Source organism: Inquilinus limosus, from assembly GCF_002195995.1.
GTDB classification, from domain to species: Bacteria; Pseudomonadota; Alphaproteobacteria; order DSM-16000; family Inquilinaceae; genus Inquilinus; species Inquilinus limosus_C.
The window spans coordinates 1-50,393 of sequence record NZ_NHON01000043.1 but is presented as its reverse complement, the minus strand read 5'-3'; the positions used below and the strand labels follow the sequence as shown (position 1 = coordinate 50,393).

The following is a 50,393-nucleotide window of genomic DNA, read 5'->3' as shown; positions in this document are numbered from 1 at the left end:
GACCCAGCTTCTTCATGTCCCCCCTCCCGCGAGGGGAGGGGGGACATGAAGAAGCTGGGTCTCGCGCATGCTCGGCATCCTGACCGGACTGGCGCGGGAGGCGGAGATCGCGCGGCGGATCTCGCCGCTCGTCGCCTGCTCGGCCAGCGATCCGGCCCGGGCGGAGCGGCTGGCCCGCGACCTGGCGGGGCAGGGGGCGACGGCGCTGCTCAGCTTCGGCATCGCCGGCGGGCTGGCACCGGAGCTGGCGACCGAGGATCTGGTGATCGGCAGCGCCGTGGCGACGGCCGACGCGGCCTATGCCTGCGATGCGGGCCTGGCGGGCCGGCTCGCGGCTGCACTGCCGGGGGCGGTTCAGGGGAGTGTCTGGGGCGGCGACGTCATCGTCGACACCGCCGCGGCCAAGGCCCGGCTGCACCGCGACAGCGGCGCGGTCATCGTCGACCTGGAGAGCGCCGCAGTGGCGCGGGCCGCGGCCGGGGCGGGGCTGCCCTTCGGCGTGCTGCGGGCCGTGGCCGACCCGGCGGCGCATGGCCTGCCGCCGGCGGCACTGGTCGGTCTCGATGCGGAGGGACGCCCGGCGATCGGGCCGGTGCTGCGGGCCCTGGCCCGCAGCCCTGGTCAGCTGCCGGCGCTGATCCGCCTGGGGCGGCAGAGCAGCGCGGCGATGAAGGCCTTACTTGCCGCCGCCGGCACCCTTGGCGGCCGCGACCTTCGGGGTGTGGCGTAGCTTCTCCAGCGCCTTCTGGACGTGGGAGGAGAACACGAACTCGGCCGGGCGCTGCCGGTCGAGCGAGATCTCCGGCGCCATCGGCCCCTCGGTGCGGATGCCGCGCATGCCGACGATGAAGGCCTTCAGCGGGTTGCGGAACATGTCCTTCACCGCGCTGGCCTCATAGCCCGAATGCACCATGCAGTTGGCGCACTTCTCGTAGTTGCCGGTGCCGTACTTGTCCCAATCCGTCTCCTCCATCAGCTCCTTGTAGGTCTGGGCATAGCCCTCGCCGAGGAGGTAGCAGGGACGCTGCCAGCCGAAATAGGTGCGGGTCGGGTTGCCCCAGGGCGTGCAGTGATACGTCTGGTTGCCGGCCAGGAAGTCGAGGAACATCGACGACTGGCTGAACGACCAGCGCTTGCCCTTGTCGCCGCGCTTGAAGATGTCGCGAAACAGCTGCTTGGTGGTCTGGCGGTTCAGGAAGTGCTGCTGGTCCGGCGCGCGCTCATAGGCATAGCCGGGCGACACCGTGATGGCGTCGACGCCCATCGCCTTGACGTCGTCGAAGAAGTTCGCGACGCGCTCCGGATCGGCATTGTTGAACAGCGTGCAGTTGATGTTGACCCGGAAGCCGCGGGCCTTGGCGGCCTTGATCGCCTTGACCGCGCGGTCGTAGACGCCGTCCTGGCACACCGACCGGTCATGGTCCTCGCGGTCGCCGTCCAGATGCACCGACCAGATCAGGAAGGGGCTCGGCTTGTACTGGTCGAGCTTCTTCTCCATCAGCAGCGCGTTGGTGCACAGGTAGACGTATTTCTTGCGGTCGATGATGCCCTGCACCACCTCCGCCATCTCCTTGTGCAGCAGCGGCTCGCCACCGGCGATCGAGACCACCGGCACGCCCGAATCATCCACCGCCTGCAGGCAGTCGGCCACCGACAGGCGCTGGTTCAGGATCTCGTCCGGGTAGTCGATCTTGCCGCAGCCGGCGCAGGCCAGGTTGCAGCGGAACAGCGGTTCCAGCATCAGAACCATCGGGTACCGTTTGGTGCCCATCAGGTGGTTCTTCAGAAGGTAAGCGCCGATACGGATCTGCTGTTGAAGCGGGATACCCATGGGGACCTTCGCAAAACTGTCGGCCGAATCCGGGCCAAGCGACACTGCCTACTCGGCAGGCACCGGTGCGGTCAATTGGGATGGCAGGCGGAAGCGGATATTCTCATCGACGCCCGTCAGCGTCGAGACCTCGACGTCGCCAAAACGTCGCAGGGTCTCGACCAGCTCCTGCACCAGGCTGTCGGGGGCGGAGGCGCCGGCGGTGATGCCGATCGTCTCCTTGCCGTCCAGCCAGGCGGGATCCAGCGCCGAGGCGTCGTCGATCAGGTAGCTGGGCACGCCGAGTTCGTCGCCGATCTCGCGCAGCCGGTTGGAGTTCGAGCTGTTGCGGGCGCCGATCACCAGCAGCACGTCGACCATCTGCGCCAGCTCGCGCACCGCGCCCTGGCGGTTCTGGGTGGCGTAGCAGATGTCCTTGGTGTCCGGCCCGACGATCGCCGGATACTTCGCCTTCAGCGCGTCGATCACCGCCTTGGTGTCGTCGACGCTCAGCGTCGTCTGGGTGATATAGGACACCCGCTCGGGGTCCGGCACCTCCAGCGCGGCCACGTCCTCGACCGTCGAGATCAGGGTGACGCCGCCCGGGATCTGCCCGGTGGTGCCCTCGACCTCGGCATGGCCGGCATGGCCGATCAGGATGACGGTGCGGTCCTGCGCCGCGTATTTGCGGCCCTCGATATGCACCTTCGACACCAGCGGGCAGGTCGCGTCGATCACCTGCAGTCCGCGCTGCGCCGCGTCGGTCTCGACCGACTGGGCGACGCCATGCGCGCTGAAGATCGTGATGCTGCCGGCCGGAACCTCGTCCAGCTCATCGACGAAACGGGCGCCCTTCGCGCGCAGGCTCTCGACCACGTGCCGGTTGTGCACGATCTCGTGCCGGACATAGACCGGCTCGCCGTAGATCTCCAGCGCGCGCTCGACGATCTCGATCGCACGCTCGACACCGGCGCAAAAGCCTCTCGGCTGGGCCAAGATGATCCGCATTACGCACCTTAGATGTTCTGGCAGGGCTGGGGTTCGCCAGAGTGAATCGCTCTCAATTTGGACCATACACCGGGCCAACTTTGCGTGTCACTAACATGACCACGCGCGCCGTGTGCAATAGGTTACGATTGATATTTATCAAATTGGACGCATGGCGGTTGTGCGGGCCGTCACAGCAGAATTCCGGCGGGGCGTCGTTCGGAACTTCTCGGCAAAGGCCGGGGTTGAGGCCATCATAGGTCGATCGCGTCGCCCCGCGGGCGCGGATGGCGGCGGACCCAACGTTCCGAATCGGAAGAGACACCCATGCGCTCGCCTGCCCTCCACCGCCGCCTCGCCTTGGCCGTCGCGCTGCTGCTGCCGCTGTCCTTCGCCGCCCCGGCGGCCATGGCGGCGGAGCCGCGCCAGGTCATCGACACGCTCGACAATGCCCTGCTCGACGTGATGAAGAACGCCGACTCGCTGGGCTTCCGCGGGCGGTACCAGAAGCTCGAGCCGGTGCTCGACCAGGCGTTCAACCTGCCGCTGATGGCCCGAATCTCCGTCGGGCCCGACTGGTCGAGCCTGACCCCGGCCCAGCAGCAGAAGTTCACCGACGCGTTCCGGCGGTTCAGCATCACCACCTATGCCGCGCGCTTCGACGGCTACAGCGGCGAGAGCTTCACCTCGGAGGACGCCAAGCCGGTCAGCGGCGGCGACCAGGTGGTCAACACCAAGCTGGTGCGGCCGAAGGCCGATGCGGTGCCGCTGAACTACCGGCTGCGGGGGCCGAACTGGCAGATCATCGACGTCTATCTCAACGGCACGATCAGCCAACTCGCCAACTACCGCTCCGAGTTCGGGGCCACGCTGCGCAGCGGCGGCGGCGACGCGCTGATCAAGCTGCTCGAGAGCAAGACCGCCGAGCTGACGCCGAAGAAGTAAGGCACCGCCGGCCTGACGGGGGGCTGCGCCTCCGCCAGGCCGGTCAGGGCCAATGGCTCAGGGCCAATGGCTCAGGGAATGTCCGGCAGTTGCGACGCCGGGATGTTGCCGGCGGCACCGGTCGCGGCCGGCCCGGCTGCGGCGGCGCCGGCCGGGTCGGTGTAGAGGTCGCCGCCGCCGCCCTGCGGGGCCTGGCCGCCATCGAGCTCGGCCTGCCGATACTGGCGGAACACGCTGCGCAGCGTCGCGTAGTAGTCGACCGAGTTGCGCTCCAGCTCATCCGTCGCGTCGACGGTGCGGGAGCGGATGTCGATGCCCTTGCCGACGAACATCCCGACGCTGGCCTCGGTCGGGATGTCGACGATGTAGCCCCAGGGGCTGCTGACCGTGTCGACCGCGAAGCCGACGGTGTCGCGCGGGTTCGAGGGGCCCAGCAGGGGCAGCATCAGATACGGGCCGTCGCCGATGCCCCATTTGTACAGCGTGGCGCCGAAGTCGCCGGCCTGCTGCCGGACCACGCCGCGCGGGGTCGCGACATCGAAGAAGCCGCCGAGGCCGAAGGTCGAGTTCGCCAGGAAGCGCAGCAGCGTCTTGGCGGCCGCGATCGGCTCGCCCTGCAGCACCTTGTTCAGGAACACCACCGGCTCGCCGAAATTCTGGAAGGCGTTGTGGATGCCGTCGCGCGCGAATTCGGGCACGACGTCGCGATAGGCGACCGCCACCGGCCGGATGGCGTTCTTGTCCAGCGCCTGGTTGAAGTCGAAGATCGCCCGGTTCATCGGCTCGAGCGGATCGTTGATCCGGTCGAACTCCGCCCGCTGCGCGGGGTCGGTCGGCGGAGTGGCGCAGCCGCTCAGCGCCGTGGCGGCGAGGAGCGCGGCCATGCCGAGGGCGAGGGGGCGAGAGGATGAGCGCGACGGCATGTCCGGTTCGATCCCGTAAGCAATCGGAAAATCAGTGATCTGGGGCCGCCGGGAATCGGCGGCCTGGTACGGTTCCTACCACGGTTCGGGTCGACCCGGTCCCGCGACGGGGAAGAAAGTTACAATCCGAACGATATCCTGTGACCTGTGCGGCAACAACCACCTGTCGAAAAACTTTGTCCTCCGTCCAGGCGAGTCATGCCGTGACGGGCGACACTAGCGTCATCCGGCCGGTCCGTCACCGGGTCTGATCCGGATGATCCGTGAAGTCTGGCTTCACGATCGGGGCGGGATGATGGCGCCGCGGCGGCGCGGGCGGGCCCAGCAGCGCCGGCATGAAGACCAGCACGGCGAACAGCGTGAACAGCAGCTCGATCGTCAGCAGCTCGCCCATGCCCGCCGTCCCGGGGTGGGGCGACAGCCACAGGCTGCCGAAGGCCGAGGCCGTGGTCAGGGCGCTGAACACGATGGCGCGGGTGGTGCTGGACTGCAGCGGCTCGCCGCGCCGGGCCCGCCAGTTGACGACGAAGTAGATGTCGAAGGCGACGCCGACCCCGAGCAGCAGCGGCAGGGCGATGATGTTGGCGAAGTTGATCGGCAGGCCGATCAGGATGGTGGTCGCCAGGGTCATCAGGCCGGCCAGCAGCAGCGGCGTCAGCGCCATCAGCACGTCGATCACCCGGCGCAGGGCGATGGCGAGCAGAAGCGCGATCATCGCGGTCGCCAGGATGCCGGCGGTGACGAAGGCGCCGACGATGGTGCGGCTCGATTCCTGGATCGTCACCGCGGTGCCGGTGGCGTGCGGCGCCACCGCCTTCACGGCATCGACGAAGCGCGCCACCACGGCGTTGTCGGCGGCATTGCCCGACGGGAACACCGACAGCCTGGCCTGGCCGTCCGGCGCGACCCAGGTGTCCCGCAGCTCCTGCGGCAGGTCGGCCAGGGTCACCGGCCCGGCCGACAGCAGCGTCCGCAGCCGGTCCAGCGTCGCCGGCAGCCCCTGCAGCAGCGCGTCGCCGACCCGGGCCATGGTCGCGGCATCGGCCTTGGCCAGCCGGTCCAGCGCATCGGCCAGGCGGCGTTCCGGGCTGTCGGCCTCCGGCCCGATCTTCCGCAGCCTCTCGGCCGTGGCGGTCGCGGCGGCGCGGATCGCGTCATCCGAGGGCGGATCCAAGGCGGGCTGCGTGTCCAGGGTCGGCCCGACCAGCAGGGAGAGGTCGGAGAGGATCGCCAGCTTGGCCGGCTGGTCGGTGGGCACGAAGCTGTTCAGCGACAGCACGGTGTCGACCTCGGGCAGGGCCTGCAGCTTCGGCGTCAGCGCCGCCGCGGCCTCGACCGACGGGGTCAGGATGTCGATGGTGTTCGGCGTGCTCAGCGGGTCGCGCATCAGCTCGAACATCGTCGAGGCCGCCTCGGAGCGCGGGTCCACCAGGTTCAGCGGGTTGAAGTCGAAGTTCAGCCGCGGCATCAGCGCCAGCGATGCCAGCGCCAGCACCGCGCCGCCGGCCAGCACCCAGCGCCGGCGCTTCAGCAGGAAGCGGTCGACGGGCGCCAGCTCCCGCCACCCGACCTCGCTCGGCTCGGCCCGCACCGGCAGCACCGCCAGCAGGGCCGGCAGCAGTGTGAGATTGAGCGTGACGGCGATCAGCATGCCGACGCCGGCGATCAGCCCGAGCTCGGAGACGCCGCGATAGGCGGTCGGCAAGAAGGCGAAGAAGCCGCTGGCGGCGGACAGCGCGGCCAGGACCAGCGCGGCGCCGACGCGCCGGATGGCGGCGGTGGTGGCGGCCTGGATGGTGGGCGCGGTGGTGCGCTTGGCCCGCACGGCGACGCAGAGCTGGACGCCGAAATCGACGGCGATGCCGACGAACAGCACGGCGAAGGCGACCGAGATCAGGTTCAGCGTGCCCACCGCCAGGGCCGCGAAGGCCGCGGTCATCAGCAGCCCGACGAACAGCGTCACCATGATCGCCCCGGTCATGGTGAAGGACCGCAGCGCCAGCAGCAGCAGCCCCAGCACCAGCACCACCGACACCGTGGTCGACAGGCCGATGCCCTCGCTGACGCTGGCGAACTGGTCGTCGTTCAGCGGGATGTTGCCGGTCTGCCGCACGGTCACGCCGTAGTCCGGCGTCAGGTGCAGCGTCTCGGCCGTGGCGCGGACGAAGCCGGTGGCCTTCGCCCCGGGCTCGAGCGCGCCGTAGTCCAGCACCGGCTGCGCCAGGACGAAGCGGCGCAGGGCGCGCGGCGAGGGCGGGGCCGAGGACAGCAGCGACTGCCAGGACAGCGGCTGCACCACATGGGCGGAGGTCAGGTTGGCATCGATCGTCGCCGCCATCTGGCTGATCGCCGGCTGCACGCGCGACCGCGGGGCCTGCCCGCTCTCGACCCCCTGCAGGAACAGCTGCACGACGTTGAGCATCCCGCGCAGCGTCGGGTCGGCGGCCAGGCCACCGAGCAGGGGCTGGGCGGCGACGATGTCGTCCGCCGTCTGCTGCAGGTCCTTCTCCGACAGGAACAGCAGGCCGTTCTTGTCGAAATACGGCCCGCCATCCGGGCGGCGGACGGTCTTGAACAGCGACGGTTCCGCCTTCAGCGCCTGGGTGATCTGCGCGGCGGCGGATTCCGCCAGCTCCGGCGTCTTGCCGTCGATGACGATGGCCAGCAGGCCGGTGTTCTGCGGAAACGCCTTGTCCAGCGCCGCGTTGTCCTGCTGCCAGGGCAGGTTGGGGTCGATCAGCTTGCCGGTGTCGGTGTTGATCGACAGGCGGTGCATCACCACCAGCACGGCGCAGACCGACAGCACCAGCGCGGCGCCGATCACCCACAGCGCATGGCGCTGGCAGAAGGCACCCAGATAGACCAGGGCGCGGGTTCCGGACAGTTTGGAGACAGGCACGCGGTCTGCTTTGCGGTGATGGGAGGGGGCAGGCGGCGGGCGCTGTTGTATCCCGGTTCGGCGGTGCGAGGAAAGCTGTCCGGTGAGCCAGGGTCGCTTTAGGGCGCGGCGCGGCCGAGGCGGGCGAAGCCCAGCCAGGCCAGCGCAGCGGCGGCGATCGCGGCCATCAGCAGCCAGGGATCGACCCCGGTGACCCGCAGCGCCCAGGGGATCACGGCGGTGGTCCCGGCCAGCCCGACGAAGGTGGTCAGGAAGGCGTAGCCGGCCTGGGCCATGTAGTGCAGCTCCGGCCGGATCCGGGTGCGGATCACGGTCTGGGCCGCCAGATAGGCGCCGCCGAAGGTCATGGCGTGGCCGAACTGGCTGATCACGATCAGCGGCAGCGGCGGGTCGAGGGACAGCAGCAGCCAGCGGCCGATCGCCACGACGCAGCAGACCGCCAGCAGTGTGGCCGGCGGGACCTTCTCCAGCCGCCGGGCGAAATAGCGATAGACCACGATCTCGGCGGCGACGGCGGCGCCCCAGACGATGCCGGTGCTACCCTTGGCGACACCATGGTCGATCCACCACAGGGTGCCGAAGGAATAGTAGAAGGCGTGCGAGGCCTGCAGCAGCAGGGCCGGGACCAGCAGCGGCGCCGCCACCGCCAGGGCCGCCGCCCCGGCGCGCGGGTCGAGGCGCGGCACCGGCGGCTGCCAGGACGGGCCCAGCACGGCGAGGCACAGGCACAGCAGCAGCCCGGCGGCGATCCAGGGCAGCAGCGCGGCGCCGTCCGGCAGGGTCAGCAGCGCCCCCATGCCGACATTGCCGATCATGAAGGCGAAGGATCCCCAGGCCCGCATCCGGCCATAGCCGTGGCCGCTGCGCAGGGTGACGGTGTTGGCGAAGCTCTCGATCAGCGGGATCGAGCCGTAGACGCAGCCGACCGCCAGCACCGACAGCAGGCCGACGGTGCCGGGATCGGCAATCAGCGAAGCGGCGACCAGCACCAGGGCGGCGGACAGGGCGGCGCCAGCCGCCAGCCCGCCGGCCGGCAGCAGCAGGGTCGCGACCATGCCGAAGCCGAGGATGCAGATGGCGCGCAGGGCGAAGCCCGCGGCCATGGTCCAGCCGACGGCGTCCGCGGCCAGGCCGCTGGCCGCCAGCCACACCGGCAGATACGGCGTCAGGATGCCGCTGACACCGTAATGCGCCGACAGCGCCGCGACGGCGCGCAGCCGGCCGTGATCGGCCGCGGGCTGCGAGACGCCGTCCGACGGGCTGCTCATCGCGTGGCCTCTCCCGCTTGCGGGAGAGGTCGGGCTCGCGAAGCGAGACCGGGTGAGGGGAGTTTGTCGAGGCCTGGGCCAGCCCTCACCCGCCAGCGCTGCGCGCTGTCGACCTCTCCCGCCAGGCGGGAGAGGCAACGCGAAAGGAGGAGCCAGCTCTGGTCGGTCACCGGATTGTCCGCATCACAGCCGGACCACGGTGCCGGTACGGCGTGAGCGTTCGGCGGCGAAGGCCATGAAGTGGCTGTCCAGCGATTCCTCCAGCGAGGTCAGCGAGACGTTCACCTGGCTGCGGCCGCGGCGCTGGATCTGCCGGCCCAGGAACTCGGCCATCAGCCGGTCGTCGCCGCCGCTGTGGCCGCTGTCCTCCACCGTGGTCAGCCGGATGGTGGTGACGTCGTCGGTGCGGAAGTCGATCACCGTGATCTCGTTCTTCTCCAGATGCCCGGCGATCTCGCCATGGGTGCCCATCAGGTGCAAGGTCCGCGTGTTCTCGGCGGTGAAGGCGCTGACGTTCAGCGTGCCGCTGACGCCGTTGGCGAAGCGCATCGCCACCACCTGGTTGTCGACCACGTCGTTGTCGCAGCGATAGACGCAGCGGCCATAGGGGCCTTCGCGCAGGGCGGTACGGATGCCGTCGGGCGAGGTGTCGAGGGTCAGCACCTTGTGCGGCCAGCGGTCGGCCGGCTTGAACTTCTCCAGGTAGAGGCGCTGGGCGGAGTAGGGGCAGACCCGCTCGACCTTGCAGCCCTCGTCGCAGCGGTCGGTCGCCCCGTCGGGCGCGTTCTCGCGCCGGAAATGGGCCAGCGAGCCGTAGGAGGACAGCTCGGTGCAGGGCGCGCCGGCCAGCCAGCGGATGATGTCCAGGTCGTGGCAGGTCTTGGCCAGGATCAGCGGGCTCGACTCGTCCTCGCGCCGCCAGTTGCCGCGCACGAAGCTGTGGGCGAAGTGCCAGTAGCCGATATGCTCGGTCTGGCGCAGCGTCACCAGCCGGCCGATCACGCCACGGTCCAGGATCTCCTTGATGCGCGAGAAGAAGGCCGTGTAGCGCAGCACATGGGCGACCGTCACGTCCGCGCCGGTCTCCCTCGCGGCCTCGGCCAGCGCCCGGGTCTCCTCCTCGGTCGGGGAGATCGGCTTCTCCAGCAGGATGCCGAGGCCCCGGCGGATGGCGGCCAGCGCCGGCTCCAGATGCAGCGCGTCCGGCGTGGTGATCAGCACGGCGTCCAGCTCGGTCTCGCGCTCCAGCAGCTCGCGCCAGTCGGTGTAGAGGTGCTCGGTGCCCAGGCCGTGGCGGGCGGCGGCGTCCTGCAGCCGATCGGTGCGCGGATCGGCGATGGCGACGACCCGGGCCTGGTCGGGCCGGCGGCGGATGTAGTCGCCATAGGCCTCGATGCCGCGGCTGCCGGCGCCGATGACGGCGACGCGGATCTGCTGGGATTTCAGGGATTTGGACATCGGTCTTGGCTTTCAGGCTCGGACGATGGAGTTGAGAACGAGGATTAACCTTTCACCGCGCCGGCGACCATGCCGCGGGTGAAGTGCTTCTGGACCAGGGCGAACAGGATGGCGGCGGGCAGGGTGGTGACGACGCCGGCCGCCATCAGGCTGTCCCAGCGGATCACGTTCTCGCCGACGAAGCGGGTCAGGGCCAGGGTCACCGGCCATTTGCTGTCGTCGGTCAGCATCACCAGCGGGAAGATCAGGTCGCTCCAGGCATGGATGAAGGTGTAGATCGCGGTCATCGCCAGGCCGGGCCGCACCACCGGCAGGATGACGTGCCACAGCGCCTTGAGGCGCGAGCAGCCATCGACCATCGCCGCCTCCTCCAGCTCGCGCGGGATGCCCAGCAGGAAGCCGTGCAGCAGCCAGATCGCGATCGGCGTGGCCAGCGCGGTGTCGCACAGGATCACCGACAGGTAGGTGTCCAGCAGGCCGGCGGCGATCATCGCCTCGTAGAGCGGGATGACGATGACCACCGGCGACAGCATCTGCGTCGCCAGCACCAGGAACAGCAGTGTGGTTCGGCCGGTGAAGCGGAACCGGGCCAGGCCGTATGCGCCGAGGAAGCCGAAGCTGGTCGAGATCGCGGCGGCGCAGCCGGCGATGACCAGGCTGTTGCCCAGCGCCTCGACCACCCGGTACTGGCCGAACAAGGCGCGCGCGTAGTTGCCGAGATCCAGGCTGGTCGGCAGGAACTCCGGCGGCCAGACATAGAGCCGGTCATAGGGGGTGAAGGAGGTCTTCAGCATCACCCAGACCGGCAGCAGCAGGAAGCCCAGCAGCAGGATCAGCGCGCCGTGGCGGCCGATCTCGGGCAGGGTGCGTCTCGCGGTCATTCCTCGCCCCCCTTCAGCACGCGCCAGTACAGCAGAGACACCGACATCAGGATGGCGAAGACGACGACCGCCATGGCCGAGGAGGTGCCGAAGTCGAAGCTGCCGAAGGCGGTCTCGTAGATCTGGATCGGCAGGGTGGCGGTGGCGCCGGCCGGGCCGCCCTTGGTCAGCGGCCAGATCACCTGGAAGGAGTTGAAGGTCCAGACGGTCGACAGCAGCACGCAGGTCATCAGCACCGGCCGCAGCAGCGGCAAGGTGATGCGGCGGAAGATCTGCATCGGCCGGGCGCCGTCGATCCGCGCCGCCTCAATGTAATCGTCGGGGATGCGCTGCAGCCCGGCCATCAGCGTCACCACCATGAAGGGGATGCCCAGCCAGGCATCGACCACCACGGTGGCGATGAAGGCCGTGGTCTCCTGGCCGAGGAAGGAGATCGGCTCGCGGATCGCGCCGGTCACCAGCAGCACGGCGTTGATCCAGCCCGATTGCCCGTCCAGCACCCAGCGCCAGGAGATGGCGGCGATCACCGCGGGCGTCACCCAGGGCAGCATCAGCAGCGCCAGATACACCTTGCGGCCGGGGAAGGGGCGCTGCAGCAGCAGCGCCCCGCCCAGCCCGATCAGCAGCTTCGCCCCGACCGAGCAGGCGGTCCAGATCACGGTCAGCTGCAGCGTCCGCAGGAAGGCCGGCTCCTGCACCAGCGCCAGGAAGTTCTCAGGCCCGACGAAGTCGTTGCCCTCCCAGGGCGCGGTCAGCACCACATGGTGCACCGACTGCCAGAAGATGCGCAGCACCGGCAGGCCCAGCAGCGCCGCGATCAGCAGCAGCGGCAGCGCCAGGTAGGGCCAGGGCGCCTTGTCCGGCGACCAGCGCCGGGCGCCGCCGGCCCGGCGCGGCACGGTGGGGGCGAGCGCGACCACGGGGTCAGGCGCGCGGTTCGATGCGGGCCTTGCGGATCTTCTCCGCCGCCGCGTCCAGCGCCTCCTGCGGCGTCGCCTTGCCCAGGATGGCCGACTGCACCGCCTCGACCAGGATCTTCTCGAAGGGCTGCCAGGCACGCGGCGTCGGCTGGGCGAAGCCGCTGGCCTTCATCGCGATGAAGGTCTGCCAGAACGGCGTCTTGAACGTGTCCATCTGCTCCTCCTCGGCCAGCAGCGGCACCAGCCCGCGCTGGTCGTCCCACTTGGCATGGACCTCGGGCTGCAGCAGATAGGCGACGAACTTGCCCGCCGCCTCGGGATGCTCGGACTTGGCCGAGATGGCGAGGCTGTCCGACACCTGCTCGCCCTTGCATTCCTTGCCGCAAGGCAGCGGCGCCACGGCGTAGGGGGCAGTCTTGTTGTCGGGGGGCAGGCCCATGATCGACTTGCCCCAGGGGCCGCTGACCATCATCGCGATCTTGCCCTGGGCGAACAGCGGCGGGTGCTGCTCGCGGTTCAACTCCAGCGGATTGGGCACGACCTTGTCCTTCTGGAACAGGTCGACATAGAACTGCAGCGCGGCCACCGCCTCCGGGCTGTTGATCTTCGTCTCTCCAGATGAATCAAAGGCTTCGCCGCCATTCTGGTAGACGAAGTTCAGGAACTGGCTGACCAGTGTGACATGCGCCGCCGCCGAGGTGGCGTAGCCATACATGCCGGGGTTCTTCTCCATCACCGCCTTGGCCGTCGCCACCAGCTCGTCCCAGCTCTTGGGCGGGGTCGGGATCAGGTCGGTGCGGTAGTAGAGCGCCTGGGTCGAGAAGGCCATCGGCACGGCCATCTGCTTGCCGCCGAACTGCGCCGCTTGGCGCAGCGTCTCCGGGATCCGGCCCAGCGTCGCGGCGTCGACCAGCCCGTCGACCGGCTGGATCGCGCCCATCATCGACAGTTCGGCGACGTTGCGGGTGCCGATATAGACCACGTCGGCAGCACGGCCGGCGATGAAGTCGGTCGACAGCTTCTGGAACGCCTCGTCCCAGCCCACGCCCTCGACCTTCACCTTGATGTCGGGGTTCTTCGCCTCGAAATCGGCGATGAAGCCGGGCAGGGTCTTCTGGCTGACCTCGTCGCTGGCGCCGGGGATGAAGAAGCGGATCTCGGCGGTCTCGGCCAGGGCCGGCCCGGACAGGCCGGCGGCCATGAGAAGAACGCAAAGGCTCGGCCCGAGCCGCATGCTGCGCAGGTTCATTCTAGCCTCCCGTGGCTGGCTGGTGTGTTGCTTGGCTTGGGAACGCCCCGATCCCGGCGGGATCAGGGCGGGCGTCTCATCCCGCCCTGGCGCAGCAGCAGGTCCAGCGCCAGGCCGACCGCGCCGCGCAGATAGCCGTCGCCCTCGTCGGGGCTGATGACGATCCCGGTGCGGCATTCGTCGAAATTGTAGCCATGGGCGCGGAAGCTCTCGTTCAGCGCCTTCAGCAGGTAGATGTTCAGCGCCGGCTGCGGCGCCCGGAACACGATCGCCTCCAGGTCGAACAGGTTGGCGACCTGGGCCAGGGCCTGGCCGATCCAGCGGCCGGCGCAGTCGAAGATCTCGATCGCCTCCGGGTCGCCCTGCGACGCGATATGGGCCAGCACGGCGATGTCGTCCGACAGCCCGCGCTTCAGCGCCTGGCGCGAGATGGCGGAGAGCGAGGCGAGGGAGGCCAGGCAGCCGCATTTGCCGCAGCGGCAGGCGGCGCCGGAATAGGGCGCCAGCGACAGATGGCCGATCTCGCCGGCCTGGCCCTTGCCGCGATAGACGTCGCCGTTGATCGAGATGCCGGAGCCGATCTCGTTCTGCAGGCTGACGACGGCGTAGTTCTCATAGGCCCGGGCCAGGCCCAGCATGCGCTCGGCGACGACGATGGCGTTGGACGGGGTCTCGGCGGCCACGCCGATGCCGAAGGCGTCCTGCAGCGCCGCGGTCAGGCGCTGGCCGGCGCCGATCACCTCGGCCCGGCGTGGCCCGACCTCGCCCAGCACCACGCCGCCGGCGGCCAGCGCGTCCCAGCCGGGGCCGCCCTGCCGGCGCAGCCGGTCGAGGGCATCGACCAGCGGCGACGGGTCGTCATTGGCCGGGGCGGGCAGGGGGATCGGGCTCTGCTGCGGCGCGCCGGCCAGGTCGGCGATCACCAGCTGCGCCGAATCGGGGCCGAGATGCAGGCCCAGCAGCGTGCCGTAGCCGGGGTCCAGGTCCAGCATGACGCGGGGCCGGCCGCCGCCCGATGCCTTGGCGCCGGTCTCGCGCAGCAGGCCGTGGCCGATCAGGGTGCGGACCAGGGGTGTCATGGCCGAGGCGCTGAGGCCGAGCTCGCGCGCCGCCTCGATCCGGCTGAGGCCGCCGCGGCGATGGATCAGGCGCAGCAGCTCCGAGGCATCACGCCCGCGCAGATCCAGCTCTCCGGTGCCTCGCGCCATCTCGCCCCCGCCGCGCCGCCCTTCATTCGCGAGGACGGCGTCTGATGGGACTCATATTTCAGGATTCTGGGTCAGGCAACCCGGATAATTTCTATTTTGGAAATAAGTTCAAGGCCCCTTCGAGCTCGTCTCCCTCACTGCTGTCATCCTCGGGCTTGACCCGAGGATCCAGGGGCTTCCAAGAACCGCTCCCGGGGCCCCTGGATTGCCGGGTCAAGCCCGGCAATGACAGGAGGGGGAGGCCTATGCTCATCGCACCAGCGCCCGCACCAGCGCCGCGGCGATCCGCTCCAGATGGGCCGTGTCGCGATAGACCCGCTCCATCACCGCCAGGCCGCGGGTGAAGGTGACGACCAGGTCCGCCGCCTCCTCCGGCGTCACCGTCAGCCGGGCGCGAGCCGGCTCCGCCGACAGCGCGGCCAGGATGATGCGGCGCAGCTCGTCCAGCATGCCGCGCAGCCGGTCCTGCAGCCGCGGATCGTCCAGCGCCGCCTCCGTCGCGGTCCGCGTGCTCAGGCAGCCGCGCGCCGGCGACCCGCTGGTCATGCTGGCGATGGCCGCGCCGAACAGCGCCCGCAGCGCCTGTTCCGGATCCGGCGTCGACTCCAGCGCCTGCCGTGCGACGGCCAGGAATCTCCCGACATAGGAGTCGAAGGCCAGGAGGAAGATCTCCTCCTTGCCGCCATAGGCGTTGTAGAGCGAGCCGCGCAGCACGCCGGTCGCCTCGGCGAGGTCCTGCATGGTGGTGGCGCGCAGGCCCTTGCGCCAGAACACGCCCAGCGCCTCCGCCAGCATCTCGCCTTCATCGAACTGCCGCACACCGGCCATCACCGCCTCGGATCATTCTTGACATCGATGTCAAATTTGACGTTCATGTCAAACATAGTCGACCGCCATCGCGACGACCAGACCCCCGGACTCCCACAAGGACCTCGACGATGATCGAGCTGCACTATTGGACCACGCCGAACGGCCACAAGATCACGATCGCGCTGGAGGAGCTGGGGCTGCCCTACCGGATCGTGCCGGTGAACATCTCGCAGGGCGAGCAGTTCAGGCCGGGCTTCCTGGCGATCGCCCCGAACAACCGCATCCCCGCCATCATCGACCACGCCCCGGCGGATGGCGGCGCGCCGATCCCGATCTTCGAATCCGGCGCCATCCTGGAATACCTCGCCGACAAGGCCGGCGCGCTGCTGCCGCGGGCGCCGCGCGAGCGCTTCGCGGTGCTGCAATGGCTGCACTGGCAGATGGGCGGGCTGGGGCCGATGGCCGGGCAGAACCACCACTTCTCGGTCTACGCGCCGGAGCGCATCCCCTATGCCACCGAGCGCTACGTCAAGGAGACCGGGCGGCTCTACGGCGTGCTCGACCGCCAGCTGGCGGGTCGCGACTTCGTCGCCGGCGAATTCTCGATCGCGGACATCGCCATCTATCCCTGGATCGTGCCGTATCAGCGGCAGCAGCAGCGGCTCGAGGATTTCCCGAACGTCGCCCGCTGGTTCGCGGCCATGGCGGCCCGGCCCTCGGTGATCCGTGCCTATGAGATCGCGGCGCAGATCAACACCGTGCCGACGGTGACCGAGGAGTCGAAGCGCCACCTGTTCGGCCAATCGGCAGCAACGGCTTCGGCCTCGACCGTGCAGGGCCGGGCCTGAGCCATGGGAGAGGCCGTACTGAAACTGTACGAGCTGGCGGGCGCCGACGCCGCGCTGCGCTTCAGCCCGCATTGCTGGAAGACCCGGATGGCCCTGGCCCATAAGGGGCTGGAGGCCGAGCGCATCCCCTGGCGGTTCACCGAGAAGGCGGCGATCTCCTTCACCGGCCAGGGGCTGGTGCCGGTGCTGGTGCATGACGGCGAGACGGTGTGCGATTCCTGGCGCATCGCGCTGCATCTGGAAGAGCGGTTCCCCGACCGGCCGTCGCTGTTCGGCGGCGCCGGCGCCATGCCGCTGGCGCGCTTCATCAACAGCTGGGCCGACACGGCGCTGAGCCCGGCGATCGCCCGGGTCATCATCCTTGACATCCTCGACCGGGTGCACGAGGACGACCGCGCCTATTTCCGCGCCAGCCGCGAGCAGAGGTTCGGCCGGACGCTGGAGGAGGTGGCGGCCGACCGGCCGGCCAACCTCGCTGCCGTCCGCCAGGCCCTGCTGCCGGTGCGAAGGGCGCTGGCGGCGGCGGATTTCATCGCCGGGACGGCGCCGGCCTATGCCGATTACTGCGTCTTCGGCCTCTTGATGTGGGCCCGCTGCATCAGCCCGGTCGAGCTCTTGGAGACCGGCGACCCGGTCTTCGCCTGGCGCGACCGGCTGCTCGACGTCTTCGGCGGCATGGCCCGGTCGGCGCACTGCGCCTAGGAACCGGCGTCGAAGGCCGGGTGGAACGTCACGCTGCCCTCCGGCACCTCGGCGCCGAAGGACAGCACCAGGAAGTATTGCGGGGGGATGCCGGGCGATTGCAGCCGCGGATCGGCGGCGAAGCCGAAGCGGCTGTAATAGCCCGGTGCGCCGGCCAGGACGCAGCCCTTGGCGCCCAGCGCGCGGATCCGGTCGAGCCCCGCGCGGATCAGCGCCTGGCCGATGCCCCGGCCCTGCCGGTCGGGGCGGACGGCCACGGGGCCGAGCCCGTACCAGCCCTGGACCGAGCCATCGATGCTGACCGGCGAGAAGGCGACCTGGCCGACGATCTCGCCATCCTCCTCCGCCACCAGCGCGACGGTCAGCGCCCCGGCGGCCCGCAGGGCGTCGAGGATCGCCGGCTCCCGGCCATCGCTGTAGGGCCGGCCGCGGAACGCGTCCTCGACCAGCTGCCGCACCGTGGCGTCGTCTTCCGGTCGCTGGTCTCTGATCATGCCCGCGGCCCCGGCTCAGCTGTCGAGCATGGTCAGGGCGGCCTTGCGGTCGCCGGGCTTCAGCTTCAGGAACGCTGCCCGGGCCGCCTTGATGTCGCGGTCGGTCCCGCTCTCGGCCGCGGCCTTCAGGGCCTGCGCGGTCGCGTGCTCCGCCCCGCAGATGAAGGCCACCGCCTTGGCTAGGCGCGCCATGGCCTCCCGGTCGATCTTCAGCTCGTCCATGCCGGTCCTTCCCCGTGGCTGTCTCCGCCGCCGGTTCTGGACCATCGGGGGGCTGCTGCCCAGGAGATTCGGCGCCGGTCAGTCGCCGGTGCGCTCGAAGCGCATGATCCAGTTGGTCTCCCAGTTCCCGCCGCCATCGGTGGAGAAGGCCTGCTCCCAGCGCGCCGACCGGCCGGTGATCTCCGACCAGATGAAGCGCACGCGGATCGGCGTGCCCTCCCACACGTCGTCGGCGAAGAAGGTGCCGATGCCGTTCTCGAACCGGCCGCGCAGCGGCGCCTCGTCCATGTGCAGGCTGCGGCCGTCGAACCACCAGATCGACCACAGCTTCGACTCCGTGTCGAACAGGCGCAGCGTCGCGGCGCGATAGGTCCCGGACGGCAGCTCCAGGATGTTGTCGTCGATGGTGCCGAGGCCGCCGATCAGCGGGCGCATCTCGGAATGGCCGGCGAACTCGTCCCACAGCGTGTCGCCGGCCAGGCGGCGGCGCAGCCGGCGGTGCGACACCGCCCAGCGGCCGAACAGCGGGAAGAAGTCATCGCGGCCGTCGTTCGGGGTGTCGGGGACGCTGGCATCGGTGCCGGGGGCGGGCTTGGCGAACAGCGCGGGCATCGGTGTCTCCATGATGAAAGGGCGATGCGGCGGAGGATGCGGGCGGGCAACTGACAGCCAGTGTCAGGATTTTTTCGGCTATGCTCGCCCCATGCGCGCCAACCGCCTGCTGTCGATCCTGCTGCTGCTGCAATCCCGCGGCCGCCTGACCGCCCAGGCGCTGGCGGAGGAGTTCGAGGTCTCGGTCCGCACGGTCTATCGCGACATCGACGAGCTGTCGGCCGCCGGCGTGCCGGTCTATGCCGACCGCGGCCCGGGCGGCGGCTTCGCCCTGCTCGACGGCTACCGCACCCGGCTGACCGGCATGACCGCCGGCGAGGCCGAGACCCTGCTGCTGGCCGGGCTGCCCGGGCCGGCGGCGGATCTCGGCCTGGCCGAGCCGCTGGCCACGGCGCGGCTGAAGCTGCTGGCGGCGGTGCCGCAGGCGGCGGGGGAGGGCGCGGCCCGGGTCGGCGACCGCTTCCACCTCGACCCCGTCGACTGGTACCGCCGGGCCGAGCCGCCGCCGCATTTGCCAGCGATCGCCCGGGCGGTGTGGGGCCAGCGCCGGCTGGTGATCCGCTATGAGAGCTGGTCGGCCACGGTGCGGCGCACGGTCGACCCGCTCGGCCTCGTGCTCAAGGCCGGCGCCTGGTACCTGATGGCGCGGATCGGAGACGACATCCGCACCTACAAGGTGGCCAAGGTGCTGGATCTCGACGTGTTGCCGGACGGTTTCGACTACCCCGCCGGCTTCGACCTGGCGGCGCAGTGGCGGGAGTCGCTGCGGCGCTTCGCCCGCGAGCTGCGCCGGGCCGAGGCGGTGCTGCGCGTTTCGCCGGAGGCGCTGCCGCTGATCGACCGGCTGGGCGCCGACGCGGCGGAGGCGGTGCTGCAGGCGCCGCCGGATGCCGAGGGCCGGCGGCAGGCCACGGTGCCGATCGAGGGCGTCGGCCATGCCGCCCGGCTGCTGCTGGGTTTCACCGACCTGGTCGAGGTGCTGGAGCCGCCGGAGCTGCGCCAGGCCCTGGCCGAGGGCGCCCGGCGGGTGGCGGCGCTGTACCCCGGCTAGGCCGCGTCGGACGGCCGCTCGGCCCGGGCCAGATAGTCCTGCTTGCTCGGCTGCAGATGGTCGATGCACAGCTGCGCCAGGGCCCAGCTGTCACGGCCGCGCAGCAGCTCGATCATCAGCCGGTGGTGCCGGCGCGACACCTCCACATTCTCCGGATCGGCCAGGGTCTTGGCACGGATCGGCAGGCTCAGCCGCATGTAGTGCTCGATCGAGCCGACCAGATAGGCGTTGCCGCAGGCGCCGAACAGGGTCAGGTGGAAGCGGTCGTTGCACTCGTGCACGCCGCGCAGATGGCCGCGCCCGGCATGGCTTTCGTACTCGGCCTGGATCTCCTGCAGCCGGTCGATCAGCTCCGGCGGGGCGGGCAGGGGGATGGCCAGCGCCGCCTGGCGCTGCAGCAGCTCGCGCACCTCGTAGATCTGCCGCACCTCCCCCGGGGTCAGGGCGCGGACGGCGGCGCCCTTGTTGCGCTCGCGCACCACGATGCCCAGCCGCTCCAGCTCGACCAGCGCCTGGCGGACGACATGGCGGGTCACCGGGAAGCGGGCCAGCAGCGCATCCTCGACCAGCCGCGCGGCGGGCGGCAGCCGGCCGAAGATGATGTCCTCCTCCAGCGCCCGCACGACCGCGGCCTCCTTGCCGGCGGCGCCAGCGATGTCCGTCATGATCCGCGGTGTCCCGGGGTCCATTGCGATGCCGGATCAGATCACATCGGCCCCTGGTATTGTCAATAATCAGGGCCGGTTTCGCCACGGCTGTCGCTTTGTATCGTCGGATTATTGACAATCCGGGCTTGCGGCGTAGGGTGCATCCGTCTTGCGGCCCTGTGGCCGCGCTCCGTGACATCGGAAGGATCCCAATGGACAAGCGCGGCCTGCGGAAGGGGCTGACCAGCTACGGCGACGCGGGGTTCTCGCTGTTCCTGCGCAAGGCCTTCATCAAGGCCATGGGCTATTCCGACGATGCGCTGGACCGGCCGATCATCGGCATCGTCGACACCGGCAGCGACTTCAACCCCTGCCACGGCAACGTGCCGCAGCTGGTCGAGGCGGTGAAGCGCGGGGTGATGCTGGCCGGCGGCATGCCGATGGCGTTCCCGACCATCTCCATCCACGAATCCTTCGCCCACCCGACCAGCATGTTCCTGCGCAACCTGATGGCGATGGACACGGAGGAGATGATCCGCGCCCAGCCGATGGACGCGGTGGTGCTGATCGGCGGCTGCGACAAGACCGTGCCGGCCCAGATCATGGCGGCGGCCAGCGCCGACCTGCCGGCGATCGTGCTGCCCACCGGCCCGATGGTGGTCGGCCACCACAAGGGCGAGGTGCTGGGCGCCTGCACCGATTGCCGCCGGCTGTGGGGCCGCTACCGCGCCGGCGAGATCGACGATGAGGAGATCGAGGCGGTGAACGGCCGGCTGGCGCCGTCGGTCGGCACCTGCATGGTGATGGGCACCGCCAGCACCATGGCCATCCTGGCCGAGACGCTGGGCCTGTCGCTGCCCGGTGCCGCCGCCATCCCGGCCACCCATGCCGACCGCATCCGCTGCGCCGAGGCCACCGGCCAGGCGGCGGCGCGGATGGCGGTGACCGGCGGGCCGCGGCCGTCCGAGATCCTGCAGCCCGGCGCCTTCCGCAACGCCATGACGGCGCTGCAGGCGGTGGGCGGGTCGACCAATGGCCTTGTCCATCTCGCCGCCATCGCCGGCCGCGTCGGCCAGCCGATCGACTATGCCGAGTTCGACCGCATCGGGCGCGAGACGCCGGTGCTGATCGACCTCAAGCCCTCCGGCGCGCATTACATGGAGCATTTCCACCACGCCGGCGGCGTGCCGCATCTGCTGGCGGAGCTGCGGGACCTCTTGGACCTGACCGTGCCGACCGTGGCCGGCGGCACCCTGGCCGACACGCTGCCCAAGCCGGGCGAGTGGCGCGACGAATCGGTGATCCGGCCGCGCTCCAACCCGCTGAAGGCCCAGGGCGCGATGGCGGTGCTGCAGGGCAACCTCTGCCCCCGCGGCGCTGTGATCAAGCAGTCGGCGGCGACGCCAGCCCTGCTGCAGCACACCGGCCGGGCGGTGGTGTTCGACTCGGTCGAGGACATGGCAGCGCGGGTCGACGACCCGGATCTCGATGTCGCGGCCGACGACGTGCTGGTGCTGCGCAGCGCCGGGCCGAAGGGCGCGCCGGGCATGCCGGAGGCGGGATACCTGCCGATTCCGCGCAAGCTGGCGCAGCAGGGGGTGAAGGACATGGTCCGCCTGTCCGACGCGCGGATGAGCGGCACGGCCTTCGGCACCATCGTGCTGCACATCACGCCGGAATCGGCGGATGGCGGGCCGCTGGCCCTGGTCCGCACCGGCGACCGCATCCGGCTGGACACCGCCGGCCGGCGCCTCGACCTGCTGGTCGACGAGGCCGAGCTGGCCCGCCGCGCTTCCGCGGCGCCGCCGCCGAAGCCGGCGCCGGACCGCGGCTATGCCAGGCTGTTCCATGACAGCGTGCTGCAGGCCGATGAGGGCTGCGATTTCGACTTCCTGGTGCCCGGCCGCAAGGCCGGCTGAACTGACCCCGGTGCCCGGCCGCAAGGCCGGCTGAACTGACAAGGTGCCTGCCATGCCGAAGCTCTCCGGCGTCATCGCCGCCGCCACCACGCCGCTGCGCGACGACCTCTCGATCGACCACGCCAGGCTGGTGGCGCATTGCCGCTGGCTGCTGAACGATGGCGGCTGCGACGCGGTCAACCTGCTCGGCACCACCGGCGAGGCGGCGTCCTTCTCGGTCGAGCAGCGGCTGGCGGCGATGCGCGCGGTGGCGGAGGCCGGGCTGCCGATGGAGCGCTTCATGGTCGGCACCGGCGCCTCGGCGCTGGAGGATGCGGTGCGGCTGACCCTGGCGGCCAAGGCCTTCGGCTTCGCCGGGGCGCTGCTGCTGCCGCCCTTCTACTACAAGGGCATCGACGACGAGAGCCTGGCGGCTTACGTCGACACCGTGATCGCGCAGGTCGGCGGCGAGGGGCTGGGCCTCTACCTCTATCACATCCCGCAGAACACCGGCGTGCCCTGGCCGATCGAGGTGGTGGCGCAGCTGGCCGAGCGGCATCCGGACACGTTGGCGGGGCTGAAGGATTCCTCCGGCGACATCGCCTATTCGACCGAGCTGGCGAAGCGGGTGCCGGGCATCGCGGTGTTCCCGAGCTCGGAGGCGACGCTCGGCATGGCGAAGGAGCGCGGTTTCGCCGGCTGCATCTCCGCCACCACCAACGTCACCGGCCCGCTGGCGCGGATCGCGTACCACCAGGCCGGCACGCCGGAGGCCGAGGCCGCGGTGGCCGCCGCCGCGGCGCTGCGGGCGGCGCTCAGCACCGTGACCCTGGTGCCGGCGGTCAAGGACACGGTCGCCGAGATCCATGGCGACGCCTCCTGGCGCCGGGCCCACCCGCCGCTGCGGGCCTTGAATGACGTCGAGCGGGCGACCCTGCGCGACGCCCTGGCCAAGACCGAATATCCGCGGCTGTTCGGGCGGTAGGAGAGCACCGCCTTTTCTCTTGCGGGCGGTTCCCTCTTACCCTCCCGTAGCCTGCGCTCACCCGATGCCGGGCATGTTTTCGTGTTGCCTCTCCCGCCTGGCGGGAGAGGTCGGGCTCGCGTTAGCGAGACCGGGTGAGGGCTGGTCCCGGCCTCGACAAAACCCCCTCACCCGGAGGCGCAAGCGCCTCCGACCTCTCCCGCAAGCGGGAGAGGCAAAACAACGATTCTGGTCTCTGACTCTCCAACCCAAGCCGTCATTGCGAGCGCAGCGAAGCAATCCATGCAGCAGCTTGCACGGGACGATGGATTGCNGGCGCAAGCGCCTCCGACCTCTCCCGCAAGCGGGAGAGGCAAAACAACGATTCTGGTCTCTGACTCTCCAACCCAAGCCGTCATTGCGAGCGCAGCGAAGCAATCCATGCAGCAGCTTGCACGGGACGATGGATTGCTTCGTCGGCTTCGCCTCCTCGCAATGACGGTGAGGGGAGGCGACGCAGCGATCAGCTGCTGTCCGGTTTCGACGGCGGTGGCGTAAGCCGGCCGGCGATGGACTCATCTGCCGGTCGAGGCCAGGCCTCGGCAGGCTCGGCCGTCTCCGCCACGACCTCGACGGTCACCGCCTCATCGGCCCATCCCGGCGGCAGCCAGGAGGGGTCGGGCGGGAGGCCGATCCTGCGGCTCACCGCGCGCACGAACTCTTCCGGCGACAGCAGGTCCAGTTGCACGTCGAGGATCTCGTCCTCGACCAGCCTCTCCCGGACCAGCAACCGGACGCGTTCGGCGTCTTTCGGCTCGGCGGGCCTGGCGATCGCCTTCACCGCGGTCTCGACCGCCTGCTCGCGCTTCGCCCGGCGGCGTTCCTGCTCACCGGATGCGATCCGCGCCTGCATGCGCAGGTAATAGTCACGCCGGATCCGCTCGGTCATGGCGATCGACAGGCGCACCGAGCGGGAGAGGCGGGACTGCATCAGCGGATAATCCGGCATCTCGGCGCCGCGCAGGATCTGCTCATGCTCCCGCACGGTGGCCCGCATGGTGCGGATGTCGAGGTCGACCACCTCGCGCAGCCGGTCCAGCGCCCACTCCGTCCAGTGCAGGTCGGTGTCGCGGGGCTTGATCGGACCAGAGTCGGGCTGCGCCATGTCCATAGAACATATCATGAACGAAGATGATCGATCATGCTAGGGTACAAAATGTTCACTGCAGCCTTTTCCACGAGAGAGTTGGGCCGAACGCCCGAGGAGGATCAGATGCCGGTGGAGTATGTCGCGCGCTACAGCCGCGAGGAGATCCGGTCCCATCCGCAGGCGCTCTATGTGTTCGGCGACAACTTCGTGGAGCGCGGCCTGGGAGGGCAGGCGGCGGCCGCGCGGGGGGAGCCGAACGCGGTCGGGATCGCGACGAAGCGGGCGCCGAGCCTGGTGACCAACGCCTTCCTGACGGATGCCGACCTGGCGCGGCTGCAACAGCATGCCACCCCGGCGCTCGACCGCCTCCGCGAACACCTCGCCGCCGGCGGGACGGTGGTCATGCCGGCCGACGGCATCGGCACCGGCCTGGCCCAGATGCCCGATCGCGCCCCCGCTTGCTGGCGCTGGCTCTGCGATCAGCTGGCCCGGCTCGGGATCGAGAATCCCAAGGGAGCCTTGTGATGGCGGTGTCTGGGAATTCTGCAGGCAGTTCGGGTGACCGGGATGGGCGGAAAGCCGCCGTTACGATCAGTGATAGATTGCCGGCTGACGTCCGGCATGCTGCTATGAGTCCATTCAACGCAGGCTATATGGTGCGCGATGGGTTCGAAATTGAGCGAGCTGATGGATGTGCATGATTCTCAACTTTTTCCAGGCGTGAGCAATGCGGAATTGCATAATTTCTCTCGAATCTCCAAAATAACACTCCCGGATGATCACTTGGCGGCTCTTCATTATAGCAATGGAGCGACTGTATACGGAGGATATGCTCGTCTGTTTGGGATAAGCGCCGCCGGATGCATCGATTCTAGGGAATGGAACCACTTTGATTATTGGAAATTCTCTTGGGAGAGCAGGTGCGCGAATTATTTTTGCTTTGGGGAAACTATATGGGGAGACCAGTATGCATATAATATCGAGCGCCTCCGACAAGGAGATACACGAGTTTATTTCCTGGATTGGCTCTCAATGTCGCCCGAAGTTGTGGCGTCGTCCTTTTCCGGCTTCTTGGAATCCGAACTAATTAAGATAGCAACGGCGCCATACGACATAATGATGGTGCGGGCGAGAGAGAAGTTCGGAGACATCGATCCGGAGAATCATCTCACGTATGCGCCCTCATTAGTTATCGGAGGGAGCGAGGAGGTCGATAATATCGTAGTGCTACCGTCCAGAGTAGCAATGATATTCAATGGAGACATAGCCTCGCAGATCGACAGCGCTCCTGAGTCCAGCGTCATTAAAGCTGTTGCGCCCTATGATGATGAGGCACAACGTGAAAACGCAACCGACGGCGACTGCAGCGCAATCTCCCACCGGAAGCGGCTGCCACCGCAGCATGAAAGATTCTGGATGGCGGCCCGCACCGCAACGGAATTGCCGGCAAGAACGACGGCGCAGCGTTTTCACACAGCCTCGGTCGATAGCGGTCGGAACGGGCCGCGCAGCCGGGCGGGATCGGCACAGCCGGCGCGAGCGACTGAAGCACCGGCCTTCCCCGCAGCCGCTCCCCTACACCACCTCCCGCCACTCCCCGAAGGCGGCGGCCTGGCCGTGCAGGGTGCCGGCCTCGTCGATCAGCTGCCAGACGACCGCGTTCTCGATCCGGAAGCGGTGGCCCGACTTGGCGATTCGGACACCGCGGTAATCGGCGATGAAGCCGTCGCGGGTGACCGCGTCCAGCAGGCGCTGCCGCTCCGCCCGGTCCGGCGCCTCGGCGGAGAGGCGGGAGGGCAGGGTGGTGAACTCGTCCCAGCCATATTCGAAACGGGCCTGGGCGGCGCGGTTGGCGTAGACGAAGCGCGGATCGGCGTCGGTGTTGTGCGCCAGCACGCAGAACGGCGCGGCCTCGTACAGCCATTGCGCCCGGTCGGCATCGTCGCCGGCATCCTCCGGCAGCAGCGGCGATCCGACCAGCCGGGCATGGCTGCCGGCGAGGAGGCGGAGGAAACCGGGGTCGAGGGCGAGGCTCACGGGGCGGGCTCCGGAATGCGGATCGGATGGCGCGGTCACAGGTTGCTGGCCCGCGGATTGATGCCGAGGATGTGGCCGGAATCGACCGGCACGGTGACCAGGGTCGAGGCCCGGCCGGCGCGGTGGGCGGCGAGGATGCCGTCGAGATTGGCCAGGTCGGGCCGCAGCGCCGCCGAGCGCCAGCCGCAGGCGCCGGCCATGGCGGCGTAGTCGATCGCGTCCAGGCGGTTGTGGCGGCGCGCCGCCGGCGCGTCCGGGATGATCGTCCGCACCCCCTGCTCGATGATGCCGTAGCTGGCATTGTCCAAGAGGAACAGCAGGATCCCCAGGTCGCGCGCCTCCGCCAGGCAGCCGGCGAACAGCCGGAAGCAGCCGTCGCCGGTGAAGCCGACGACGTCGCTCTCCGGCGCCGCCAGCCGGGCGCCGATCGCCAGGCCCAGGACGTTGCCCATGGCCGAGCCGCGATAGAGCGAGAAGAAGCGGGCCTGCGGATTCGGGCGCTGCAGCACGAATTGCCGGTCCTTGTAGGCCAGGCAGACATCGTCGAAGCCGATGGTGCCCGGCCGCCAGCGCGCGTCGAGCGCGCGGAACAGCGCCGCCATGTCGGCATGGCCGGGCCGCGGCGGGCCGGGCCGGCGGGTGTTCAGGTCGTCCGGCGCCGGGTCGGACCGGCGGGTCTCCGGCGGCCGCCGCTCGATCCGGGCCAGCAGCCGGCGCAGCGCCGGGTCCAGCGGCGCGACCAGCTGCCGGTAGCCGCCGGCGGCGCGGTGGCCGAAGCCGCCCTCGACCTGGCCGTAGCCCTCCGGCAGGCCGGTCAGCACGAAGGTGTCGCCGGCGGCGTAGGGGGCCAGGTTGACCGTGTACTCGTCCGGGCAGGCGCCCAGCACCAGCAGCACATCCTCCGGCCCGATGCCGCGCCACAGCCGGGCCGCGGCGTCGTTGCCGCCGAAGCCGATAGTGCCATGGCCGTGGGGGTTGGCGCGCTCGACCCCGTTGGCGCCGTTGATGCTCCAGACGATCGGCGCGCCCAGCGCCTCGCATAGCCGGGTGGTCAGCCGCGGCGCGTCGGGCAGCCGGGCCAGCTCCTCGCCGGCCAGGATGACGACGCGGCGGCCCTGGCTGCGCCGGCAGAAGGCCTCGGCGAAGGCGTCCGCCTCGGCCGGGTCGAGGGCCGGCGCCGCCTCCGGTGCGGCGCGGTGCGGCGCCATCTCGGCCTGCAGCGCGCCGTGGTCCAGCACCAGCACCACCGGCTGGCAGCGCCGCAGCCGGTCCTCGGCCTGGCGCAGCCGCTGCCGCAGGGTGGCGGCGTGGTCCAGCACGAAGACGCCGTCCGGCAACTCCGCCCGCAGCTGCGCCAGCATGTTGCTGCCCAGCGGGCTGGTGTCCTGCAGCGGGCTCAGCCCCTCGGTCTCCGCCGGGGAGGCGGCGACGATGTAGACCGCCGGGATGTCGTGCAGCTTGGCGTCGCTCAGCCCGCAGCCCAGCAGCTTGGTCGCGGCGCCGGTGGTGGCGATGCCGGCGGCGATGCGGCCGGTGGCCAGGTAGCTGCCGAGCGGGACGAAGCCGGCGGCGTATTCGCCCAGCGTCAGGAACTTCAGCCCCTCGGGCTCGCCGCCGGAGGCCGCATCCCCGCCCGGGCGCAGTGGCGGCAGGTATTCCAGGAACCGGATCGTGCCGCCGCCGGTGACGCCGGCGCAGAGTTCGACACCCCAGGAGTCCAGCGCCGCCACCAGCGCCTGGTAGCCGGTGACGGTCTCGGCAAGATGCACGTCCATGCGAACGCCTCGTGTTCCGCTCGATTGAAGATCAGGGGAGGGGCGGCTCAGACCGGCGCCGCCGCCTCCGCCGCGTTGCGCAGGACCAGGGACCGCAGGGTGCTGTCGCTGCACACCGGCTCGGCCGACGCCGTCAGCTCGCGATAGAGGGATTCGATCAGGCCGGGCGTCGGCGCCAGGCCGAAGGCCTCGATCTTCGCCTTCAGCGCGTGCCGGCCGGAATGGCGGCTGATCACCATCCGCCGCTCGGCGCCGAACATGTCCGGCTCCAGGAACTCGTAGGTCTGCGGGTTGCGGATGATGGCGGCCTGGTGGATGCCGGCGGCGGTGGCGAAGGCGTTCTCGCCGATCACCGCCTTGCCCCGCGCCATCGGCAGGGCCAGGGTCTCGATCAGCAGCCGGCAGGCGGCATAGACCCGGCGGACATCGATGGTGGTCGACCGGCCGAAATGCGCGGGGTGGGCGGCCAGGGCCGCGACCACCTCCTCCAGCGCGCAGTTGCCGGCGCGCTCGCCGATGCCGCACAGCGTCACCTGGATCTCGTCGATCCCGGCCTCGATCGCCGCCAGGGTGTTGGCGACCGCGAGGCCGAGGTCGTCATGGGCGTGCATCGCCACCTTGACCGCCGCCGGCACGCTGGCGCGCACGGTCTCGACCAGGGCCGCCACCCGGCCGGGCAGCAGGCAGCCGACCGTGTCCGGGATCAGGATCATGGTGGCGCCAGCGCGGGCGGCGGCGGTGCACATCGCGCCCAGGAAGGCGGGGTCGGCGCGGGTCGCATCCTCCGGCGCGACGCAGATGTCGTCGAAGCCGACCCGCCGCGCCAACTCGACCGCGCCCTCGATCTCCTCCAGCGCCTGCTGGCGGCTGATCTGGCGCTTGTGGCGCAGATGGATCTCCGAGGCGACGCCGAGGATCTCGATCTGCGACGCCCGGGCCGGCTCCACGGCCTTGGCGGCGGCCTCGATGTCGGTGCGGCTGGCCCGGGCGAAGGCGCAGATCCGGCTGTCGCGCACCGCCTCGGCGATGGCGCGCACGGCGGCGAGGTCGCTGTCGGACGCGGCCGGGAAGCCGGCCTCGATCGTGTTCACCCCCAGCGCCTCCAGCTCGCGGACGATGCGCAGCTTCTGCGCCAGCGTCATGGCGTTGCCGGGCGCCTGCTCGCCGTCGCGCAGGCTGGTGTCGAAGATCGTCAGGGGCCGGAGGCCGGAACCGGTGGACATGATGGAACCTCTCCTTCAGGGCACCATCCGGCCGCCGGACATCGCCCTACGCTCGGCAAAGCGCGGGTCGGTCCGTGTTCTTGTCCGGAACGGCGCTGGATCAGGCGCGATGGCCGTAATGTTCAGCGACGGTCGTGGCCGCCTTATTCATGGGCGGACGAATATTGTTGGATAGTGGGATTCCTTTTATGCGGCTTTATTTAGCGTCGCGACTTTTGGAGAGTTAAAAGAATTTCTTCTCAAAAAAATGCATCCAATTTTGTTTTAATGAAATGAGTCAAGATATAAAATTCCAAGTGTTTTCTTCGCGAGATGTAAAAAGTTATTATTGCGGCAATCGCCTGCTCGAAATTGCGGCAGCGGATGAAATGGCATCCGGACAAGCCCGGGGGCGGTCGCGGATCATCGCGACCGCCCCCGGCGGTGAGTCCTCATGTCGGCCGGGCGCGCCCGGCCTATGACGGCGAGCCTGCGTTCTTGTTGCGGAAGGCGGCTTCGCCGGCATCCGACACCTCGACCCATCGCTTGTCGGGCGCGGCGCCGTCGACATAGCTGTCGTGCCAGTTCCACCATTTGTAGGTCGGGGTCTGCGGATAGCCCTCGGGCGAATCCTCCCACACCTCCTGCCGGCCCAGCGGGGTGATGTCGAGATAGTTCCAGGTGCCGCCCATCTGCTCGTCGCCGCGGCTGTTGACGAAATAGGTGCGGAACACGCGGTCGCCGTCGCGGATGAACACGTTGGTGCCGTGCCACTCATCCACGCCGAAATCGGCGTCGAAGCTGTCGGTGACGGTGACCCAGGGCATGGTCCAGCCCATATGCGCTTTCAGCCGGGCGATGTCGGCCTGCGGCGCCCGCGAGGCGAAGACCAGGGTGGTGTCACGGGCGTTCAGATGGGCCAGATGGGCGACCTGGTCGGCCACCATCGAGCAGCCGCGGCAGGCATGCTCGGGCCAGCCATGGACGCCCGGCTCATAGAAGGCGCGGTAGACGATCAGCTGGCGCCGGCCGTCGAACAGGTCGAGCAGGCCGACCCTGCCGGCGGGGCCGTCGAACGCGTAGTCCGTCCTCACCTCCATCCACGGCATGCGCCGGCGCTCGGCGGCCAGGGCGTCGCGGGCACGGGTGTGGGCCTTCTCCTTCACCAGCAGCTGCCGGCGGGCGGCCTCCCACCCCTCCGGCGACACCACCGGGGGCGTGTGCGGGACGGGGGCCTTGGTCTCGGCTGAATTCGTCATGATCTGCGACCTCCTGATTGGCGAGTTGCCGCGCCCCGGGACCGAAGCGCGGATCCAGCCGCGGCGCATCGCTCGGTGCTGGTCTTGACTTAGGGTGGGGTCGGGCCCCGGCCAGCCGGGAGTGACAATCGTGGCGCGAGTCCTGCGCCCGCGGGCCGGCCCGGGCCCGCCGCCGGTCGCGGTCAAGCTGTGCCGGGGTATCGGCCATCCTCGCCCTCGGGCGCATCGCCGCGGCCGCTTGCCCGCGATAGGCTGCCGGCGAAGCTCGCGCATGGCGCCGGCGCCGGCCGAACGGCGCGGATCTCCCGCCCGCCGTCGCCGCCCGGGCCGATACAGGATATGCGGCACCATGGACCAGATGTCCGTCCCGGCGCTCCTGGCGTCCCCGTTCGCGCATGTGATCCTGGTCGGGCTCGCCGGAATCCTCGCCTGGGGCCTGATCCCGGCGCGGCGCTCGAACACCCGCCTGCTGGTGCAGATCGCGTTCTTCCTGGCGATGACCGCGCTGCTCCTCCGCGACAGCCTCTCCCCCTCGATGGTCGAGAGCCGCCGGACGGCGGAGGACGGCGCCCTGCTGGTCGTCGCCGCCAGGCTGCTGTGGTGGGTGCACCTGGCCTGGGCCACCATCGGCGTCGTCCGCATCACCCTGGTGCTCGAGGGGCGCCCGCGCGAGGCGCGGCTGCTGCAGGACCTCGTCGTCGGCGGCGTCTATCTCGGCGTCGGCCTGTCAATCCTGGCCTTCGTCTTCGGCATCCCGATCGGCACGCTGGTCGCCACCTCGGGCGTCATCGCCATCATCCTCGGCCTGGCCCTGCAGAGCACGCTGAGCGACGTGTTCTCCGGCATCGCCATGACCCTCGGCCGGCCCTTCGCGATCGGCGACTGGATCGTCCTCAGCGACGGCACCGAGGGGCGGGTGGTCGAGAGCACGTGGCGCGCCACCCATCTGCTGACCGGGGCGAGCAACCTGGTCGTGCTGCCGAACAGCTTCCTGGCCAGGCTGGGCCTGACCAATGTCAGCCGGCCCGACGAATCGCATCTGGTGTCGCTGTCGCTGCGCCTGGCCCCGACCCGGATGCCGGCGGCGGTGATCGAGGTCATGCAGATGGCGCTGCTGAGCGCCGATTCCATCGTCAAGGAGCCGCCGCCCTCGGTGGCCCTGACCGGCCTGGACGCGTCGGCGCTGCAGATGGATCTGTCCTTCCGGGTCGCCAGCCCCGCCAGGCGGAGCCAAGCGCGGAACGAGGTGATCGACCTCGTCTACCGCCATTGCAAGTCGGCCGGGCTGCTGCTGGCGCCGCCGCCCGGGGGCATCGCCGCGATCAAGGACCTGCCGACCGAGGAGACGGCCAGCCCGCCGCAGGTCTCCCCGCTCGCGCTGATCGAGGCGATGCCGATCTTCGCCGGGCTGACGCATCAGGAGAAGCAGGCCCTGGCCGAGGCGACCGCCCCGCGCGCCTATCGCAAGGGCGAGGTCATCGTCCGCGAGGGCGACGCGCTGTCCTCGCTGATGATCCTGCGGGCCGGCATCGTCGTCATGCGCCATGGCGGGGCGGAGGCCGGGCGGCTCGCGCCCGGCGACTTCTTCGGCGAGACCGGGCTGCTGGCGGGGATGGGGGAGGCGTGCACGCTGGAGGCGCTGACCCGCGTGACCGTCTACGAGATCGGCCAGGAGGCCTTCGAGCCCCTGATCCACGACCGCCCGGCCCTGGCCGAGGACCTCGCCCAGGGCCTGTCCGCCCGGGCCGAGAAGGCCAGGGCGAACGGCATCCACGGGGCGAGGCACGACCGCGGCGCCCATGTCTTCCTGGGCGCCATCCGCACCGTCTTCCACCGGAAACCGGCCGGCTGACGCCGCCGTCGCGGCCGACCCATCCCGAAGGCCAGGGTCGGCCACCCATCGGTGTGGGGAAACGGACGCCCGCACAGTGTCGGCGGGCCCGCCGGCTGGGGGAAAGTAAGCCCGGCTCACAGGTCGGACATTCCGAGGACAACGAGATGCAGATGCTGAGGGACAAGGTCGCGCTGGTGACCGGCGGGAACAGCGGGATCGGCCTGGCCGCCGCGAAGGTCTTCGCCGCCGAGGGCGCGCAGGTGGTGATCACCGGCCGCCGCCGCGACGTGGTCGACCAGGCGGTGCGGGAGATCGGGTTCGGCGCGCTGGGCATCGACGGCGACGTCGCCGAGCCGGCGCATCACGACCGCGTGGCGGCGGAGGTAGCGGAGCGCTTCGGCCGGCTCGACATCTACATGGCCAATGCCGGGATCAACCAGATCACGCCTTCGGCCGAGGTGTCGGAGGCCGAATACGACGCGCAGTTCGCCGTCAACACGCGGGGCGTCTTCTTCGGCGTCCAGCGGATGGTGCCGATCCTGCGCGACGGCGGGTCGATCATCCTGGTGGGGTCGCTGGCCAGCGAGAAGGTGCTGGACGGGCATGCGGTCTATGCCGGCTCCAAGGCGGCGATCGGCGCCTTCGCCCGCAGCTGGGCGATCGAGCTGAAGGGGCGGGGCATCCGCGTCAACGTGCTGAGCCCGGGCCCGGTCGACACCGCGATCCTCGACAAGCTGGGCATCCCGCCCGAGAGGCGCGACGGGTTCGAGGCGGCGATGGCCGCGGCGATCCCGCTGGGCCGCCTGGGCCAGCCGGGCGAGCTGGCGCGGGCGGCGCTGTTCCTGGCCTCGGACGCCGGCAGCTTCGTCACCGGCATCAACCTGCGGGTCGACGGCGGCATGGCGCTGCTCTGAGCGGCCGACCGGAACTTGGACATAGTCAGTCCGAGTTTGCCGTTGCGCTTCGTAACTCGGACTGATAAGGTCCGAGTTATGGCTCACATCACGGCAAGCGTCGAATACGGGCTGCATTGCCTGCTCTGGCTGGTCGGCAAGGACGACACGCCGATGAGCACCCGCGACCTCGCCGACCTGCAGGGCATCTCGCCGGCCTTCCTGGCCAAGATCATGGCCAAGCTGGAGAAGGGCGGGATCGTCCGGGCCACGGAGGGGGTGCGCGGCGGCTACGTCCTGGCCAGGCCGGCGGAGGAGATCAGCTTCCTCGCCGTCGTGGATGCGATCGAGGGGCGCAAGCCGCTGTTCGACTGCCAGGAGATCCGCGGCCGCTGCGCCGTCTTCGGGGGCAACCCGCCCGGCTGGGCGACGGGAGGCGTCTGCGCCATCCACGGCGTGATGCTGCGGGCCGAGAAGGCGATGCGGCAGGAGCTGGCAAGGCAGTCCCTGGGCGACATCGCGCAGGGACTGTTCCGCGCGGCGCCGCCCGATTTCACGGCGGCGCTGGAAGAGTGGATCGACCGTCGGGTCGGCGGCCGCGGCCGCAGATCCGGCCTCGTCGACCCTTCCGACCCCGTTTCATCGAAGTGAGGTCACCCATGAATATGGTCGCTGCAAACGAGCGTCCCCTGGTGCTGATCGTCGATGACGACGAAGCCGTCCGCCTGGCGCTGCAGGAGCTGATGCTGTCGGTGGGGCTCGACGCCGTCGGCTTCGCCTCGGCGCGCGAGCTGCTGGACACGGCCCTGCCGGACCGGTCAGGCTGCCTGGTCCTCGACGTGCGCCTGCCCGGCGCCAGCGGGCTCGACCTGCAGCAGCAGCTCGCCGCCCACGGCAAGAACAAGCCGATCGTCTTCCTGACCGGCCATGGCGACATCCCGATGACGGTCCAGGCCATGAAGGCCGGCGCGATCGACTTCCTGACCAAGCCGGTGCGCGACCAGACGCTGCTGGACGCCGTCACCACCGGCATCGAGCGCGACGTCGCGCAGCGGGCCCGGGACCGTATCGCCCGGCGGCATGTCGACCATTACGGGACCCTGACCCGGCGCGAGCGCCAGGTGCTGGGCGCCGTGGCGCTGGGGCGGTTCAACAAGCAGATCGCCTTCGACCTCGGCATCAGCGAGGTCACCGTCAAGCTGCACCGCAGCAACGTGATGCGGAAGATGCACGCCACCTCGGTGGGAGAGGTGATCCGCGCGTGGGAGGCGCTTCCCGCCGACCTGCGCGAAGCAAATCCGACCTAGCCCCCGGGATAGTACCCAAGGGATCGCGGATGGGGCGACATGGAGGGCCAGCCGCGCCGACGAGGGCCGCCCGTGTGTCCAAGGTTCCCATGATCGCGATCGTCGACGATGACGAAGCCATGCGTGACGCTCTGTCAGACCTGCTGCAGGTGATGGGGTTCGAGAGCCGGTCCTTCGACTGTGGCGCCACCTTCCTGGCCGAGTTCGCGCCCGGCCGGTTCGACTGTCTGATCACCGATGTGCGGATGCCGGGAATCGACGGCATCGAGCTGCAGCGCCGGCTGCGCGCTGCGGGCTGCACGATGCCGGTGCTGATGATCACCGCGGTTCCCGACCCGGCGGCGCGGGCCCGTGCCCTGGGCGGCGGCGCCCGTGCCTACCTGACCAAGCCGGTGGATGACGGCGCGCTGCTCGGCCATCTCAGGGCGGCCCTGGGGCCGGAGGACGGACCTGGCGACCAGTGCGGCGGAGACCCATCACCGGGGGGCTGACATGGACGAGACGCTTCCTTCCACCGATGAACCCGATTTCGGGATCGTGTCGCGGCCCGGCGTGCCCTGCCGGGAGGTGGCCACTTGGAGGCTCGACATCGCCGGGGTCCGGCCGTTCATGAGCGCCCGGCTGTCCGGCAGCGGGCTGTGCCAGGCGGACTGGGTGACCGAGGTGCTTGGGCGGGCCCTGGTCGAGGATCTGAACGAGCGGAGCGAGCATCTGCTCGGGGGACCCAGCGGCCGCGACGAGATGATCGGCCGGCCCATCGCGGAGTTCTGGCCGCCGGACAGTAGAGCCGACCTGGCCGAACTGATCGCCGAGGTCGCGACGGCCCGGCCTCCCCGCGCCGAGCGGACGCGCGACATCGCCTCCCTGCTGCTCAGCCACCCGGTGCTGACGGTGCGGCGCTTGGACAATGGCGCCCGCGACACGGTGATCGTGACGGTGACGGGGCCGCTGAAGGACCACCGCTCCTACTGGTCGGTTCGCGCGAGCGAGGAGCGATACCGCAATCTCATCCGCCACCTGCCCAATCCGCTCCTGCGGGTCGATGCGAGAGCGATGGTGCCGATCTTCACGCAGCTGAGGACCGAGGGCGTCCATGATCTCGGCGCGTATCTTGATGCGCATCCGGAGCTGATCGACCTCGCCAAGCACAGCGTCCGCATCACCGAGATCAACCCCAGCGCGGCGTTGCTGTTCGGAGCGAGCAGCACGGCGGAGCTGATCGGCCCGGTGACCTGCCTGTTCGAGGCGTCGCCCGAGACGGCGCGGCGGGTGATGATCGCGCATTTCGACGGACGGCGCAGCCATGCCGAGGTGATGAAGCTGCGCACGCTCGACGGCCGGTTGCGCGACGTGCAGATGGCGGTGACATTCCCGACGCCGCCGGAGCAGCTGGACGTGACGGTCATCAGCCTCGACGACATCACCGACCGGCTGCGCACCGAGGCGCAGCTGCGCCAGCTCCAGGCCGATTTCACCCGCGCCGCCCGGATCTCGACCCTCGGCGAGCTCGCCACCTCGATCGCGCATGAGGTGAACCAGCCGCTGGCCGCGATCTTCACCAATGCCGAGACCAGCCTGCGCTGGCTGTCGCGCGACGAGCCCAACCTGGCCAAGGTGATCCAGCTGACGACGCGGATCGTGGCCAGCGCCCGCCACGCCAACGAGATCGTCCACCGCATCCGCTCCGCCACGGCGAAGCACACGCCGGAGTGCCTGCCCCTGGACCTGAACCAGGTGGTGAACGAGGCGCTGCTGTTCATCCGCCACAACATCGAGACCCGTTCGATCCAGCTGTTGGTCAGGCTCGGTCTCGGGCTGCCCGATGTCATCGGCGACCGGGTGCAGCTGCAGCAGGTGGTGGTCAACCTGCTGGTCAACAGCATCCAGGCCATCGGCCAGGCCGGGGAGGGGCGCATCGAGCTCAGCACGGGGCTCGGCCGGGACGGCGAGGTGGCCTTCGTGATCCGCGACAACGGACCCGGCATCCCGGAGGAGAATCTCGATCGCATCTTCGACGGCTTCTTCACCACCAAGGAAGAGGGGATCGGCCTCGGCCTCGCCATCTGCCAGTCGATCATGGCGGCGCATGGCGGCGGCATCGCCGCCTCGAACAGCCCCGAGGGCGGCGCCTGCTTCCGGCTGTGGCTGCCGGCGCAGCGGGGGGCGGCGACCCAGGGCTAGGACCGCCGCCGCGCGCCTGATCTATGCCAAGGTCGAGGTCGATCCATCCTTTGATGTGCGGGACTGGCGGTCGGCACAATGGCCGGGAAAGGTGGCGATCCACGATCCTTCCTCTCGTTTCCGGGCGCCGGCCGCGGGGCGAAGGGGAGGGACCCTCGACCGGAGCGGCAGCTGGTGCCCAGACCGTGAGAGGTGAATCCATGAAGATCGTCGTCATCGGCGGAACCGGCCTGGTCGGGTCCAAGGTCGTGGCCATGCTGTCCCAGAAGGGCCATCACGCCCTTGCCGCCGCCCCGGGCACGGGCGTCGACACCATCACCGGCCAGGGGCTGGCCGAGGTCCTGACCGCTGCCGACGTCGTCGTCGACCTCGCCAACTCGCCGTCCTTCGCGGACCAGGCGGCGATGGAGTTCTTCCAGACCGCCGGCCGGAACATCGCCGCGGCGGAGGTGAAGGCCGGGGTCCGGCATCACGTCGCCCTGTCGGTGGTCGGCACCGAGCGGCTGCAGGTCAGCGGCTATTTCCGCGCCAAGCTGGCGCAGGAGCGCCTGATCAAGGCGTCGCCGATCCCCTACACCCTGGTCCGCGCCTGCCAGTTCTTCGAGTTCATCCGCGGCATCGCGGATTTTTCCACGGTCGACGGCGTCGTGCGGCTGCCGCACACGCTGTTCCAGCCGATGGCGGCGCAGGACGTCGCCGCCGCGATCGCCGAGGCGGCGCTGGCCCCGCCGGCGAACGGCATGCGGGAGGTGGGCGGGCCCGTCCCGCTCCATCTCGACGACGCGGTCGCCAAGGTCCTGGCCTATGACAAGGACCCGCGCCGGGTGGTGACCGATCCGCAGGCGCCGTATTTCGGCATCAAGGTGGACGACACGTCGCTGATGCCCGGGCCGGACGTCCGCCTCGGCACCACCACCCTCGACTGGTGGCTGGCCAACGTTCCCCCGCCGCCGAAGAAGTGACAGGTGGCATCCCATCCAGAAAGGACCCAGCGATGCTGAAGCAGATCTGCGTCGGCGTGGCCGTATTCATGGGAGTCCTGGCCGAGGCGAACGGCGTCTTCATGCTGCTGTCGCCGGACGGCTGGTACTTCGCCGTGCCCGGCGTGACCACGACCGGCCCGTTCAACCAGCATTTCATCCGCGATATCGGCCTGATCTTCCTGTTCGTCGGCACCTCCTACCTGTTCGGCGCCGCGCAGCCGCGGCACCGCATCATCTTCTGGGCCGCGCCCACCCTGTGGCTGGCCGGCCATGCCCTGTTCCACTTCTGGGAGGTCGCCGTCGGCATCTGCGGGCCGTCGGTGCTGATCCGCGACTTCCCCGCGGTGACGCTGCCGGCCGCGATCGGGACGCTCCTGACCCTCTGGGCGATCGCTGACGCCCGCTCGACCCATTCCCTGACGGAGAGATACACATGACCCCGCGCCTGAACATCTTCCACGCCGCCCCGGAGGGCACCAAGGCGATGATCGCGGTCGGCGCCGCGATCGAGGGCAGCGGCCTGGAGCACAGCCTGATCGAGCTGGTGAAGCTGCGCGCCTCGCAGATCAACGGCTGCGCCTTCTGCATCCACATGCACGCCACCGACGCGGTGAAGCAGGGCGAGAGCCCGATGCGGATCCATCTGCTCGACGCCTGGCGCGAAGCCCCGGTGTTCACCGACCGCGAGCGCGCCGCGCTGGCCTGGACCGAAACCCTGACCCGGGTCGCCGACACGCACGCCCCGGATGCCGAATACACGGCGCTGAAGAGCCAGTTCAACGACGCCGAGATCGGCAACCTCACCCTGCTGATCGGCGCGATCAACCTGTGGAACCGGGTGCAGGTCGGCCTGCGCGCCATTCCCAGGGTCGACGCGCCGGCCCGGGACGCCGCCTGACCGGCATCAGGGGCTGCGCCGCCGGCGGCGCGGCCCCGCTGCCGCCGCCTCGGGGTTCCGGCGGCCGGGCTATCATCGGACTTGTCAGGGGGTAGGTTCTGTCGAGCCGCGCGCGGAGGCGGCGGGTGCAGCATTGCGAATCGAATAAGTATCCGCTTATATGTCTGCATGACCGCGCCCGAGATCTTCCAGGCCCTGGCCGACCCGACCCGCCGCGCCGTGTTCGAGCGGCTGGCCGAGGACGAGCTGAGCGTGACCGAGCTGAAGGCCGGCTTCGCCGTGTCGCAGCCGGCGATCTCGCAGCATCTCGCCGCCCTGCGCCGCGCCGGGCTGGTGGCGGAGCGGCGCGACGGCCGCTTCGTCTACTACCGCGCCGCGCCGGAGGGGCTGGCGCCGCTGGCCGGCTGGATCGACCGCTACCGCGCCTTCTGGCCGGAGAAGGTCGGCCGCCTCAAGACCCTGCTCGAGGACATGGATGATGAGTGATCCGACTCCCGATGATGCCGTCGTGGTCGATTGCGACCTGGACCATCCGCCGGAGAAGGTGTGGCGGGCGCTGACCGAGCCGGAGCTGCTCGCCGCCTGGTTGCTGCCGAACGACATCGCGGCGGAGGAGGGGCGGCACTTCACCCTGCGCGGCGCGCCGGGCACCGACAAGCCGGTGGATTGCGAGGTGCTGGCGGCGGAGCCGCCGCGGCTGCTGCGCTACAGCTGGCGCGGCCGGGATGCGGAGGCCCGGCCGCTCGACACGGTGGTGACCTTCACCCTGGACGGCACCGCGGCCGGCGGCACCCGGCTGCGCATCGTGCACAGCGGCTTCGGTGTCGAGGCCCGGGCGCTGCCCTGGACCGGCCGGCCGGCGCCGCGGCGGTCCCGCCTCGCGGCCCAACCACGGATCAAGGCCATGGCGGTCGGCGGGGGGCGGCGATGGGCGGCATGACGATGAACCTGGTGCCGATGGTGGTGGAGCAGTCGGGCCGCGGCGACCGCGCCTTCGACATCTTCTCCCGCCTGCTGCGCGACCGCATCGTGTTCCTGAACGGGCCGATCGACGACGGCGTCTCGGCGCTGGTCTGCGCCCAGCTGCTGTTCCTGGAATCGGAGGATCCGCGGCGCGAGATCGCGATGTACATCAACTCCCCCGGCGGGGTGGTCAGCAGCGGCCTCGCGATCTACGACACGATGCAATACATCAAGAGCCCGGTGTCGACCGTGTGCATGGGCACGGCGGGGTCGATGGGCTCCTTCCTGCTGATGGCCGGCGCGCCCGGCCGGCGCATCGCCCTGCCCAATGCCCGGGTGGTGCTGCACCAGCCCTCCGGCGGCTTCCAGGGCCAGGCCTCGGACATCGAGCGCCATGCCGAGGACATCGTCCGGCTGAAGCGGCAGGTGAACGAGATCTACGCCCGGCATTGCGGCCGGACCTATGAGGAGGTCGAGCGCACCCTCGACCGCGACCGCTTCATGACCGCCGAGGAAGCCAGGGCCTGGGGCATCGTCGATCACATCTACGCGCACCGGGAGGATGTGGCGGCGTAGCACCACGGCGCCCTTTGCGTTGCCTCTCCCGCTTGCGAGATCCCTTCGGAATCCCAAAACCGTCATTGCGAGCGCAGCGAAGCAATCCAGGGGCCGGTGCGCACCGGCCCCTGGATTGCTTCGTCGGCTTCGCCTCCTCGCAATGACGGCGAGGGACGGGCGCTCCCCGCAAGCGGGAGAGGCAACGAGTTCTCTCCACCATCAAGCGTTCCGAGCCGCCGTCAGCACCCGGTCGATGAAGGCGTCGGCCGCGCCCAGATGGCGGGCGGGGTCGCGCAAAGCGGGCCAGTCGACCGGGGCCTGGGACATCTCGGCCAGCAGGTCGAACAGATGGCGGCCGGCGGCGGTGGCCTTCGCCGCCGCCTCCTTCACCAGCGCCTGCGCCTCCGGCCGCGGCATGTGGGCGGCCAGGGCGAAGCTGGCGGCCTCGGCCAGCAGTAGGCCGTGCGAGGCCTCGAACTGCGCCGCCATCCGAGACTTGTCGACCGTCAGGCTGCCGGCGACGGCCAGGGCATGGGTGAGCGCCGCGCCGGCGGCGACGGCCATCTGCGGCAGGGCCAGCCATTCGACCGGCCAGGCGCTGCCGTCGCGCTCATGCTCGTGCAGCATCGCCTGCTGCAATTGCCCGGCCAGGCCGGCGTTGAAGCGGGCCAGCGCGACCAGCGTCTCCGGCCCCACCGGGTTGGATTTCTGCGGCATGGTCGAGGAGCCGCCGCCGGCGCCGGGCCGCACCTCCGCCACCTCGGTCTGGGCCAGCAGGCACAGGTCGCGGCCCAGCTTGCCCAGCGTGCCGGTGACCAGCGCCAGCCAGCCGGCGAATTCGGCGATGCCGTCGCGCTGGCTGTGCCAGGGCATCGGCGGCACGGCGAGGTCGAGGATCTCGGCCAGCGCCGCCTCGACCTTGACCCCGTCCGCGCCCAGCGCGCCGAGCGTGCCGCTGGCCCCGCCGAAGGACAGCAGGAACAGGCGGGGCTTGAGCTCGGCGAGGCGGTCGCGGTCGCGCAGCAGCGGCGCCAGCCAGCCCGCGGCCTTCAGGCCGAAGGACACTGGCGTCGCTTGCTGCGACCGGGTGCGGCCGGGCATCACCGTGGCGCGATGGGCATCGGCCAGCCCGGCCAGGGCCTGGATCAGCGCGTCCAGCCGATCCTCCAGGATCGCGATCACCCGGCGCAGCCGCAGCACCAGCCCGGTGTCGAGGATGTCCTGGCTGGTGGCGCCCCAATGCACCGCCTGGGCCGCCTCCTCGCCGGCCGATACCGCCACCGCCCGGCGCAGCGCCGCGACCAAAGCGGGGACCGGCACGCCGTCCTCCGCCGTCTTCGCGGCCAGCGCCGCGGCATCCGGGATCAGGGCGCCGGCGGCCGCGGCGATGGCGCTGGCGGACGCGGCGGGGATCACGCCGCAGCGCGCCTCGGCCTCGGCCAGCGCCGCCTCGACCTTCAGCATCGCCCGCAGCGCCGCGGTGTCGCTGAACATCAGCGCGGTCTCGGCGTCGGAGAGCAGTGGGCCGAGCAGGGCGGAGTCGAAGGGCGAGACGGTCATGGCGGCACTCTACCCCATGGGGCATTCAGTCGTGACGTATCAAAACCGTCATTGCGAGCGCAACGAAGCAATCCAGGGCCGCTTGCCGTGGCCCCTGGATTGCTTCGTCGGCTTCGCCTCCTCGCAATGACGGTGAGGGAGGCCTAGACCGCTTCCAGCGCCAGGGCGATGCCCTGGCCGACGCCGATGCACATGGTGGCCAGCGCCCGTTTGCCGCCGCCGAGGCTCAGCTGCAGCGCCGCGGTGCCGGCGATGCGGGCGCCGGACATGCCGAGCGGGTGGCCGAGCGCGATGGCGCCGCCATTCGGGTTCACATGGGCCGCGTCGTCCGGCAGGCCGAGGTCGCGGGTCACCGCCAGGGCCTGGGAGGCGAAGGCCTCGTTCAGCTCGATCACGTCGAAATCGCCGATCGACAGGCCGAGCCGCGCCATCAGCTTGCGGCTGGCGGGGGCGGGCCCGAAGCCCATGATCCGCGGCTCGACGCCCGCCGCGACGCCGCCGAGCACGCGGGCGATCGGAGTCAGGCCGTGGCGCGCGGCCGCGGCCTCGGACGCCACGATCAGCGCCGCGGCGCCGTCATTGACGCCGGAGGCGTTGCCGGCGGTGACGGTGCCGCCCTTGCGGAACGGGGTGGGCAGGGCGGCCAGCCTCTCCAGCGAGGTCTGGCGCGGATGCTCGTCGCGGTCGACCATGATCGGCTCGGCCTTCCGCTGCGGGATGGTCACCGGCACGATCTCGCGCGCCAGCCTTCCGTTGGCCTGGGCGGCCAGCGCCTTCTCCTGGCTGCGCAGGGCGAAGCCGTCCTGGTCGGCGCGGCTGACCCGGAACTGCTCGGCCACGTTCTCGCCGGTCTCCGGCATCGAATCGGTGCCGTACAGCGCCTCCATCCGCGGGTTGACGAAGCGCCAGCCGATGGTGGTGTCGTAGACCGCGTTGGAGCGGGAGAAGGCGCTCTCCGCCTTCGGCATGACGAAGGGCGCGCGCGACATGCTCTCGGCGCCGCCGGCCAGCATCAGCTCGGCCTCGCCGGCCTTGATCGCCCGGGCGGCGATGGTCACGGCGTCGAGGCCGGAGCCGCAGAGGCGGTTGACGGTGGAGCCCGGGATCGCGGAGGGCAGCCCGGCCAGCAGCAGCGCCATGCGGGCCAGGTTGCGGTTGTCCTCACCGGCCTGGTTGGCGCAGCCGAGCACGACGTCGTCGACCGCCTCCCAATCGACCTTGCCGTGACGCTCCATCAGCGCCTTCAGCGGGATGGCGGCGAGGTCGTCAGCGCGCACCGCGGACAGGGCGCCGGCATAGCGGCCGATCGGGGTGCGCAGATAGGCGCAGATATAGGCGTCGCGGCTCATGCGGCCTCTCCATGGGCGATGCGGGTGCGCTCCTTCAGGTCGCGCAGCGTCTTCAGCTCCAGCGCCGAGGGCGGCGGGGTCTGTTCCAGATTGTCGGCGAAGCGGACGGTCCAGCCGCAGGTCTCCTGCACCTGCTCGCGGGTGACGCCCGGATGCAGCGAGACGACGGTGAACTCGCGGGTGGCCGGGTCGGGGCGCCAGACGGCGAGGTCGGTGACCAAGAGGGTCGGGCCCTTGGTGGTGACGCCGCGGCGGGCGCGGTCGTCGCCGCCCGTGCCGTGGCCGAGCGAGGTGAAGAAGTCGATGGTCTCCACCATGCCGCGCTTGTTCTGCTTCATGGTGATGAAGATCTCGCCCGAGGAGGTCGCGATCTCCGGCGCGCCGCCGCCGCCGGGCAGGCGGACCGACGGGTGGTGATAGTCGCCGATCACCGTGGTGTTGATGTTGCCGAAGCGGTCGAGCTGGGCGGCGCCGAGGAAGCCGATGGTGATGCGCCCGCCCTGCAGCCAGTAGCGGAACATCTCCGGCACCGCGACGGTGGTGACGGCGGTGTCGCACAACTCGCCGTCGCCGATCGACAGCGGCAGCACGTCCGGCGCGGTGCCGATGGTGCCGGATTCGTAGATCAGGGTGATGTCCGGGGCGTGGGTCAGCCGCGCCACGTTGCAGGCGGCGGAGGGCGCGCCGATGCCGACGAAGCAGACATCGTCGTTGCGCAGCGCCCGGGCCGCCGCGATGGTCATCATCTCGTCAGGGGTGAAGGCGTCGGCCATGCTCAGGCCCTCCCGCTCAGCGTCGCGGCCCGGCCGGCGAAGGCGTCGGGGCCGCTGTCGATCACATTCTCCTTCATCCAGGCCAGGAAGCCCTCGCGGTCGGCGGCGATCTTGTCCCAGGCCAGGTAGAAGGCGTTGTCGCGCGGATAATAGCCATGGGCGTAGGATGGGTGGGCGCCGCCTTTGACCTGGACGACCGAGGTCACGGTCCAGCGCGGCAGCACGCAGGCATTGGGGTGGACCCCGTCGAAATCCTCGACGATCTCCTCCACCGTCACCACCGACCGCTTGGCCGCCAGCACCGCCTCCTTCTGCACCCCGACGATACCCTCGATCAGAATGTCGCCGCGGCGGTTCGCCTTCTGGGCGTGGATGAAGGTCACGTCCGGGCGGATCGCCGGCACGGCCGCCAGGATCTCGCCGGTGAAGGGGCAGGTGACCGTCTTGATGTTCGGGTTCACCTCGGCCAGGCCGGCGCCGCGATAGCCGCGGAACACGGCGCAGGGCAGGCCGGCCGCCCCGGCCTCATAGGCGTTGGCCATGGCGGCGTGGGAATGCTCCTCGATCGCCACCGGGTTCGGCCAGCCCTTCTCGATCGCGTCGCGCACCCGGCGCAGCAGGCCGACGCCGGGGTTGCCGGCATAGGAGAAGACCAGCTTCCGGGCCATGCCCATGCCGACCATCTGGTCGTAGACCAGGTCGGGCGTCATCCGCACGAGGGTCAGGTCGCGCCTTCCCTGGCGGATCGCCTCATGCGCCGCGGCGTGCGGGATCAGATGGGTGAAGCCCTCGAAGGCCGCGGTGTCGCCGTCATGCAGGTTCTCGCCGACGGCCTCGGCCAGGGTCTGGAATTTTGCCATGGGTCAGATCTCGAAGAAGACGGTCTCGCCGTCGCCCTGCATGCGGATGTCGAAGCGGTAGCGGCCGGGGCCATCGGGCTGGGCGATCAGGGTGCTGCGCCGGGCCTCGGGCACGGCCAGGAGGACCGGATCCTGCGCATTCGCGGCCTCCTCCGGGAAGTAGATCCGGGTGAAGCAATGCACCAGCAGGCCGCGCATGAAGACGATGACGCTGAGATGCGGCGCCTGGCCCGGCCTGGGCGCACCCGGCCGGATGGTGTCGAAGACGAAGCGCCGCTCCGGGTCCGTGCCGGTGCCGCAGCGGCCGAAGCCGGTGAAGCCGTCATTGGCGGTGCGCTGCGGGCCCGGGAACATGCCCTTGGAGTCCGCCTGCCAGATCTCGATCAGCGCGTCCTCGACCGGCTGGCCGGCGCCGTCCAGCACCCGGCCGGCGACGCGGATGCGCTCGCCCGGCACGGCGTCGCCGGCCATGGCGCCGTCGGCGATCTGCGGAAAGTCATAGCCATATTGCCGCGGCGTCAAGCCGTAGGCGAAGAAGGGGCCGACCGTCTGCGACCCGGTCTGGGGAAGCTTGCTCATCGGTGGCCGTCCTCCATCGGCGTTGCCAGCCGCCCGCGCAGCACGATGTCGAATTCGTATCCCAGCGCGACCTCCGGCTCGGTCAGGTCGAGCTTGAAGGCCGCGATCAGCCGCTCGCGCCCGGCCGGGTCGGGGATGCTGTTGAACATCGGGTCCAGCGCGTGCAGCGGGTCGCCTGGGAAATACATTTGCGTCACCAGCCGGGTGGCGAAGGCCGGGCCGAACAGCGAGAAATGGATGTGCTGCGGCCGCCAGGCATTGGCGTGGTTGCGCCAGGGATAGGCGCCCGGCTTGATGGTGAGGAAGCGGTAGCGGCCCTCGGCATCGGTGACGCAGCGGCCGGCGCCCAAAAAATTCGGGTCCAGCGGCGCGTCGTGCTGGTCCACCTTGTGGATGTAACGGCCGGCGGCGTTGGCCTGCCACAGCTCGACCAGCGTGTTGGCCACCGGTCGCGCATCCTCGTCCAGCACCCGGCCGGCGACGATGATGCGCTCGCCCAGCGGCTCGCCATTGACCCGGCCGTTGCGGGTCAGGTCGGCCTCGCCCTCCGGCGCCGCGGGGAAGGTCGGGCCCTGGTGCTCGGACAGCGCGCCGGTCAGCGGAATCAGCTTCTGCGACGGCGCCCGCAACACGGTCGAGCGGTAGCCCTCGTAGAGATGCGGCGGATGGATGCGCCAGTCGCGCGGCTGGAAGCTCACTTCGTCTCCTCCCGGTCGTCCAGGCCGTCGCGTTCGGCGAAGACCTGCTTGGCGATGGCGAAGGCGGCATTGGCCGCCGGCACGCCGGCATAGACCGCGACATGCAGCAGCGCCTCGCGGATGTCCTCCGGCGTCGCGCCGGTGTTGACGGTGGCGCGGATGTGCATTGCCAGCTCCTCGTGATGGCCCAAGGCGGCCAGCAGCGCGATGGTCAGCATCGACCGCTCGCGATGGGTCAGTTGCGGCCGGCTCCACACCCCGCCCCAGGCGCCGCGGGTGATGAACTCCTGGAACGGCGCGTCGAACTCGGTGGTGCGGGACTGGGCGCGGTCGACATGGGCGTCGCCCAGCACTTTGCGGCGCACCGCCATGCCCTGGTCGTGGAGCGGGTCAGCCATGGGCGGCCTCATTCCCGAGGGGCGTGCCCTCGCCGATGAAATCGCGGATCAGCCCGGCCAGGGCCTCCGGCGCCTCGACGCAGGGGATGTGGCCGGCGCCCGGGATGTCCCGGTAGCGCGCGCCGGGGATCAGGGCGGCCAGCGACCGCACCAGCTCCGGCGTCGTGGCGATGTCCGCGGTGCCGCACAGGCACAGGGTCGGCACTGCCACGCCCTTTGCCGCCGCGGTCAGGTCGCCGTCGCGCAGGGCGGCGCAGGCGCGGATGTAGCCGTCCACCGGGGTGCGGCTGAGCATAGTGCGGGCGGCTGCGACCAGGTCCGGCTGCCGGGCCCGGAACTCCGGCGAGAACCAGCGCTCCATCGTCGCCTCGGCGATGCTCGCCACGCCATTGGCCTCGACCGCCGCGATCCGTTGCTGCCAGGCCTCGGCCGTGCCGATCCTGTGGGCTGTGTCGCAGAGGAGCAGCCGGCCGACCAACTCCGGCCGCAGCTTGGTGAGGCCGAGCGCGATCATGCCGCCGATCGACAGGCCGACCACCGCCGCCCGACGGATGCCGCGGGCGTCGAGCAGCGCCGCCAGGTCGGCGGCATGGGTCTCGATGCTGTCGCCGCCCTCGCTGCCGGAGAGGCCATGGCCGCGCTTGTCGTAGCGGAGGGTGCGATATTCAGGAAACCGCGGCACCACCGCATCCCAGATGCGGAAATCGGTGCCGACCGAGTTGATGAAGACCAGGGTGGGCGCGTCGCGCGGGCCCCTGTCCTCGACATGCAGCACGATGCCGTTCGCCTTGACCGCGTCCATCCCTTGCCCTGGCTCGATTCCTGCGGTTCGTCCCGCTGTGACGCCGCACTGTGCGCGGCCCAAGCGGTTATGTAAAATAAGGAATTCGCCGAGAAACATAACCGGATGATTATGGCGGACACTGCGCTGACGATCGAGCGGCGGATCAAGCTGCGCCACCTGCAATGCTTCCTCGAGGCGGTGCGGCTGCGCAGCGTGGTGGCCGCGGCCGACGCTCTGGGGATCAGCCAGCCGGCGGTGTCGAAGACCCTGCGCGAGCTGGAGGAGGCGCTGGGCGCGCCGCTGTTCGACCGCAGCCGCAAGGGCGTGGTGCTGACCCCCTTCGGCCGCACCTTCCTGCACCATGCCGGCACCAGCGTCACGGCGCTGCGCCAGGGCATCGAGAGCGTGGTGCGGGCGCGCGCGGCGGGGGAGGAGCTGCTGCGCGTCGGCGTGCTGCCGACCGTGGCCGGGTTGATGATGCCGGCGGCGCTGGAGCGGTTCCGCACCGCCTGCCCCGGCGTGGTGGTGCGGGTGGTGGACGGGCCGAACCAGATGCTGCTGGGCCAGTTGCGCGTCGGCGGGCTGGACCTGGTGCTGGGCCGGCTGGCGGAGCCGGAGCAGATGACCGGCCTCAGCTTCGAGCACCTCTATTCCGAGCGCATCGCCTTCGCCGTGCGGCCCGGCCATCCGCTCTTGTCCCGCCCGGGCCTGGCGGTGCGCGACATCAGGGCCTATCCGGTGATCGCGCCGCCGCCGGGGTCGGTGATCCAGCCGACCGTCGACCGCCTCTTGATCGCCGCCGGGATCGAGGCCCTGCCGAACCGGATCGAGAGCGTGTCGCCGACCTTCGGCCGCTCCTATCTCCGCCGCACCGACGCGGTCTGGATCATCTCGCGCGGCGCCGTGGCCCAGGATGTGGAGGAGGGCGTGCTGGCCGAGTTGCCGCTCGCCTCCGGCGATTCCACCGGCCCGGTCGGCCTGACCATGCGGGCCGAGGTGCCGCCGACCGATGCTGGAAGGATCTTCATGGCCATGGTGCGCGACGCGGCGCGCGAGGTGCGGGGCGCCTGACCGCCGATCGCAGGACCCGGTTCCCCTCCGCGGGCGAGGGGCAGCGTTGCGCGACAAGCCCTTGCCCCGGATCGCGGTTTGGGCGGAAGGTCATCCTGTTTCTCATCATCCCCGCGGGGGCGGGCAGCGCTCGACCGGCACCACCGCCCAGGCGGCATGGCGCGGGCCGGGCCGTGCCGCGTGCAAGCGAGACCGGAGCGGATGTCGTTCGTCAGCAGGATCACCGGGGGCGCGAAGGTGCCCGGGCGCGCCGCGCCCGCGCCGGGCTTCGCCGAGTTCGTCGGCCTGATCGCCTTCATGATGGCGCTGATCTCGCTGTCGATCGACAACCTGCTGCCGGCCTTCGGCGCCATCCAGGCCGATCTCGGCATCGCCGACGCCAACGCGCTGCAATACGTCCTCACCGCCTACATGGCCGGCTTCGGCGTGATGCAGCTGATCTACGGCCCGATCTCCGACGTCATCGGGCGACGGCCGACGCTGATGATCGGGCTGACCGTCTACACCTTCGGCAGCATCCTCGCGATCGTCGCCCATGGCTTCGAATGGCTGCTGATCGCCCGGGTGGTGCAGGGCATGGGCGCCGCCGCGGCGCGCGTGCTGACCGTCACCATCGTCCGCGACCGCTTCTCCGGCCGCGAGATGGCGCGGGTGATGTCGCTGACCATGATGGTGTTCATCATCGTGCCGGTCTTCGCCCCGGCGATCGGCCAGGCCTTCCTGTTCCTCGGCGGCTGGCACGCCATCTTCGTCAGCATGCTGGTGCTGGCCCTGGTGCAGATCGTCTGGTTCAACCTGCGGATGCCGGAGACGCTGCATCCGGAGTATCGCAAGCGGCTCTCGCCCTCGGCGATCGGCAGTGCGATGCGGCGCTGCGTCACCACCCGGGTGTCGATCGGCTATGCCAGCGCGATGGGGCTGATGATGGGCGCGCTGATGTCCTATCTCGGCTCCTCCCAGGCGATCTTCGAGACCGATGTCTATGCGCTGGGCACCTACTTCCCGATGGCCTTCGGGCTGATCGCGATGGTGATGGGCTTCGCCTCCTTCCTCAACTCGCGGTTGGTGCGCCGGCTGGGGATGCGGCGGCTGTCGCACACCGGCATCCTCGGCTTCGTCGCGGTCGGCGCGCTGCAGGTCATCTTCGCCTTCGTCTTCGGCGGCAAGCCGCCCTTGTTCCTGTTCGGCGTGGTGCTGGCCGCCAACATGTTCCTGTTCAGCCTGACCGTGCCGAACTTCAACGCCATGGCGATGGAGCCGCTGGGCGACGTCGCCGGCACCGCCTCCTCGGTGTTCGGCAGCTACACCACGATCGTCAGCGCCATCCTCGGCGCCGTCGTCGGCCAGGCCTTCGACGGCACGGTGGTGCCGCTGGCCTTCGGCTATTTCGGCCTCGGCCTGCTGGCGCTGCTGATCGTGCTGTGGACCGAGCGCGGCCGGCTGTTCGTGCCGCACCATCCCGATCCCGTGCGGTAGGGCAGGCTTCCCCTCCGCGCCGGATCGGCTACATCTGTCCCGAGGCCCTGTTCCCCGACGCGGAGACCGTGAGATGCGCCAGCAGACCTCCTTCCTGTTCGACCTCGACGGCACACTGGTCGACAGCGTCTATCACCACGTCATGGCCTGGCGCGAGGCGCTGGACGCCGAGGGCATCGAGCTGTCGGTCTGGCGCATCCACCGCAAGATCGGCATGAGCGGCGGCCTGTTCACCAACATGCTGCTGCGCGAGACCGGGCTGGACATCAGCGACGAGCGGGTGGAGCGGCTGCGCCGCCGCCACGCCGAGGCCTACAACCGGCATTCGGAGCAGAGCGTGCCGCTGCCCGGCGCGCGCGAGCTGCTGGCCTGGCTGACCGAGGCCGGCATCCCCTGGGCCATCGCCACCAGCGGGCGGATGGAGACGGCGCGGCCGGTCTTGGAGAATCTCGGCGTCGATTTCGACCAGGTCCCGGTCGTCACCCGCGACCTGGTGAAATACGCCAAGCCCGACCCCGACCTGTTCCTGGCCGCGGCCGAGAAGCTGGGCGTGCCGATCGAGCGCGCCCATGTCGTCGGCGACAGCGTCTGGGACATGTTGGCGGCGCAGCGGGCGCGGGCGCTGGGCATCGGCTTCCTGTCCGGCGGTTACGGCCAGGACGAGCTGGAGCGCGCCGGCGCCTACCGCGTCTTCGAGGACCCGGCCGACATGCTGCTGCATATCGACGAGGTCGGCGGTCGGCGGTAGGGCCACCCTCACCGTCATTGCGAGGAGGTGAAGCCGACGAAGCAATCCAGGGGCCACGGCAAACCGCCCTGGATTGCTTCGCTGCGCTCGCAATGACGGTTCAGGACCTGAGAGCCTAGAGCGGGATGAATTTATCTGAGGTCATAACCGGCCTGGGCGAAGAAGTTGCGGCACTGTGGCGGGGTGACAGTGTCGAGGATGGAGGCGATGGCGTCGCAGATAGCGTCGGGGTTGCGTCGAGCGGCCTTGCGCAGGAGGTGC

At 70.2% G+C, this 50,393-nt stretch carries 51 protein-coding genes and 1 pseudogene; 24 read left to right on the top strand and 28 right to left on the bottom strand.

Going from position 1 to position 50,393, the window contains the following annotated elements; translation table 11 throughout:
* Positions 1–67: 67 nt before the first annotated feature.
* The gene (locus BWR60_RS21360) at positions 68–730 is read left to right on the top strand and encodes a nucleoside phosphorylase (protein WP_230983131.1); all 663 of its coding nucleotides are present in this window, start codon (positions 68–70) and stop codon (positions 728–730) included.
* On the opposite strand, the gene hpnH is transcribed toward BWR60_RS21360, so the two are convergent.
* Together hpnH and ispH are read right to left on the bottom strand one after the other, a co-directional pair.
* Complete coding sequence (gene hpnH, locus BWR60_RS21355; RefSeq protein ID WP_088153036.1) at positions 677–1,831, bottom strand: adenosyl-hopene transferase HpnH; 1,155 nt, start codon at positions 1,829–1,831, stop codon at positions 677–679. The two genes, BWR60_RS21360 and hpnH, sit on opposite strands and share 54 nt — an antisense overlap.
* 48 nt (positions 1,832–1,879) lie before the next feature.
* Positions 1,880–2,818 carry a 4-hydroxy-3-methylbut-2-enyl diphosphate reductase gene (gene ispH, locus BWR60_RS21350; protein WP_088153035.1) on the bottom strand — a complete coding sequence of 313 codons (939 nt, stop codon included), beginning with the start codon at positions 2,816–2,818 and terminating at the stop codon, positions 1,880–1,882.
* Positions 2,819–3,124: 306 nt separating this feature from the next.
* Between ispH and BWR60_RS21345 the strand changes: the two genes are divergently transcribed.
* Complete coding sequence (locus tag BWR60_RS21345; RefSeq protein ID WP_088153034.1) at positions 3,125–3,742, top strand: ABC transporter substrate-binding protein; 618 nt, start codon at positions 3,125–3,127, stop codon at positions 3,740–3,742.
* A gap of 71 nt (positions 3,743–3,813) precedes the next feature.
* On the opposite strand, the gene BWR60_RS21340 is transcribed toward BWR60_RS21345, so the two are convergent.
* The 9 genes from BWR60_RS21340 to BWR60_RS21300 form a co-directional block, all read right to left on the bottom strand.
* The gene (locus BWR60_RS21340) at positions 3,814–4,626 is read right to left on the bottom strand and encodes an MlaA family lipoprotein (protein ID WP_230983130.1); all 813 of its coding nucleotides are present in this window, start codon (positions 4,624–4,626) and stop codon (positions 3,814–3,816) included.
* 277 nt (positions 4,627–4,903) lie between these two features.
* A complete protein-coding gene (locus BWR60_RS21335) occupies positions 4,904–7,564 on the bottom strand; it encodes an MMPL family transporter (protein ID WP_179221879.1) in 2,661 nt (886 codons plus the stop codon).
* A gap of 98 nt (positions 7,565–7,662) precedes the next feature.
* A complete protein-coding gene (locus BWR60_RS21330) occupies positions 7,663–8,832 on the bottom strand; it encodes an MFS transporter (RefSeq protein ID WP_088153031.1) in 1,170 nt (389 codons plus the stop codon).
* A 183-nt stretch (positions 8,833–9,015) separates the two neighbouring features.
* The gene (locus BWR60_RS21325) at positions 9,016–10,290 is read right to left on the bottom strand and encodes a Gfo/Idh/MocA family protein (protein WP_088153030.1); all 1,275 of its coding nucleotides are present in this window, start codon (positions 10,288–10,290) and stop codon (positions 9,016–9,018) included.
* A 44-nt stretch (positions 10,291–10,334) separates the two neighbouring features.
* Positions 10,335–11,171 carry a carbohydrate ABC transporter permease gene (locus BWR60_RS21320; RefSeq protein WP_088153029.1) on the bottom strand — a complete coding sequence of 279 codons (837 nt, stop codon included), beginning with the start codon at positions 11,169–11,171 and terminating at the stop codon, positions 10,335–10,337.
* The gene (locus BWR60_RS21315) at positions 11,168–12,091 is read right to left on the bottom strand and encodes a carbohydrate ABC transporter permease (RefSeq protein ID WP_179221878.1); all 924 of its coding nucleotides are present in this window, start codon (positions 12,089–12,091) and stop codon (positions 11,168–11,170) included. Before BWR60_RS21315 ends, BWR60_RS21320 begins: the two co-directional genes overlap by 4 nt.
* Positions 12,092–12,095: 4 nt before the next feature.
* The gene (locus BWR60_RS21310) at positions 12,096–13,340 is read right to left on the bottom strand and encodes an ABC transporter substrate-binding protein (RefSeq protein ID WP_179221877.1); all 1,245 of its coding nucleotides are present in this window, start codon (positions 13,338–13,340) and stop codon (positions 12,096–12,098) included.
* A gap of 62 nt (positions 13,341–13,402) precedes the next feature.
* The gene (locus tag BWR60_RS21305) at positions 13,403–14,548 is read right to left on the bottom strand and encodes an ROK family transcriptional regulator (protein ID WP_088153027.1); all 1,146 of its coding nucleotides are present in this window, start codon (positions 14,546–14,548) and stop codon (positions 13,403–13,405) included.
* Positions 14,549–14,797: 249 nt separating this feature from the next.
* Positions 14,798–15,376 (bottom strand): TetR/AcrR family transcriptional regulator, encoded by a 579-nt coding sequence (locus tag BWR60_RS21300; protein WP_088153026.1) that lies wholly within the window; start codon positions 15,374–15,376, stop codon positions 14,798–14,800.
* 110 nt (positions 15,377–15,486) lie between these two features.
* Here BWR60_RS21300 and BWR60_RS21295 point away from each other — a divergent pair, with 110 nt between their 5' ends.
* Positions 15,487–16,206: a glutathione S-transferase N-terminal domain-containing protein gene (locus BWR60_RS21295; RefSeq protein ID WP_088153025.1), complete on the top strand. Its 720-nt coding sequence runs from the start codon at positions 15,487–15,489 to the stop codon at positions 16,204–16,206.
* A 3-nt stretch (positions 16,207–16,209) separates the two neighbouring features.
* A complete protein-coding gene (locus tag BWR60_RS21290) occupies positions 16,210–16,908 on the top strand; it encodes a glutathione S-transferase family protein (protein WP_088153024.1) in 699 nt (232 codons plus the stop codon).
* Here BWR60_RS21290 and BWR60_RS21285 read toward each other — a convergent pair.
* From BWR60_RS21285 to BWR60_RS21275, 3 genes are all read right to left on the bottom strand, one after another.
* Positions 16,905–17,402 (bottom strand): GNAT family N-acetyltransferase, encoded by a 498-nt coding sequence (locus BWR60_RS21285; protein ID WP_088153023.1) that lies wholly within the window; start codon positions 17,400–17,402, stop codon positions 16,905–16,907. The two genes, BWR60_RS21290 and BWR60_RS21285, sit on opposite strands and share 4 nt — an antisense overlap.
* 15 nt (positions 17,403–17,417) lie before the next feature.
* On the bottom strand, positions 17,418–17,624 hold the full coding sequence (locus BWR60_RS21280) for a hypothetical protein (protein ID WP_088153022.1): 207 nt from the start codon (positions 17,622–17,624) through the stop codon (positions 17,418–17,420).
* A 78-nt stretch (positions 17,625–17,702) separates the two neighbouring features.
* The gene (locus tag BWR60_RS21275; protein WP_088153021.1) at positions 17,703–18,236 is read right to left on the bottom strand and encodes a DUF1579 domain-containing protein; all 534 of its coding nucleotides are present in this window, start codon (positions 18,234–18,236) and stop codon (positions 17,703–17,705) included.
* A gap of 91 nt (positions 18,237–18,327) precedes the next feature.
* Between BWR60_RS21275 and BWR60_RS21270 the strand changes: the two genes are divergently transcribed.
* Positions 18,328–19,287: a helix-turn-helix transcriptional regulator gene (locus tag BWR60_RS21270; protein ID WP_088153020.1), complete on the top strand. Its 960-nt coding sequence runs from the start codon at positions 18,328–18,330 to the stop codon at positions 19,285–19,287.
* Here BWR60_RS21270 and BWR60_RS21265 read toward each other — a convergent pair.
* Positions 19,284–19,952 (bottom strand): GntR family transcriptional regulator, encoded by a 669-nt coding sequence (locus tag BWR60_RS21265; protein ID WP_088153039.1) that lies wholly within the window; start codon positions 19,950–19,952, stop codon positions 19,284–19,286. The genes BWR60_RS21270 and BWR60_RS21265 overlap by 4 nt on opposite strands.
* A 194-nt stretch (positions 19,953–20,146) precedes the next feature.
* Between BWR60_RS21265 and BWR60_RS21260 the strand changes: the two genes are divergently transcribed.
* The gene (locus BWR60_RS21260; protein WP_088153019.1) at positions 20,147–21,853 is read left to right on the top strand and encodes an IlvD/Edd family dehydratase; all 1,707 of its coding nucleotides are present in this window, start codon (positions 20,147–20,149) and stop codon (positions 21,851–21,853) included.
* Positions 21,854–21,905: 52 nt separating this feature from the next.
* Positions 21,906–22,817 (top strand): dihydrodipicolinate synthase family protein, encoded by a 912-nt coding sequence (locus BWR60_RS21255; RefSeq protein ID WP_088153018.1) that lies wholly within the window; start codon positions 21,906–21,908, stop codon positions 22,815–22,817.
* Positions 22,818–23,319: 502 nt separating this feature from the next.
* On the opposite strand, the gene BWR60_RS21250 is transcribed toward BWR60_RS21255, so the two are convergent.
* Complete coding sequence (locus tag BWR60_RS21250) at positions 23,320–23,967, bottom strand: hypothetical protein (protein ID WP_088153017.1); 648 nt, start codon at positions 23,965–23,967, stop codon at positions 23,320–23,322.
* A 102-nt stretch (positions 23,968–24,069) separates the two neighbouring features.
* On the opposite strand from BWR60_RS21250, the gene BWR60_RS21245 reads away from it, so the two are divergent.
* Positions 24,070–24,471 (top strand): hypothetical protein, encoded by a 402-nt coding sequence (locus BWR60_RS21245; protein WP_088153016.1) that lies wholly within the window; start codon positions 24,070–24,072, stop codon positions 24,469–24,471.
* 138 nt (positions 24,472–24,609) lie between these two features.
* Positions 24,610–25,011, top strand: a pseudogene (locus BWR60_RS39000) (SMI1/KNR4 family protein); the annotation flags it as partial.
* 510 nt (positions 25,012–25,521) lie between these two features.
* Here BWR60_RS39000 and BWR60_RS21240 read toward each other — a convergent pair.
* The 4 genes from BWR60_RS21240 to BWR60_RS21225 all read right to left on the bottom strand — a co-directional run bounded on the left by BWR60_RS21240 (position 25,522) and on the right by BWR60_RS21225 (position 30,219).
* Entirely contained in the window at positions 25,522–25,983 is a 462-nt protein-coding gene (locus BWR60_RS21240) for an MEKHLA domain-containing protein (protein ID WP_088153015.1), read from the bottom strand.
* A 35-nt stretch (positions 25,984–26,018) separates the two neighbouring features.
* On the bottom strand, positions 26,019–27,758 hold the full coding sequence (locus BWR60_RS21235; RefSeq protein WP_088153014.1) for a thiamine pyrophosphate-dependent enzyme: 1,740 nt from the start codon (positions 27,756–27,758) through the stop codon (positions 26,019–26,021).
* Positions 27,759–27,805: 47 nt separating this feature from the next.
* On the bottom strand, positions 27,806–28,981 hold the full coding sequence (locus tag BWR60_RS21230) for a LeuA family protein (RefSeq protein WP_088153013.1): 1,176 nt from the start codon (positions 28,979–28,981) through the stop codon (positions 27,806–27,808).
* Between the two features lie 455 nt (positions 28,982–29,436).
* Positions 29,437–30,219 (bottom strand): DUF899 domain-containing protein, encoded by a 783-nt coding sequence (locus BWR60_RS21225; protein ID WP_088153012.1) that lies wholly within the window; start codon positions 30,217–30,219, stop codon positions 29,437–29,439.
* Positions 30,220–30,568: 349 nt separating this feature from the next.
* Between BWR60_RS21225 and BWR60_RS21220 the strand changes: the two genes are divergently transcribed.
* The 12 genes from BWR60_RS21220 (at position 30,569) to BWR60_RS21165 (ending at position 39,854) form a co-directional block, all read left to right on the top strand.
* Positions 30,569–32,071 carry a cyclic nucleotide-binding domain-containing protein gene (locus tag BWR60_RS21220; RefSeq protein ID WP_218823606.1) on the top strand — a complete coding sequence of 501 codons (1,503 nt, stop codon included), beginning with the start codon at positions 30,569–30,571 and terminating at the stop codon, positions 32,069–32,071.
* Positions 32,072–32,217: 146 nt separating this feature from the next.
* Entirely contained in the window at positions 32,218–32,967 is a 750-nt protein-coding gene (locus BWR60_RS21215) for an SDR family NAD(P)-dependent oxidoreductase (RefSeq protein ID WP_088153011.1), read from the top strand.
* 78 nt (positions 32,968–33,045) lie between these two features.
* Complete coding sequence (locus BWR60_RS21210; RefSeq protein WP_088153010.1) at positions 33,046–33,597, top strand: RrF2 family transcriptional regulator; 552 nt, start codon at positions 33,046–33,048, stop codon at positions 33,595–33,597.
* 8 nt (positions 33,598–33,605) lie between these two features.
* A complete protein-coding gene (locus tag BWR60_RS21205; protein ID WP_218823605.1) occupies positions 33,606–34,253 on the top strand; it encodes a response regulator transcription factor in 648 nt (215 codons plus the stop codon).
* Positions 34,254–34,342: 89 nt separating this feature from the next.
* Positions 34,343–34,744, top strand: a complete 402-nt coding sequence (locus tag BWR60_RS21200) for a response regulator transcription factor (RefSeq protein WP_088153009.1) — start codon at positions 34,343–34,345, stop codon at positions 34,742–34,744.
* 1 nt (position 34,745) lies between these two features.
* Positions 34,746–36,434 carry a PAS domain-containing sensor histidine kinase gene (locus tag BWR60_RS21195; protein WP_179221876.1) on the top strand — a complete coding sequence of 563 codons (1,689 nt, stop codon included), beginning with the start codon at positions 34,746–34,748 and terminating at the stop codon, positions 36,432–36,434.
* A gap of 200 nt (positions 36,435–36,634) precedes the next feature.
* Positions 36,635–37,396: an SDR family oxidoreductase gene (locus BWR60_RS21190; protein ID WP_088153007.1), complete on the top strand. Its 762-nt coding sequence runs from the start codon at positions 36,635–36,637 to the stop codon at positions 37,394–37,396.
* A 32-nt stretch (positions 37,397–37,428) separates the two neighbouring features.
* Entirely contained in the window at positions 37,429–37,854 is a 426-nt protein-coding gene (locus BWR60_RS21185; RefSeq protein WP_088153006.1) for a hypothetical protein, read from the top strand.
* On the top strand, positions 37,851–38,315 hold the full coding sequence (locus BWR60_RS21180; RefSeq protein ID WP_088153005.1) for a carboxymuconolactone decarboxylase family protein: 465 nt from the start codon (positions 37,851–37,853) through the stop codon (positions 38,313–38,315). Before BWR60_RS21185 ends, BWR60_RS21180 begins: the two co-directional genes overlap by 4 nt.
* Positions 38,316–38,483: 168 nt before the next feature.
* On the top strand, positions 38,484–38,801 hold the full coding sequence (locus tag BWR60_RS21175) for an ArsR/SmtB family transcription factor (protein WP_088153004.1): 318 nt from the start codon (positions 38,484–38,486) through the stop codon (positions 38,799–38,801).
* Positions 38,794–39,255, top strand: a complete 462-nt coding sequence (locus tag BWR60_RS21170; protein ID WP_218823604.1) for an SRPBCC family protein — start codon at positions 38,794–38,796, stop codon at positions 39,253–39,255. Before BWR60_RS21175 ends, BWR60_RS21170 begins: the two co-directional genes overlap by 8 nt.
* The gene (locus BWR60_RS21165; protein WP_343216413.1) at positions 39,252–39,854 is read left to right on the top strand and encodes an ATP-dependent Clp protease proteolytic subunit; all 603 of its coding nucleotides are present in this window, start codon (positions 39,252–39,254) and stop codon (positions 39,852–39,854) included. The genes BWR60_RS21170 and BWR60_RS21165 overlap by 4 nt, the downstream gene beginning before the upstream one ends.
* 201 nt (positions 39,855–40,055) lie before the next feature.
* Here BWR60_RS21165 and BWR60_RS21160 read toward each other — a convergent pair whose 3' ends face one another.
* From BWR60_RS21160 to pcaD, 8 genes are all read right to left on the bottom strand, one after another.
* Positions 40,056–41,396 carry a 3-carboxy-cis,cis-muconate cycloisomerase gene (locus BWR60_RS21160; protein ID WP_088153001.1) on the bottom strand — a complete coding sequence of 447 codons (1,341 nt, stop codon included), beginning with the start codon at positions 41,394–41,396 and terminating at the stop codon, positions 40,056–40,058.
* Between the two features lie 143 nt (positions 41,397–41,539).
* Positions 41,540–42,745, bottom strand: a complete 1,206-nt coding sequence (pcaF, locus tag BWR60_RS21155) for a 3-oxoadipyl-CoA thiolase (protein WP_088153000.1) — start codon at positions 42,743–42,745, stop codon at positions 41,540–41,542.
* Positions 42,742–43,518, bottom strand: coding sequence for a CoA-transferase subunit beta (locus BWR60_RS21150; RefSeq protein WP_088152999.1), 777 nt, complete (start codon positions 43,516–43,518; stop codon positions 42,742–42,744). The genes pcaF and BWR60_RS21150 overlap by 4 nt, the downstream gene beginning before the upstream one ends.
* 2 nt (positions 43,519–43,520) lie before the next feature.
* Positions 43,521–44,378 carry a CoA transferase subunit A gene (locus tag BWR60_RS21145; RefSeq protein WP_088152998.1) on the bottom strand — a complete coding sequence of 286 codons (858 nt, stop codon included), beginning with the start codon at positions 44,376–44,378 and terminating at the stop codon, positions 43,521–43,523.
* Positions 44,379–44,381: 3 nt separating this feature from the next.
* Positions 44,382–44,957 carry a protocatechuate 3,4-dioxygenase subunit alpha gene (gene pcaG / locus BWR60_RS21140; protein ID WP_088152997.1) on the bottom strand — a complete coding sequence of 192 codons (576 nt, stop codon included), beginning with the start codon at positions 44,955–44,957 and terminating at the stop codon, positions 44,382–44,384.
* The gene (pcaH, locus tag BWR60_RS21135; protein ID WP_088152996.1) at positions 44,954–45,655 is read right to left on the bottom strand and encodes a protocatechuate 3,4-dioxygenase subunit beta; all 702 of its coding nucleotides are present in this window, start codon (positions 45,653–45,655) and stop codon (positions 44,954–44,956) included. Before pcaH ends, pcaG begins: the two co-directional genes overlap by 4 nt.
* Positions 45,652–46,053 carry a 4-carboxymuconolactone decarboxylase gene (gene pcaC, locus BWR60_RS21130; protein ID WP_088152995.1) on the bottom strand — a complete coding sequence of 134 codons (402 nt, stop codon included), beginning with the start codon at positions 46,051–46,053 and terminating at the stop codon, positions 45,652–45,654. The genes pcaH and pcaC overlap by 4 nt, the downstream gene beginning before the upstream one ends.
* Positions 46,046–46,855 (bottom strand): 3-oxoadipate enol-lactonase, encoded by an 810-nt coding sequence (gene pcaD, locus BWR60_RS21125; protein ID WP_088152994.1) that lies wholly within the window; start codon positions 46,853–46,855, stop codon positions 46,046–46,048. Before pcaD ends, pcaC begins: the two co-directional genes overlap by 8 nt.
* A 111-nt stretch (positions 46,856–46,966) precedes the next feature.
* On the opposite strand from pcaD, the gene pcaQ reads away from it, so the two are divergent.
* The 3 genes from pcaQ to BWR60_RS21110 all read left to right on the top strand — a co-directional run bounded on the left by pcaQ (position 46,967) and on the right by BWR60_RS21110 (position 50,132).
* Positions 46,967–47,908 (top strand): pca operon transcription factor PcaQ, encoded by a 942-nt coding sequence (gene pcaQ / locus BWR60_RS21120; protein ID WP_088152993.1) that lies wholly within the window; start codon positions 46,967–46,969, stop codon positions 47,906–47,908.
* A gap of 201 nt (positions 47,909–48,109) precedes the next feature.
* On the top strand, positions 48,110–49,384 hold the full coding sequence (locus BWR60_RS21115; RefSeq protein WP_088152992.1) for a multidrug effflux MFS transporter: 1,275 nt from the start codon (positions 48,110–48,112) through the stop codon (positions 49,382–49,384).
* A 73-nt stretch (positions 49,385–49,457) separates the two neighbouring features.
* Entirely contained in the window at positions 49,458–50,132 is a 675-nt protein-coding gene (locus tag BWR60_RS21110; RefSeq protein WP_088152991.1) for an HAD family hydrolase, read from the top strand.
* Positions 50,133–50,393: the final 261 nt, after the last annotated feature.

Excerpts from the sequence above, each read along its gene's own strand:
- BWR60_RS21360 (WP_230983131.1), top strand. The coding sequence starts at position 68 with ATGCTCGGCATCCTGACCGGACTGGCGCGGGAGGCGGAGATCGCGCGG.
- hpnH (WP_088153036.1), bottom strand. The coding sequence starts at position 1,831 with ATGGGTATCCCGCTTCAACAGCAGATCCGTATCGGCGCTTACCTTCTG.
- ispH (WP_088153035.1), bottom strand. The coding sequence starts at position 2,818 with ATGCGGATCATCTTGGCCCAGCCGAGAGGCTTTTGCGCCGGTGTCGAG.
- BWR60_RS21345 (WP_088153034.1), top strand. The coding sequence starts at position 3,125 with ATGCGCTCGCCTGCCCTCCACCGCCGCCTCGCCTTGGCCGTCGCGCTG.
- BWR60_RS21340 (WP_230983130.1), bottom strand. The coding sequence starts at position 4,626 with ATGGCCGCGCTCCTCGCCGCCACGGCGCTGAGCGGCTGCGCCACTCCG.
- BWR60_RS21330 (WP_088153031.1), bottom strand. The coding sequence starts at position 8,832 with ATGAGCAGCCCGTCGGACGGCGTCTCGCAGCCCGCGGCCGATCACGGC.
- BWR60_RS21325 (WP_088153030.1), bottom strand. The coding sequence starts at position 10,290 with ATGTCCAAATCCCTGAAATCCCAGCAGATCCGCGTCGCCGTCATCGGC.
- BWR60_RS21320 (WP_088153029.1), bottom strand. The coding sequence starts at position 11,171 with ATGACCGCGAGACGCACCCTGCCCGAGATCGGCCGCCACGGCGCGCTG.
- BWR60_RS21310 (WP_179221877.1), bottom strand. The coding sequence starts at position 13,340 with ATGAACCTGCGCAGCATGCGGCTCGGGCCGAGCCTTTGCGTTCTTCTC.
- BWR60_RS21305 (WP_088153027.1), bottom strand. The coding sequence starts at position 14,548 with ATGGCGCGAGGCACCGGAGAGCTGGATCTGCGCGGGCGTGATGCCTCG.
- BWR60_RS21300 (WP_088153026.1), bottom strand. The coding sequence starts at position 15,376 with ATGGCCGGTGTGCGGCAGTTCGATGAAGGCGAGATGCTGGCGGAGGCG.
- BWR60_RS21295 (WP_088153025.1), top strand. The coding sequence starts at position 15,487 with ATGATCGAGCTGCACTATTGGACCACGCCGAACGGCCACAAGATCACG.
- BWR60_RS21290 (WP_088153024.1), top strand. The coding sequence starts at position 16,210 with ATGGGAGAGGCCGTACTGAAACTGTACGAGCTGGCGGGCGCCGACGCC.
- BWR60_RS21285 (WP_088153023.1), bottom strand. The coding sequence starts at position 17,402 with ATGATCAGAGACCAGCGACCGGAAGACGACGCCACGGTGCGGCAGCTG.
- BWR60_RS21280 (WP_088153022.1), bottom strand. The coding sequence starts at position 17,624 with ATGGACGAGCTGAAGATCGACCGGGAGGCCATGGCGCGCCTAGCCAAG.
- BWR60_RS21275 (WP_088153021.1), bottom strand. The coding sequence starts at position 18,236 with ATGCCCGCGCTGTTCGCCAAGCCCGCCCCCGGCACCGATGCCAGCGTC.
- BWR60_RS21270 (WP_088153020.1), top strand. The coding sequence starts at position 18,328 with ATGCGCGCCAACCGCCTGCTGTCGATCCTGCTGCTGCTGCAATCCCGC.
- BWR60_RS21265 (WP_088153039.1), bottom strand. The coding sequence starts at position 19,952 with ATGACGGACATCGCTGGCGCCGCCGGCAAGGAGGCCGCGGTCGTGCGG.
- BWR60_RS21260 (WP_088153019.1), top strand. The coding sequence starts at position 20,147 with ATGGACAAGCGCGGCCTGCGGAAGGGGCTGACCAGCTACGGCGACGCG.
- BWR60_RS21255 (WP_088153018.1), top strand. The coding sequence starts at position 21,906 with ATGCCGAAGCTCTCCGGCGTCATCGCCGCCGCCACCACGCCGCTGCGC.
- BWR60_RS21250 (WP_088153017.1), bottom strand. The coding sequence starts at position 23,967 with ATGGACATGGCGCAGCCCGACTCTGGTCCGATCAAGCCCCGCGACACC.
- BWR60_RS21245 (WP_088153016.1), top strand. The coding sequence starts at position 24,070 with ATGCCGGTGGAGTATGTCGCGCGCTACAGCCGCGAGGAGATCCGGTCC.
- BWR60_RS21235 (WP_088153014.1), bottom strand. The coding sequence starts at position 27,758 with ATGGACGTGCATCTTGCCGAGACCGTCACCGGCTACCAGGCGCTGGTG.
- BWR60_RS21230 (WP_088153013.1), bottom strand. The coding sequence starts at position 28,981 with ATGTCCACCGGTTCCGGCCTCCGGCCCCTGACGATCTTCGACACCAGC.
- BWR60_RS21225 (WP_088153012.1), bottom strand. The coding sequence starts at position 30,219 with ATGACGAATTCAGCCGAGACCAAGGCCCCCGTCCCGCACACGCCCCCG.
- BWR60_RS21220 (WP_218823606.1), top strand. The coding sequence starts at position 30,569 with ATGGACCAGATGTCCGTCCCGGCGCTCCTGGCGTCCCCGTTCGCGCAT.
- BWR60_RS21215 (WP_088153011.1), top strand. The coding sequence starts at position 32,218 with ATGCAGATGCTGAGGGACAAGGTCGCGCTGGTGACCGGCGGGAACAGC.
- BWR60_RS21210 (WP_088153010.1), top strand. The coding sequence starts at position 33,046 with ATGGCTCACATCACGGCAAGCGTCGAATACGGGCTGCATTGCCTGCTC.
- BWR60_RS21205 (WP_218823605.1), top strand. The coding sequence starts at position 33,606 with ATGAATATGGTCGCTGCAAACGAGCGTCCCCTGGTGCTGATCGTCGAT.
- BWR60_RS21200 (WP_088153009.1), top strand. The coding sequence starts at position 34,343 with ATGATCGCGATCGTCGACGATGACGAAGCCATGCGTGACGCTCTGTCA.
- BWR60_RS21195 (WP_179221876.1), top strand. The coding sequence starts at position 34,746 with ATGGACGAGACGCTTCCTTCCACCGATGAACCCGATTTCGGGATCGTG.
- BWR60_RS21190 (WP_088153007.1), top strand. The coding sequence starts at position 36,635 with ATGAAGATCGTCGTCATCGGCGGAACCGGCCTGGTCGGGTCCAAGGTC.
- BWR60_RS21185 (WP_088153006.1), top strand. The coding sequence starts at position 37,429 with ATGCTGAAGCAGATCTGCGTCGGCGTGGCCGTATTCATGGGAGTCCTG.
- BWR60_RS21180 (WP_088153005.1), top strand. The coding sequence starts at position 37,851 with ATGACCCCGCGCCTGAACATCTTCCACGCCGCCCCGGAGGGCACCAAG.
- BWR60_RS21175 (WP_088153004.1), top strand. The coding sequence starts at position 38,484 with ATGACCGCGCCCGAGATCTTCCAGGCCCTGGCCGACCCGACCCGCCGC.
- BWR60_RS21170 (WP_218823604.1), top strand. The coding sequence starts at position 38,794 with ATGAGTGATCCGACTCCCGATGATGCCGTCGTGGTCGATTGCGACCTG.
- BWR60_RS21165 (WP_343216413.1), top strand. The coding sequence starts at position 39,252 with ATGACGATGAACCTGGTGCCGATGGTGGTGGAGCAGTCGGGCCGCGGC.
- BWR60_RS21160 (WP_088153001.1), bottom strand. The coding sequence starts at position 41,396 with ATGACCGTCTCGCCCTTCGACTCCGCCCTGCTCGGCCCACTGCTCTCC.
- pcaF (WP_088153000.1), bottom strand. The coding sequence starts at position 42,745 with ATGAGCCGCGACGCCTATATCTGCGCCTATCTGCGCACCCCGATCGGC.
- BWR60_RS21150 (WP_088152999.1), bottom strand. The coding sequence starts at position 43,518 with ATGGCCGACGCCTTCACCCCTGACGAGATGATGACCATCGCGGCGGCC.
- BWR60_RS21145 (WP_088152998.1), bottom strand. The coding sequence starts at position 44,378 with ATGGCAAAATTCCAGACCCTGGCCGAGGCCGTCGGCGAGAACCTGCAT.
- pcaG (WP_088152997.1), bottom strand. The coding sequence starts at position 44,957 with ATGAGCAAGCTTCCCCAGACCGGGTCGCAGACGGTCGGCCCCTTCTTC.
- pcaC (WP_088152995.1), bottom strand. The coding sequence starts at position 46,053 with ATGGCTGACCCGCTCCACGACCAGGGCATGGCGGTGCGCCGCAAAGTG.
- pcaD (WP_088152994.1), bottom strand. The coding sequence starts at position 46,855 with ATGGACGCGGTCAAGGCGAACGGCATCGTGCTGCATGTCGAGGACAGG.
- pcaQ (WP_088152993.1), top strand. The coding sequence starts at position 46,967 with ATGGCGGACACTGCGCTGACGATCGAGCGGCGGATCAAGCTGCGCCAC.
- BWR60_RS21115 (WP_088152992.1), top strand. The coding sequence starts at position 48,110 with ATGTCGTTCGTCAGCAGGATCACCGGGGGCGCGAAGGTGCCCGGGCGC.
- BWR60_RS21110 (WP_088152991.1), top strand. The coding sequence starts at position 49,458 with ATGCGCCAGCAGACCTCCTTCCTGTTCGACCTCGACGGCACACTGGTC.